Here is a 55,810-nt window from a genome sequence, read left to right on the forward strand (position 1 = left end):
CTGTCAGGCATCACCCTCGGCTTCTGGCCGGGATTCGGAGTGACAGATTCCGTTGTAGGAAATTTCTGCATTACGGCTACCAACGAGACAGTGACGCCTACTAGCGGCATAACCTGTTCGGCCCTTGGTGGCGCGGTTATCCGCCACTTACTACGGCTTCGGCTGACTTCTGCACGTTCATCCCGTCGCCTCTCGACGCTCGGTAGCACATCGGCAAACGTGCAGATCTCCCAGGGTAATTCGCGCGACCTTCCTGCTTATGCCTGTCGGATTTACGTCACATCGCCCCGTGCAAGTATTGGGCTTTGACGATTTAGGCCGCCTCACCCCGCTGTGCCGCCTCTATCCGCTTCCTGTTCGTCAGGCCAGCAGTTTGCCTCGGGCTTCCTTCAGATTCGCGGTCACCCACGACACCCTTGCCTCCGGCTAACACTTCCCCTTGCCGGGTGTGTAGAGGACTTTCACCTCCAAGTCACCCACTTTGGCCACCACAACCAAGCGGGTTGCGCTACGCGCAACGCGCCATGCCTGGCGCACCCAAAGAAAAGCCGCTGCAATGGCAGCGGCTTTCATGCCGGAGGCTGGCTTCAGATACCTTCGCGCGCCAGGTCCATGGCGAAGTAGGTCAGGATCAGGTCGGCACCGGCACGCTTGATTGCGCCAATGCTTTCGCGCACCACCCTGCCTTCGTCGATGGCACCGGCCAGGCCGCCGAACTTGATCATCGCATACTCGCCACTCACCTGGTACGCCGCCAGTGGCAGGCGCGAAGCGGCGCGGATGTCGGCGATCACATCAAGGTAGGCACCGGCCGGCTTGACCATCAGCACGTCCGCCCCTTCCTGCTCGTCGAGCAGCGACTCGCGCACCGCTTCGCGGCGGTTCATCGGGTTCATCTGGTAGCTTTTGCGGTCGCCCTTCAGGGCGGTGCCACCGGCCTCACGGAACGGGCCATACAACGACGAGGCGAACTTGGTGGAGTAGGCCATGATCGCGGTGTCGTGGAAACCGGCACCGTCCAAGGCACTGCGGATAGCCTGCACCTGGCCGTCCATCGCCGCCGAGGGGGCAATGAAGTCGGCACCGGCAGCAGCGGCGATGACTGCCTGCCTGCCCAGGTTGGCCAGGGTGGCGTCGTTGTCCACACCATGGTCATGCAGCACGCCGCAGTGGCCGTGGCTGGTGTATTCGCAGAAGCAGGTGTCGGACATCACCACCATTTCCGGCACGGTGTCCTTGCAGATACGCGACATGCGCGCAACCAGGCCGTTTTCGTTCCAGGTGTCGCTACCATCAGCATCCAGGTGGTGCGATACGCCAAAGGTCATCACCGACTTGATACCGGCGCGGGCATAGCGCTCGATTTCCTGGGCCAACAGCTTCTCGGGGATACGGTTGACACCGGGCATGCTGGTGATCGGCACGAAATCATCGATGCCCTCTTCGACGAAGATCGGCAGGATCAGGTCTTCAAGGCGGAACTCGGTTTCCTGGAAGATCGTGCGCAGGGACTCGTTCTGGCGCAGGCGGCGGGGACGAACGGACGGGAATTGGTTGGACATGACAGCTCCAGGGAATTTGAACGGCGTATACCTTATGCCTGTCGCGCGCCAGTGAAAAGGCTAAATGACGAGATTGTGTCTTGCGTCAATGGCAACGCCCGGGTTTGCCTGTGTTGGCCTCTTCGCGGGCAAACCCGCGAAGAGGCGGTACAGGAATAAACTACTGCAGCCAGGGCGGCGTTACCTCCTCTGCCTTGGCCGGCCCATGCTCGGCCTCGGCGCGTGCTGCACGGCGGCGAGCGTCGTCCATCCGGGCGGCGTCGATCTCACGCATCACCCCGGTTACATCAGCTTCATGTTCGTCATCCTCGAACACCCCGGTCAACGGGCTGTCGGGCAGCAACGCGCCGGCCTCGTACAACGCCCACATCTCCTGCGCATAGCGGGTGCTTTTCAGCTCCGGGGCAAAGCGCCCGAAATAATGGGCCATGTTGTCCACATCGCGCTGCAGCATGCTGAAGGCGTGGTTGTTGGCGGCGGCATCCACTGCCTGCGGCAGGTCGATGATCACCGGCCCGTCCGGGCCGAGCAGCACGTTGAACTCGGACAAATCGCCATGCACCATTCCGGCGCACAGCATCAACACGATCTGGCGAATGACGAAGGCATGGAACGCGCGGGCATCTTCAACTTCCAGGTGTACGTCGTTCAGGCGCGGGGCCGCATCGCCATCGGCATCGGTCACCAGCTCCATCAGTAGCACGCCGTCCTGGAAGTCGTAAGGCTTGGGCACCCGTACACCCGCACCGGCCAAACGGAACAGCGCAGCCACTTCGGCGTTCTGCCAGGCATCCTCGGCTTCTTTGCGGCCGTACTTGCTGCCCTTGGCCATGGCCCGGGCCTGACGGCTGTTGCGCACCTTGCGGCCTTCCTGGTATTCGGCGGCCTGGCGGAAACTGCGCTTGTTGGCTTCTTTGTAGACCTTGGCGCAGCGTACCTCGCTGCCACAGCGCACCACGTACACAGCGGCTTCCTTGCCACTCATCAACGGCCGTAGTACTTCGTCGACAAGGCCGTCTTCGATCAACGGTTCGATTCTTTTAGGTGTCTTCATCAGGCTGCGTTCAGGGTCCTGGCTTTGTTGGCGGACATCCTCTCACAGCCTGATGCGACTTGCTCGTCTGTCTTCAGGCCAGACGAATCAGGCGCGCTGCCCTACGCCAGCAACCGCCGCCCCGCGCGCCCGGCGTCGGGTGACCAGCACCCCCGAGCACACCACCAACACCGCCAGCACCATCGTCGAGACCACTTCCAGGCGATGATCCGGGCGGAACAGCATCAATACCAGTACGCCGCTGATGAACAGGATCACACCCCAGGTCAGCCACGGGAACAGCCACATGCGGTAACCAAGTGTCTTGCCCTGTGCCGTCAGGCGCTGGCGCAAGCGCAGCTGGGAAATGGCGATGACCAGATACACCAGCAGGGCAATGGCGCCGGAGCTTGCCATGAGGAAGCCAAACACCTTGGCCGGCACCAGGTAGTTGGCGATCACCGCCAGGAATGCAGCCCCCGTCGACAACAGCACGGCCACCACGGGTGTACCACTGCGGCTGGTTATCTGGGCACAGGCCGGGGCATCACCACGACGGCTAAGCGAATAGACCATGCGCGAGGCGGTGTACAGCGACGAGTTGAGGCAACTGGTCACCGAGGTCAGCACCACGAAGTCGATGATGGCCTTGGCATTTGGCACGCCCAAGGTGTCCAGCACCGTGACATAAGAGCCTTCGGTAGCCAGGCGTGGGTCGGTCCACGGTACCAGTGCGATGACGATGAAGATCGACAGGATGTAGAACAGCGTTATCCGCCAGATCACCGAATTGGTGGCTTTGGAAATATGCTTGCCCGCCTCGTCGGATTCAGCCGCAGCAATGGTCACCACCTCGGCCCCGAGGAACGAGAACATGGTGATCAGCATGGCGCTCAGCACCGCACCAAAGCCGTTGGGCATGAAGCCACCGGTATCCCACAGGCGCGAGACGCCGCTGACGCCGGACCCCGGCAACAGGCCGAAAATGGCGCAAACACCCAGGGCGATGAAGCAGACGATGGCCACCACCTTGACCAGTGCCAACCAGAACTCGAACTCACCGTAGTTCTTCACGCTGAACAGGTTGGTGGCCGTTAGCAGCAACGTGATCACCAACGACAGCACCCAGATCTCCAGCTGCGGGACCCAGGAGTTGATGATGGTAGCGGCGATATTGGCCTCGATCGGGATGATCAGTACCCAGAACCACCAGTACAGCCAACCGATGGTGTATCCGGCCCATTTGCCGATGGCGAGGTCGGCATAGGTTGAGAACGAGCCGGTGTCCGGAGAGGCAACGGCCATTTCGGCCAGCATGCGCATCACCAGCACCACCAGGCCGCCCGCCAGGATATAGGCCAGGATGGTGGCCGGCCCCGCTTCGGCGATGGCGCGGCCAGAGCCGACAAACAGCCCGGCGCCGATCACGCCGGCAATGGACAGCATGGTGACATGCCGTGATTTCAATCCATGACTCAAATTGTTCTTGTGGGTTTGCATGGCGCTACCTTGTTGTTTTTGTCATGCCCACGCAGGGGCCGCCGGCTGCACGTCACCGACGCAGGCGCGAAAAAGCCCGCCCTGCCCTGAATGGTGAGCAGGGCAGTACGGGTTGAGTAAAACGAAACCGCAGAAGGTGTTACCGGGCTGTCAGCTGGCAGCCCTCTGGCTGGCCGACAGGTCGGCCTTGGGGAAGTTGCCGCCCTGCAGGCCGACCTGCTCGCACACTTTCTCGACGATGTAGGCGCCGATCGGTATGGCCGACGTAGCGGCTGGCGACGGTGCGTTGCACACGTTGACACTGCGTGCGGTGTTGACGAACAGGAAATCGTCGATCAGCTTGCCGTCGCGCGACACCGCCTGGGCACGCACGCCGGCCGGGTAAGGCGTGAGGTCGGCTTTGGTAATGCTCGGGCAGTACTTCTGCACCTGCTTGAGGTACCCGCCCTTGAACAGCGAGTTCTTCATCTCGATCAGGCCCGGGCGGAAGTTCTTCGCCAGCACCTTGAGGATGCCGGGCGTGGTCAGGGTCTGGAACAGGTCGCTGGGGCTGACATCGGTCTTGCGGTAGCCCTCGCGCTTCATCGCCAGGACGGCGTTGGGGCCTACGGTGACGGTACCGTCGATCATGCGGGTAAGGTGCACCCCAAGGAAGGGCATCGCCGGGTCGGGAATCGGGTAGATCAGGTGGTTGACGATCTGATTGTGCTGCTTGGGCAACAGGTAGTATTCGCCACGGAACGGGCAGATCACGAACTCGGTACGCAGCCCGAGCATGCCCACCACGCGGTCGGCCATCAGCCCCGAGCAGGTCACCAGGAAACGGCTGCGCAGTTCATCACGCTGAGTGCGCACGATCACTTCATTTGCCTGTTCCTGCAGGCCGACCACTTCTGCGCCATAGCGGATTTCGCCACCGGCACGCTGGAACTCTGCGGCCATCGCAGCGGTTACCTGGGCGTAATTGACGATGCCGCTGGACGGTACGAAGATGCCCCCCATACCAACGATGTTGGGCTCACGCTCGCGCAACTCCTCAGCCGACAGCCAGTAGCGCTCCAGGCCATTGGCCGCCGTGCGCTCCCACAGCGCCTTCATGCGCTGCATTTCCAGATCGTTGGTGGCGACCAGCAGCTTGCCGCACTCATCGAAGCGGATGCCATGTTGGGTGCAGAAGGCTTTGGTCGCCTTGTTGCCTTCAAGGCAGAAGCGCGCCTTGAGGCTGCCGGGGGTGTAATACACGCCGGCGTGGATCACGCCGCTGTTATGGCCGGTCTGATGGCGGGCCGGGCCAGACTCTTTCTCCAGCAGGAGCATCTTCGCATCCGGGTAGACCTTGATCAGGTGCATGGCCGTGGACATGCCCACAATCCCGCCGCCAATAATGATGAAATCGTACACAGCCTTACCTCACACGCAGGCATTGCCTGGCAGGCTCACCAAGGCCCGCACGGGGCCTGGTGGCATTGTTATGTGCAAAAACGCATGGGCGGGCGCCCGCCCCGCGCCCTGTCATTATTGCCCGCGCTGGTACAGCGGCTTGGGGAAGGCGACGTAACCACGCTGGCGCATCAGTTCGCGGCGCAGGCCCTCGTGCGGGGTGAAGCGATCGCGGCCATGCAGCCAGAACAGGTTGTTGATCAGCAGGAAACTGCCTACGCCAACCGGCACCGAGACTTTCTTGCCGCTGCCTTCCAGCGACTCGGACAAGGCATTCAGCCAGATACCTTCCTCGTAGTTTTCCGGCTGCACGAACTGGTCAATGTAGCGCATGGTCGGCCGGCCTTCGGCATCGGTGTCGAATACCGAATGGAACACATCTTCGGCAACCTTTTTGCTCGGCGGTGCGGTCCAGCGCATTTCGCGGCGGGCCATCGGGTGACGGAAGAACGCCTCGCACTCCTCCCAGTCGTCCAGGTGCAGCAGCAGCGAGTTGCCCCCTTCCATGTTCTTTTCGTCGATCTTCAGCATCAGCACGTAGTCGGTGATCTGGTTCACGAACGTGCCGTCGTTGTGCAGCTCCATGACCCGGTGCGGCTGGCGCAGGTAGCTGTCGGAGTTGTCGCTGTTGACCACCACGAAGCGCGCATAGAACTGGCCACTCATGGCGTCATAGTTGGAACGGCCGATCAGGTGGGCGCAGGCGGTGGTGAACTTGACCATGTCTTCGGCCTGGCTCACGTCATCCAGGCCGATCGGGGTAATCAGCATGCCGCCTGTGGCGCGGTCGAGGATGGTGTTGAGCAGCACCGGGCGCAGCGTGCCCTGGCACAGCTCGTCAAGGATCTCGCCTACGCGAAAACGCAGGAACGACTTGTACTCCAATGCCTGCACCGGCCATTGGGCAACGGCCTGCACGAACGCTTCGACGGTTTCCCGGGCAAAGGTCAGTTCCAGCAGGCGCGGCGACTGTTTCGAGGGGGCGATGGTATAGCCCTGCGGTTCGAGTGGCAGCGGCATGACAAGTTCGTCGATCTGGGTAAAGGCGTTCATGGCAATGTCCTGGCTAAAAAAGTACGTGGCGCCGTCCGGTCATGACCTGGATCAGTGCGGGCGAGGTAAAAATATCGCCACCAGTCCAAAATGTCTACATTTTTATGTTTCGGAGATACTTCTTGAGTTTGTCCATTGTTTTTCGTGGGCAGAGGGTTTCGGTATGATCGGCAAAACGTTTTGAGGAACAGGATCTTGGAAGCGCTCGCCCCCCGACAAAACTCAGCATTCAGCGGGTATGAGAGGCTCAAGCAGGACATCATCCGCGGGGTGTTCAAGCCCGGTGAAAAACTGCTGATGAGCGCCCTCAAGGAACGCTACGACCTGGGTGTGGGCCCGCTGCGCGAAGCGCTGTCGCAACTGGTGGCCGAGCACCTGGTCAACGCGATCAGCCAGAAAGGCTACCGGGTAGCGCCCATGTCGCTGGATGAGATGAACGACATCTACGACGCCCGCGCCAACCTGGAAGCGATGATCATCGCCCTGGCCATCGAGCGCGGCGACGACGCCTGGGAGGCGTCTGTGCTGGCCCACTCGCATACCTTGGCCAAGGTGGTGGAAGTGAAAACCCGCGAGCAGCGGCTGGATGTATGGGACGAGCGGCACAAGGCGTTCCACACTGCCATTGCCTCGGGCTGCGGCTCCAAGCACCTGCTGCAGGCACGCACCTACCTGTTCGACCAGGCCGAGCGCTATCGCCACCTGTGGCTGACGCAGACGGTGTTTTCCGAACAGGCGCTGGCACTAAAGCGCCAGGAGCATGCGGCACTGGTCGAGGTGATCCTCGCCCGTGATGCCAAACGCGCCAGTGCCATGATGCGTTCACACCTGATGACACCGGTGCCAATCATCGCGCAGATCATGCATGCCGAAGGCATTGGCGCACGCTAGATGAATTTTTCTTAAATCGCCGGTTGTCTATTCTTTGGCACAATCAAATCTCCATTAGATGCCCGGGAACCAGCATGCCTCGCGTACTGACCATCGAAGACGACGCCGTCACCGGCCAGGAAATCGTCGCCGAACTTACCAGCCACGGCCTGGAGGTGGATTGGGCCGACAATGGCCGTGAAGGCCTGGCCAAGGCCATTGCCGGCGGCTACGACCTGATCACCCTGGACCGTATGCTGCCCGAGGTCGACGGCCTGACCATCGTCACCACCCTGCGCAACCTCAAGATCGCTACGCCGATCCTGATGATCAGCGCCCTCTCCGACGTCGATGAGCGGGTGCGCGGCCTGCGTGCCGGCGGAGACGACTACCTGACCAAGCCGTTTGCCTCCGACGAAATGGCCGCGCGAGTCGAGGTATTGCTGCGCCGCAACAGCGTGCCCATGACCCAGACCCGCTTGCAGGTTGCCGACCTGCAGCTGGACCTGATCAGCCACGAGGCGCGCCGCGGTGACAATACCCTCAACCTGCTGCCCACCGAGTACAAGCTGCTGGAGTACCTGATGCGCCACAGTGGCCAGGTGATCACACGGATGATGATTTTCGAGGAAGTCTGGGGCTATCACTTCGACCCGGGCACCAACCTGATCGACGTGCACATCGGCCGCCTGCGCAAGAAGATCGACTCCCCCGGCCAGTCGCCGCTGATCCGTACGGTACGGGGCTCCGGCTATGCCATTGCTGAACCCGTCTAAGGGCTGGAGCTCCTCTACCAGCCGCCTGCTGGCACTCTACAGCTTTCTGTTCGTGGCCTGGAGCAGCATCCTCATGGGGGTGCTGTATTTCGAAGTGTCCAGCTACCTGAGCAAACTCACCCGTCACTCCATGCTGCAGCGCCAGCACCTGTTCGCACACATGAGCGGCAAGCAGCTGGACGATGCCCTGATTGCCAGCCAGGCCTTCGAGGAGCGCAGCTTTGACGCCTACGGCCTGTTCGACCCCCAGCTCAACCCGATTGGCGGCAGCGTGCGGGCCTTGCCCCCAGAGCTCAGGCTGGACGGCAAGATCCATGAGTTGAAACGCTGCCTGGATGCCGACGATCCTCGCATGCCTCGCGACAGCTGCGACGCAGTGGCAATCAAGGTACAGGATGGCCGGTGGCTGGTGCTGGTGCGTGACAACGGCTCGCTGTTCGTGGTTACCCGAATCATCCTGCACGCCCTGCTGTGGGGCATCTCGCTGACTCTGATACCGGGTTTTGCCGGTTGGTACCTGCTAAGGCGCAGGCCGCTCAAACGTATACGTGCGATCCAGGCCCAGGCCGAACTGATCGTCGCCGGCGACCTGACCCACCGCCTGCCTCTGTCGGCCCGCCGCGACGAGCTGGACATGCTTGCGGCGATCGTCAATGCCATGCTCGACCGTATCGAACGACTGATGCACGAGGTCAAGGGTGTGTGCGACAACATTGCCCATGACCTGCGCACACCGCTGACCCGCCTGCGCGCCCAGCTGTACCGTATTCGCCAGCAAAGCGCCGTGGATTCTGCGCAAGCCGAAGCACTGGACCAGGCCATCGGCGAAACCGACACCTTGATGGCGCGTTTTCGCGGGTTGTTGCGCATCAGCGAGCTGGAAGACCGCCAGCGCCGCGCCGGCTTCGTCCAGCTTGACCCGCATGAACTGCTGGTAGAACTGCACGATTTTTACCTGCCGTTGGCCGAGGATGGCGGCATTCACCTGCAATTGCACCAACCTGCGCAGCTACCGGCACTGCACGGCGACCGCGAACTGCTGTTCGAGGCCTTGGCGAATCTGGTGGGCAACGCGATCAAGTTCACACCCGAGGGGGGTCGTGTGCGCATAAGCGCTACGCTGGATGACAACGGCGTGCACATGGCGATCGAGGATAGCGGGCCTGGAATTCCCGAAGCAGAGCGAACGGCTGTACTGAAACGGTTCTATCGCAGCGATGAAGGCCACCGCCATGCCGGCTTCGGGCTGGGGCTGTCGATCGTGGCGGCGATCGTCGACCTGCATGGGTTCGGGCTGGAGATTGGCGAGAGCGAATTGGGTGGGGCCAGGCTGGTACTGCACTGCCCGCTTGCGGGTCTAGCGAAGTAAAAGCAGGGGCCGCTTTGCGGCCCTTCGCGGACACGCCCGCTCCCACAGGGATAGCGCACACTTGAAATGTCGCGCCAACCTGTGGGAGCGGGCGTGCCCGCGAAGGGCTGCAACGCAGCCCCAGTTACTTCAGTCAGCCAGACGCCAGGTAGTCGTGCCCTTGCTGTCTTCCAGCACTACACCCATGGCGGTCAGCTGGTCGCGAATGCGGTCGGACTCAGCCCAGTTCTTGTCCGCACGTGCCTGCAGGCGCGCCTGGATCAAGCCCTCGACTTCAGCCGCATCGACCTTGCCTTCGGCACCGGCACGCAGGAAGTCATCGGCCTCCAGCTGCAGCACACCCAGCACATCCCCCAGTTCACGCAGTCGACCGGCCAGACCGGCAGCCGCTTCCGGGTCGCTGTCACGCAGGCGGTTGATCTCGCGCACCAGGTCGAACAGAACGGCACAGGCTTCGGGGGTGCCGAAGTCGTCGTTCATCGCCACGCTGAAGCGCTCGACAAAGGCTTCGCCACCCTTGGCCGCCACCCGTGGCAGGCCGCGCAGGGCGTGGTAGAAGCGCTCCAGTGCGCCCTTGGCGTCACGCAGGCTGTCTTCCGAGTAGTTGATCGCGCTGCGGTAGTGGCTGGCCACCAGCAGGTAGCGCACCACCTCCGGGTGGTACTTCTCGAGCACGTCGCGGATGGTGAAGAAGTTGTTCAACGACTTGGACATCTTCTCGCCGTTGATACGGATCATGCCGCAATGCATCCAGGCGTTGGCGTACTGCTTGCCAGTGGCCGCCTCGCTCTGGGCAATCTCGTTTTCGTGGTGCGGGAACTCCAGGTCGCTGCCGCCACCGTGAATGTCGAAACTCTCGCCCAGGCAGCAGGTGGACATCACCGAGCACTCGATGTGCCAGCCCGGGCGACCCGGGCCCCATGGCGATTCCCAGCTCGGCTCGCCCGGCTTGACGCCCTTCCACAGTACGAAGTCGAGCGGGTCCTGCTTGGCTTCGTCGACCTCGATGCGTGCACCGATACGCAGGTCTTCGATCTTCTTGCGCGACAGCTTGCCGTAACCGACGAACTTGCCGACGCGGTAGTACACGTCGCCATTGCCTGGCGCGTAGGCGTACCCCTTGTCGATCAGGGTCTGGATCATCGCGTGCATGCCGGCGATATGGTCGGTGGCACGCGGTTCCTGGTCTGGCGGCAGGATGTTCAGGCGGCGTTCGTCTTCGTGCATCGCGTCGATCATGCGAGCAGTCAGGGCGTCGAAACTTTCGCCGTTCTCGTTGGCCCGGTTGATGATCTTGTCATCGATGTCGGTGATGTTGCGCACGTAGGTGAGCTCATAGCCACTCTTGCGCAGCCAGCGGGTGACCAGGTCGAAGGCCACCATGCTGCGGCCATGGCCCAGGTGGCAGTAGTCGTACACGGTCATGCCGCACACGTACATGCGCACCTTGTTGCCATCCAGCGGCTTGAAGACTTCCTTGGTTTTGCTCAGGGTGTTGTAGATGGTAAGCACGGCGGTTCCTCAGCTGCCCCAGGAGTCACGCAGGGTGACAGTGCGGTTGAACACCGGGCGACCCGGCTGGCTGTCTTTCAGGTCGGCGCAGAAGTAGCCTTCGCGCTCGAACTGGAAGCGGTCCTCGGGCTGCGCCTGGGCCAGCGACGGCTCGGCACGGCAACCGCTGAGCACTTGCAGCGAAGCAGGGTTGATGTTGTCCAGGAAGCTGCCGCCCTCCTCGGTCTTTTCCGGGTTCGGCGAGCGGAACAGGCGGTCGTACAGGCGCACTTCGCACTCGACGCTGCCCTCGGCCGGCACCCAGTGGATCACGCCCTTGACCTTGCGGCCTTCAGGGTTCTTGCCCAGGGTGTCCGGGTCGTACGAGCAACGCAGTTCGACGATATTGCCATCGGCGTCCTTGATCGCTTCGTCGGCACGAATCACGTAGCTGCCCCGCAGGCGCACTTCACCGGCCGGTTCCAGACGCTTGTAGCCCTTCGGCGGTTCTTCCATGAAGTCGTCGCGGTCGATGTACAGCTCGCGGGAGAATGGCAGTACACGCACGCCCATGTCTTCCTTCGGGTGACGTGGCAGCTCAAGCTGCTCGACCTGGCCTTCCGGGTAGTTGGTAATGACCACTTTCAGCGGGCGCAGCACGCACATGGCGCGTGGCGCGGTGCGGTCCAGATCGTCACGGATGCTGAACTCGAGCATCGACATGTCGACCACACCGTCGGAACGGTTGGTACCGATCATTTCGCAGAAGTTGCGGATCGAAGCCGGCGTGTAGCCACGGCGACGGAAGCCGGACAAGGTCGACATGCGTGGGTCGTCCCAGGCGTCGACGTGCTTCTCGTCCACAAGCTGCTTGAGTTTGCGCTTGGAGGTGATGGTGTAGTTCAGGTTCAGGCGGCTGAACTCGTACTGGCGCGGGTGTGCCGGCACCGGCAGGTTGTCGAGGAACCAGTCGTACAGCGGACGATGCCCTTCGAACTCCAGGGTGCAGATCGAGTGGGTAATGCCTTCGATGGCGTCCGACTGGCCGTGGGTGAAGTCGTAGTTGGGGTAGATGCACCACTTGTCGCCAGTCTGGTGGTGGTGGGCATGGCGAATGCGGTACAGGATAGGGTCGCGCAGGTTCATGTTTGGCGAGGCCATGTCGATCTTGGCCCGCAGCACGCGCTCGCCGTCCTTGAACTCGCCGGCCTTCATGCGGGCGAACAGGTCGAGGTTTTCTTCCACGCTGCGCTCGCGGAACGGGCTGTTCTTGCCCGGCTCCTTGAGGTTGCCGCGGTATTCCTTGGCTTGCTCAGGGGTGAGGTCGCAGACATAGGCCTTGCCACGCTTGATCAACTCGACCGCCCAGTCGTGCAACTGGTCGAAGTAGTCGGAGGCATAGCGCACGTCGCCGCCCCACTCGAAGCCCAGCCATTTGACATCGCTCTGGATGGCGTCGATGTACTCCTGGTCTTCCTTGGCCGGGTTGGTATCGTCGAAACGCAGGTGGCAGACGCCGCCGAACTCCTTGGCCAGGCCGAAGTTGACGCAGATCGACTTGGCGTGGCCGATGTGCAGGTAACCATTGGGCTCCGGCGGGAAACGGGTGACGATGCTGCTGTGCTTGCCCGAGTCCAGGTCGGCCTGGATGATCGGCCGCAGGAAGTTCGCAGGGACAGCGGGGGCGCCTTTGGCAGCGGCGTTGGGCGCGTTGTCGGCAGTGGGCTTGCTCATAGGATCCTTGAATGCGTGTGTCCAGCCTGGGTAGGCCGATTGAATCAAAGGGCCTATCATAGCCGAAGCAGTCAAGCTGCTGACAGCCGCGCCCGGACAAACTGATGTGATTTATCACGGCTTTTTGCCGCAGCCTGGCAAAATGGCCAGTGCGCGCCATGTGTCGCGATCGCCTGATCCTGCGTCTGGTGATAACCCGCGCCCTGCGCACCCTATTTCTGATTGCCTTGAAAGAGCGAGTTTCAGCATGTCCAAAGTCAAACTGACCACCAACCACGGCGACATCGTCCTGCAACTGGACGCCGAGAAAGCGCCGCTGACTACCGAAAACTTCGTTCAGTATGTCAAGGACGGCCACTACAATGGCACCGTATTCCACCGTGTGATCAAAGGCTTCATGATTCAGGGCGGCGGCTTCGAAGCCGGCATGAACCAGAAGAAAACCCGCGCCAGCATCCAGAACGAAGCCGACAACGGCCTGAAGAACAAGAAGTACAGCATCGCCATGGCCCGCACCATGGAGCCGCACTCTGCCTCGGCGCAGTTCTTCATCAACGCCTCCGACAACGACTTCCTCAACCACAGCGGCAAGAACGTGCAAGGCTGGGGCTATGCCGTATTCGGCGAAGTGATCGAAGGCCGTGAAGTGGTCGACGCCATCGAAAAGGTCGCCACCGGTTCCAAAGCTGGCCACCAGGACGTACCGGCAGACGACGTGATCATCGAGAAAGCCGAGATCATTGAGTGATTCTGCTGATCTCTGATCTGCACCTGCAAGAAGAACGCCCGGATATCTCCCGGGCGTTTCTTGATCTGCTCGATGGCCGCGCCCGCCACGCCAAGGCCCTGTACATCCTTGGTGACTTCTTCGAAGCGTGGATTGGCGACGATGCCATGACGCCCTTCCAGCAGTCGATCTGCCAGGCCATGCGCCGGCTGAGCGACAGTGGCACGGCCATCTACCTGATGCATGGCAACCGTGACTTCCTGATTGGCCAGGCCTTTTGCGAAGCTGCGGGCTGCACGCTGTTGAACGACCCCAGCGTGATCGAGCTGGGTGGTGAGCAGGTGCTGCTGATGCACGGCGACACCCTGTGCACCCGCGACCTGGGCTACATGAAGATGCGCCGCCTGCTGCGCAATCCGCTGAGCTTGTGGATCCTGCGCCACCTGCCGCTGTCGGCCCGCTACAAGCTGGCACGCAAGCTGCGCAGCGAAAGCCGCACGCAAGTGCGGATGAAGTCCACCGAAATCGTCGACGTCACGCCAGAAGAAGTCCCCAAGGTGATGGCGGCGCATGGCGTGCGCACCTTGGTGCACGGCCATACCCATCGGCCAGCGATTCACAAGCTGATGGTCGACGGCCAGCCGGCCCGGCGCATCGTGCTGGGCGACTGGGACCGCCGCGGTTGGGCCTTGCAGGTTGACGAACAGGGCTTCCAGCTGGCTCCGTTCGAGTTTTCCTGACATTACAGGGGCTTGCGGGCAAGCCCGCAGGCCCCTGTAGGAGCGGGTTTACCCGCGAATGGGCCGGCGCAGGCTGACGCCTCAGGGCTGGCTGACTACCGCCCCTTTGTCCCGCTCACTGATCACCACTTCCCGATACTCCGGGTCTGCCTTGATCTGCGCCTCGGTAAACGGAATCACCGCCAATTGCTTGGCCGCAAATGCCTTGGTCTGGTCACTGGCATGCGCCGAAGCCTTCTCACTCGACTGGGAAAACGCCAGCAGGCCACGGGCTTCTGGCCCCCTGTCGGTAAAGCTGACCAGTTGCAGGTAGCTGGTGCCACTCACCACCAGCCGCTTGCCCTGCCCGTGCGGCACGCTGTAGATCGCGTTGTACACCCCTAGCGCCTGCGGGCCGCCCGGTACCGGCGTGCCATCAAGGGATTGTTGCACCTGCCCCCAACGGGCATTCCGGGCAACGCCACTTTCACTGACCTGCTTGAGCGACACCAGTGCTGCCTGATGTACCCGCTTGCTCACCGCCGCCTGCTCGACAGCCAGGCCGCGTGGGGTGTGTTGCGGGTCGGCCGGGTTGAATGCCACTCGCCAGCTTTCCGGGTCCTCAGCCAGCGTATTGAAGAGGTTCTGGAAGTGCACGAGGCCCATACCACTGTCGAGGTCGGCCTTGCCGTTCCAGGCGGCCAGGCTGCTGCACACTGGCTGCACCTCTGCACTGGCACCCTTGCACCATTGCAGCAGGTCTGGCAACACCAGGCTGGCCAGGTACACCTCGTCATCGGTGACCATGCGCTGCAATTCATCTACCCCTAGCCGGGCTTTGCCTTGCAGGCGCTGCAGGGCAAAGCGACCACGCATGCCCAGCGGCTGGTCACTGCGGCTGACCAGTGGCGAATAGCCAGTCAGCGGCTGCGCCGGGTTGGCCATCCAGGCCGGGTCGTTGGAGTTCTGCACGAAGTCGTCTCGCTCCAGGCTTGGCAGCAGCCGCGCCGGGAAGATGCCCGGTTGCGCCGCCTGCGCGTCAACTTTCCACTGGCATGCACTGCGCGAGCCATCCAGCACCACCAGGCGTCCTTGCGCCTGTGGGTTACTGCAGGCATCCAGCAGTTGCTGGTCGACATAGGGCACGACCGACTGGTTCAGGTACAAAGCCCGCCCCCCTTCGTCCACGGCCAGCGTGTTGACCCACGGGATACCCTGCAACTGTTCGACCGAACCCTTCAATGCCGCCAGGCTGTCGGCACGGTTGATCTGGTACCACTGCTGCAACACCCGTGTGTTTTCAAGGTTGGCGTCTCGCAAGCTGTAAGCCGCCTGCGCATTCCAGTCCAGGTGACCTGGCCATTGCACCACAGGGCCGAACTGCGAACTGTAGATCTGCCGCTCAATCTGGCTCAGGCTGCCATCCGCGGCCTTGGCCATAACACGGATGGTTTGCCGGGCCATCGGCAGCGACTTGCCATCGAGCACATAGCGGGTCGGGTCTTTGGGGTCGAGTTGCAGGCGGTAGAGTGTGAAGTGCTTGGAGGTGTCCACGGTGTGCGTCCACGCCAGGTGCTTGTTGAAACCGATGTTGACGACCGGCAGGCCTGGTAGCGCCGCGCCCATCACATCGAGCTGGCCAGGAATGGTCAGTTGCATCTGGTAGAAGCGCATGCCGCCCATCCACGGGAAGTGCGGGTTGGCCAGCAACAGGCCGCGGCCATTGGCTGAACGCTGTGCGCCTACTGCCACTGCATTGCTGCCGCGCTCTGCGGCGAACCGCGCCTGACGCGCCAAAGCGGCGGCAAAGCCCGCTGACGATTGCTGGCTGGTCAGCGTTGGCGGTTGCGCCCCCGCCAACGCCTCGACGAACTGCCCGACACCGCCCTCGGCCAGTAAACGGCGGGTCAGTTTGACCAGATCCTGGCTGCTGATGGGCCGCACCCACTCACCATCGCCACACTCGGCGGGCAGCCCTTGACGACGGCGTTCGGCCAACGCCCGGTTGTAGCCGCTGGCATAACCCGCCAGCAACGCCTGCACCGGCGCGGGTTGCGCCTGCAGGAAGGCATCGACCGCCGCTGGGCTATTGAGCCAGGTGAAGAACAGGTCGCTGGTCAGGTTGTCACGCTGCTCCAGGGTCTTGCCCTTGGCGCCGAAATAGCGTGAGCGCTCGCCGCTTACGGTCAGCACTTCATTGGCGAGCAGGCACAGGTTGTCCTGGGCGTAGGCATAGCCGACGCCATAGCCCAGGCCACGCTCATCCTTGGCCACGATATGCGGTACGCCGTAACGGGTGTAACGGATCTGGGCACTGGCGTCGGCTGGCGCGGGCTGCGCCTGCACACCGACGCTGAAGGCCACCAGGGCAGCGGCCAGGCCGGCGCAAGTCATGGGACGGCAAAATGGAAACACGGGCACTCCTCGGGTTCGGGGGTCATCCCGATCAGACGAATGGCCAGATGAATATTTTACGTATTACAAGGCGATGGAACGTCTTGATGAGAAACAGGCATTTTTTTCACGAATGGGTTGCAGTTTTTGCGTTCTCATTCGTCCTAGTAAGTGAGCCACCCACATTTCGGGTTCGTCCACGAAAAGGAGCATTCGCATGCACAACCCGCAAACCTCGATCCAGGCCGGGCGCGCGCCAGGCAAAGCGTCCAAGGGACAGGACGTATTTGCTGAAGAACGAATCGGCAACGAACAGATCCGCGAGCTGTTACGCACCTTCGGCCTGCGCACCAGCCTGATCCGCCTCAAGGTTATCGACGCCTTGCACGCCGCCGACCGCAATGGCCGCAGTATTGGCGTGCGCGGGGTGCACGCACAACTGGAACAACTGGATATCCCGCTGTCGTTCCTCAGTGTGCGCGAAGTGCTCAAGCGCCTGTGCACCGAAGGCGTCATACAACTGGGTAGCGACAAATGTTACAGGCTCAACCCCCAGGCACGCGCCGTACTGGAGCAAACACCCTCGCGCTGAGCGCATGGCCGGCCATGCCTGGCCGGCCCGCGCAGATCAGGGCTTGACCTTGCGCCGCAGAATGCCGTTGATCACCACGACCACCACGGCAATGGCGATGGCCAGCATCTGGAAGGTCTGCTCACTGATCGTGCCCTGCTTCTGCAGGTGGGACAGGCCCAGCATCAGGCCCAGTACCACCAGGATGATCAGAAGTGAATATTTGAGGCGCTGCACATGTGTCATCGAATGTTCCTTGCAACATCAGGGGCAAATGGCTCGCAACGAGCCGCGGCAATGATACAACGGTCACCGCCCCCGGCGCTGGATTTCCTGCTGGGTGGGGTGACGTCAGCCTGAAAGCATGGGGCTCCCTAGCACCCACGCCGGAGGCACCATGTACAAACCCCTGTTGTTCGCATCGCTGTTACTGACCCCGCTCTCCCTTCATGCACTGGACACCCAGCAGACGCCGGCCGAACACCTGCTCGAACTGGGCCGCGAGTTGGCCACCCATGCCGGTGCCAGCCAATGGCAACAACTGTGGCAACGCGTACGCCAGGCCGGCTACCTGCAGCCCGATGCTGCACCGGTACATTTCAGCGTGCCCACTACCCGCTTGCCCGACCTGGCCCGACTGACACTGGCACAGGCCGACCAGGCACAGCCACTGCGTCAGACCCAGGTACTTTACCGCCGCCACTTTGCCGACCAGGTCATCGGCCAGCGCAACGGCCAGCCATTGCACGCGCTGTGCCTGCTGGTCGATTGGCGCACGCTGCCGACGGGCATGCGCGCCACCCCTCAAGCCTATCTGGGTAGCGCCAGCTTGCTGAGCAGCTACCCGTGCGATTGAGGGGTGCCGCACCCACTGCGCGTCATTGCGAGTGACCCGACAGGAAACCAGGCGGCACAGACAGATGTCGACGCCATTTCCTACAGCGCCAGATATCGCTGCCTGCAAATCCTGTTCACCGAAACTACAACCCCCAACCCCTATGCCGCCTAGCGACGCGCCTCGGCTGTCGCACAGAATTTGCTCACACCTTCGACATAACGCCGCGGGTGATCGGGTCGCACATCCCATCTACCCCGAAGGAGCGCCATATGCAAAAGCCAGATTTGAGCCAGATTGATATCAGCCAACTGCCCCACTCGCTGCAGGCCCTGATCGACTGTATCGGCATCGAAAACGCCTACCAACTGACCTGCGCCTATGGCGGCAGGCCCAAGTACATCCCCAAGCACCGCGAGCGCACCAAGCTCGCTGACGTGCTGCCGGCCGAAGCGCTCGACGCACTGATCAAGCGCTTTGCCGGGGTCGCCCTGGAGATCCCCAAGGCTGACCACTTTCTGCGTCAGCTGCGCAACCAGCAGATCCAGAAGGAGAGCGCCAACGGTTTGTCCCGCAGCCTGCTGGCCAATAAGTACGGCCTAAGCCTGCGGCAGATCGGCAACATCCGGCGCCAGGAGCTTTGCACGCGCTGACGCCTGAACACCTTGGCTGCTATTTGCGGCTGACTTACCCCACTAGAGTGAGCTTCTCGATATGTCGTTAGATAACAGCCTTATAGGCTCCGTGATCAATGCCCTGCCGATGGACCGCATGATCGCCGGTCCCTTGCAGGCCATGGTCCAGGCGCAGGTAACCGCCAGCAAATCGTACGCCGACTTCCTGATGCAGGTATGCGTTCAGGATGGCAAGGCCGTCGCCATCCAGTTCGACTACGACGAAACCATCGTCGACGAACAGGGCGAATACAAAGGCGTGGTCAGCAAGACCATGAAAGTGCCGCTGATGGCGGCCATTACCCACCCAAACATCTCCATCGAAGAGGGTAATGTAGAGTTCGAGCTGGTGATCAACCAGATGTCGGAAGATGTTTCCAGCAAGGACATGAATGCAGAAGCTACCGGCTCATTGGGATGGGGGCCGTTCAGGCTGAACGTGAAAGGCAGCGTGAGCCACAAATCCACGCAAACTCGCAAAACAGATACCCGCGCCCGCTATGCCTTCAACACGACCCTGAAACGTCAGGAACCGCCCGAAGCGATGATGAGGGTAATCGAATTCCTCACTGACGCCGCAACCAAGCCAACCGTTGTCCGAACCGCCGAACTGGAATGCCCGGACGAAATCTCCCAGGCGGATACCTTGAAACGGCCTGCGCCTGCAATCCTGCCGACCCCATAAACCGCTGGCGCTTGACCCGATTGCCCCTCCTGCCGGTTTTGGGAGGGGCACACCCTGGCCTGAGGAGTCGAATCGTTGCAAAAGCCCCCCGCCCCCATGACCTCCATTGACCTGCGTGAAATTACCCGTGGCCTGCAAGAAGCCGCCAGTGCCACCAATAGCCTGATTGCCCAGCAGTACATCAACCTGTTTGACCAGTTTTTCGAATGCGACACTGAAGCACTGGGCGCCCCCATGAAAGCCAAGATGGTCGAGGTGGCCATGGATGGGCAGCACATCATGCGCGTCCCCTTGTTTGCGCTGGTGTCACCGAAAGGCCTGGCCCTGGAGCGCATGCAGGTCGACCTGTCGGTAAGGGTCAAAGGCACCGAAGCGCAGCAGGCACTGCTGACCGCAAGCGAGAGCAAGACCGCAAGCTTCAAGGTCACCATTGGCGGCCAAGGCCGTCAGGGCGAAAACCGAGACCCGGACGAAGTGCAGATCCGCATGCAGTTCCAGGCAAGCGAACCGCCAGAGGCTCTGAACCGGTTGATCGAGGAATACACCAACCTGATCGTCCCGGTACGCGCCACCACTCCACCACCCTCACCCGACACCAACGAGTTCATCGAGGCGGCCACCGTCCGTTGATGGCCGCCACGCTGCGGGCTTAGAAGTCGCGTTTGTAAAAGATGTCCAGTGAGCTTGCCAGCCCACTGGCGGCCTCGAGGTAGACCTTCTTGCTTAGCTTGTAGCGCAACGCGATCGTGTTGGCCGGCTCGAACACCCCCACCCCGTAACGAAGGCTCAGCTTCTCGGTGATGTTACCGCTGGCGACCACGCTGGTGCTGTTGCCGGAACCTTCGGTATCCAGTTGAAAGTCGTCAATTCCCAGGCTCGACGCCAGGCTGCCGGTGATGCCGGCGCTCCCGGCAAGGCCCAGGCCCAGCGCTGCCTCGGCGAGCATGTTGTTATCTTCACCGGTATTGCCCAATGGCCGCCCCAATACCAGGTACGAAAGCGCCTGCTCCTGGCTCATGGCTGGCTCCGAGAACACTTTGGTCGTCGGCTGTTCGGCGCTGCCACTCAGGCGGATACCGGCTATCACATCGTCAACCTTGCGGATCGCTTCGATGTCCAGGTACGGCTGGTCGATCGGTCCGGCGAACAGCAGTCGCGCCCGCCGTATGGTGAGGCGCTGGCCGTAGGCACGGTAGCGGCCGTCCGCCAGGCTCAGTTCACCACGGGTATCGAGGTTATCGCCGATGTGCACATGGCCAAGCAGGTTGGCAGTAAGCCCGAAGCCGCTGAATGACAGCTTGTCGCGGCCCACTTCGACATCGATGTCCATGGCCATTGCCATGGGTGGTTTGCCTTCCTCGGTCTGGTGACCGACGATTACCGTGTCATCCGACACCTTGACCGTGGACGGCGGCAGCTCACGTACAGTGATCTTGCCCTTGGGCACCTGCACCTTGCCGGTCACCGCCAGCTTGTCATCGATCAGGCGCAAGGTCAGGTCCGGGGCAACTTCCAGTGTGGCGTAGGGCTCGACCGCGACCGGCAGTTGTTGACCTTGCAGACGCACGTCCATGCCCAGTGCCTGCCCCCAGGTGAGGTTGCCGCTCAACTGGCCACGTCCCGCCTCGCCACTGCGCCAATTGCCGTTGAGCTGCACCTGCTCGCCGGCAATCAGCGCCTGCAATGACAGGTCCTGAAGGCTGGCCGGCAGCTCGGCACCACTGACTTCGCCACCGCTGAGCATCAGGTTGCCGTTGACCTGTGGTGCCAGCAAGGTGCCTGAAAGCCGACCACTGCCATTGAGCTGCCCGGCCAGGCGTTCGACCATGGGCACGAACGGACGGGCCACCGACAAGTCCAGCCCGGCCAGGCGGAAATCACCCGACAACGGTTTGTTCTTGCCCAGCGGATCGAGCCGGGCGTTGACGCTCAGCTCACCCAGGCGCTCACCGCGAAACGCCAGGCGCGTATCGATGCGCCGCGGTGCCAGCGTGCTGTCCAGGCGCAGGGCCTGATAAGGGAAATCGATCCAGCGGCCTTTGTCGCGCACGCGCAGGGTGCCGCCACTGGCATCGACAACGACAGTGCCCTTGGGGCCGCTGGCCGGGATGTCCAGGTTGATATCGGCATTGAGCAGGCCTTGCCAGGCAAAGTCCTTCGGCAGCCACTGGGCCAGGCTGCCCAGCGGGAACTGCTTGAGGTGGTAGCGCAGGCGCGGTTCGGGGGCGAGCCGCTGATCATCGCCACACAGGCTTGCCTGGCCGGAGCGCCAGCAGTGGGCCCCGAAGTCGAGCTGGCCGCTGGCCAGCCGCTGCAGACGTGCAGGCGCCTGCAACTGCCAGTCCTGGCCGCCGGCCTGGATTCGGCCCGTGGCCAGGCGCCCGCGCCAGTCACCTTTGTTCAACTGGCCATCCAAACCAAGGTCGAGCTTAAGCTGCGGGCCGTCCAGCGCCAGGGTCAAGGCCTGCTGGCGAATGTCGCCTTTGCCGTTGGCCTGCAACGTGCCCAAGGCTGTGTCACCCAGGTGGATACCGGTTGCCTTGAGCTCGAGTACACCGCGCTGGGCGCTGTCCAGGCGCGCATCCAGGTCCAACTGCTGCAGACGGTTTTCGGCCTGGGCCAAGCGCTGGCCCTGCAGGCTCAGCGTACCTTGCGGGGCCTGCAAGGTGCCGGCGACATCCAGCCGACCCTTGACCCGGCCTTGCAACCTTGGCCACAGCTGGCCCAGGCGCGGCAGGTCGAGGTCGATTCGCCCCGCCAGGCGCTGTTGCAGGCTGCCACTGCCGTTGATGCGGTTGTCACCCAGCTGGATAGCCAGTGCGCCCAGGGTCCAGCTCTGCCCTGCCCCTTGGGCCTCGGCCTTGAGCATGGCTGGCTGGCCACGCAGGCGGCCTTTGAGGTCAAGCTGGGCATCGAGGGTAAGCGCATCGCCTTTCAGTTCGCCTTTGCTGCGCAGTGGCCCCGCCAAGGTACCGGGCAGTTCGGCCAGCCAATAGGCCGGGTCGAGCGCGGACAGCTGCAGGTCGACCTCCCAGGCCAGGGTGTCGGCAAAACGTAAGGCGACACTCCCGGCTGCCTTGCCCTGGCCGGCGGTCAGCGCCAACTGTGGCAGTTTCACCTGGGTGAGGTCACCTTCGAACGGGCTGGTTATGCTGAATGCTCCCGCCGGGCCATCCAGGTCACCCATGAAGGTGCCCTGGTAATTGCCATCGCGATAATGCACTTGGGTATTGAAGCGCTTGAGCGTGACCTCGGGGGGTGTTTCCAGTGGATACAGGCGCAACCACGGGAAGTCCTGCCAGTCCAGCTGCGCATCGGCGCTCAGGCCTTGCTGCCAGTCAGCCGTGGCTTGCAGCTTGACCCGTTGGCTGTCGCTGGCGGTCAGGTCGAGGGCATCGAGCCTGGCCCCTTTACTGTCGACCAGTCCGGACAGGACCAAGGCGATCGGTGACTGCTCGGCCGGCAGGCTGGCCCTGCCAGACAGTTGATAGCCATCGAGCAGATCGCCCTTGGCATCGAGCTCGAGCGCGTTCAATTGCAAGGTGTCAGGCAACGCACCAGCCGGTTTGAACGCCTCGGAGCGGATGCTCAAGGTCGCCGGCAGGTGCTCGGCCAATGCCTGCAACTGCCCACTCAATGTGGCATCGAGGTAACCACTGCTGATGCCGGCGAGTTCCAACGTCTTCTGCAATTGGCCATTGGCCGTCAGCGCCAGTTGCCAGGGTTTTTCGTCTACCGCAGGCAACTGCAACTGCGCCTGCAATTGCACCGGCCAGTCGCCTTCGGGTTGCAGGTCACCCTGCAGGCTCAATTGCAGGTCGTCGCGCAGCAGCCGCAGGCTGTCGATGCGTATCCCGCTGTGGGTCCAGTGCGCAGCCAGTTGCAAGTCGCCAAGCAGGTCACTGCCATCCAGGCGCAACTGCCCGACCTTGACCTCGCCCAGTTCGATGGCCAGCGGCAACCGCAGCGTCGGCAATTGCAGCGGGCCGCTCTCGGCCGGTTCGGTGCTTGGCGCAAAGGCCATGTCAATGCGGTCTGCCTGCAACCGGTCAATGCACAAGGTAGCGCGCAGCAAACAAGCCGGCGACCAGGCCAGCAACGGCGCTTGTAACTCTACCTTGCTGCCGGCGTCGGCCCAGCTCAGCCGGCTGGCCTGCCAACTGCCCGCCAGGCGCCCCTGGAAGTCGGCCACTTCAAGCCCAGGCACCTTGCCCAGTACCCAGCGGCTGCCGGCCTGGGTACCCAGCAGCAAGCCGAGCACCAGGGCCACGCTCGCGACGCCCCCAAGCAGGCCCAGTGAAATATGTTTGATCACGCGTTTCACAGCTCGGGCCCCATGGAAAAGTGCAGGCGAATGCCCCCTTCGTCATCCAGCGCCTTGGCCAGGTCCAGGCGCAGCGGCCCGACCGGCGATACCCAGCGCACACCAAAGCCGACACCGGTCTTGAGGCTGGGCAGCTCCAGGTCGTTGAACGAGTTGCCTTGGTCGACGAATGTCGCGACCCGCCATTTTTCGGTCAGCGAATACTGGTACTCGACACTGCCTGCCACCAGGTAGCGCCCACCAATACGGTCACCGTCGCTGTTCTTCGGCGACAGGGTCTGGTAGTCATAACCGCGCACACTCTGGTCGCCACCCGCGAAGAAACGCAGCGACGGCGGAATGTTGTTCTTGAAGCCATTGGTCGCACTGCCGCCAAACTGTACGCGCCCGAGAAAGCGGTGGTTGTGGCCGAGTGTGGTCAGGCCTTTGAGCAATACGTTGCCGTGCAGCAGGTTGGTGTCGGACACCAGCCCTTCCTTGGCACCTTGAACATCGAACTGCAGGCGATAGCCGTTGTGCGGATCGATACGGTTGTCACTGCGCAGGAAGGAAAAGCTGACGCCCGGCATCAGCAGGTTGCTCAAACCGGAGTCGTCACCCAGGCGATATTCTTCGCGTTGGTACTTGAGCGAAATCACCCGCTGCCAGCCACTGGGCAGCTTGCTGTGCCACTCGGGGCCGACCGTCAACAGCTTGCTGAGCGAGTCGGTGCCGGCAAGCTCCTCATTCTGGTAGCCACCGGCAAAGCGCAGCTTGTCGGTCAGCGGCGGGTCGAGCGGAATGTCGTACCACAGGCCGACGTTCTGGCGCGGTGCCGACAGTTCGGTTTCCCAGCCATAGCTGTGGCCTTGCGGGTTGACCCAGTGGCGGGTCCAGTTGGCCTTGCCACGCGGCCCGACGTCGGTCGAGAAGCCTAGGCCAAGGCCCATGGTGCGTGGTTTACGGGTTTCCAGGTGAACATCCACCGGGATGTCTTCGCCCACAGCAGCAGTGGGCGCCGCATCCACGCGCACGCCTTCGAAATAGCCGCTCGATTGCAGGTCGTTGTTCAGTTCTGCGATCAGTTCCGAGTCGTAAGGGGTGCCCGGCTGGAACGAAACCATGCGCTGCAGCAGGTCCTCGTCCAGCGGCGTGTCGCCACCGAACGTGACGGCGCCCAGGCGATAACGTGGGCCACTCTGATAGACCAGGTCGATATCAGCCACACCGGCTTGCGGGTCGACGGCCAGGCGCTGGCTACTGAAGCGCCCACTGAAGAAGCCATAGCGCGACGCCTGGTTCTGGATCAACCGCTTGGCATCCTCGTAATGGCCGTGATTGAGCTGTTCACCCGCACGCAGCGCCTTGCTGTCAGGCACACGGAAGGCTTTCATTTCGCTGGCCGGGCCCTCGATGCGCACGGTCACGTTACGCAGGCGAATCGGTTCGCCCGGGTTGATGCTGATGATCAGTTGTGGGGGATGGTCTGCGTCGCTGGCGGGCTTGACCTCGGTATCGATCTGCGCCTGATAGTAGCCAAGTGCCTGCGCCGCTTTGCGCGCCTGCTCCTCTGCCCCGCGACTGAAGCGCAAAAGTGCTTCTTCGTCGCGGTCACCCAATGTGCCTATATAGCCTTCGACATTGGCCTTGAGCGCCTTGTTGGCCGGCTTCACCTTCACCAACAACTCGCTCTGGCCCCATGCTGCGAAACTGGCGACCCAGAAAACCAGGCCCCAGGTCAATCTTCCTGAATACGTCATGCGGCGCATGCTACCAGAGCCGGGCGCTCAAGGGAGCCGCCTGGCGGCCTGTTCAGGCAAAAGCGGGTTTTGAAGAGACTGGATTAGGATGAAAGAACACCCTCTCTCGGATCGGTCCTACAGCTACTTCGCCAATTTCCTCATAACCCTGACGCTGGTAAAAAGCCAGGTAGTGCTCGTTACCAGTGTCCAGCACCACCCCTTGGGTGCCTGGGTCTTCCGCGCACCAGTCGTGCACGGCTTGTAACAATTGCTCGCCGTAGTGCTTGCCCTGAAACTGCGGATGCACCCCCAGCAAAGGCAGCACATGCACCTGGTCAGTGGGCAGACAGCTGGCCAACGCAGCCTGGTAGTCCATGTAGCGCCGCGTACAGCGCAGGCCGGTCCCCAGCATCATGCGCAGGCGCCAGGCCCAGCTGTCAGCCACGCCCAGCCGGCGCAGCGGCGGCACGATCAGGGCCAGGGCAATCAGGCGGTCCTCGACCAACAGGCCGATGGCGGGCAGTTGCAGGTAGAAGTGCTGGCGCACCCATTCGCGCACCATCACCCGCAGGCGCCGCTCATACCCCGGGCGCTGGGCTTCGAAGATATAGGCGAAGGTGGGCTCGTGGCGGTAGGCGTTGTACAACAGCGAACGCGCCTCGCGGCTGTAACCATCATCGAGCAGGCAGACACGGGCCGGGGCGGGTGTGGTTTCGGGCATTACGGGCAGACCTCCTGGAATGGGCATACTGTGCCTTGGAGGTGCCCCTGCGCGCTTCGTTCACCCCCAACAGCACGTTAGCAGCAGGCTCGCCTGGCCGCCATGCTGGTGATGAAGGTCGATGTCGGCTAGCATCGCGCCTTTTACCGGGATTGTCTTTCCATGAAGATCGTCTGTTTCAACATCAACGGCCTGCGGGCCCGCCCGCATCAGCTGGCGGCGCTGATCGACAAGCACCAGCCGGACGTGATCGGCCTGCAGGAAACCAAGGTCAGCGACGATCAGTTCCCGCTGGCCGACGTACAGGCACTGGGTTACCACGTGCACTACCACGGCCAGAAGGGCCACTACGGCGTGGCCCTGCTGTCGCGCCAGGCGCCGCTGAGCCTGCACAAGGGCTTTGCCACCGACGAGGAGGATGCCCAGCGCCGCTTCATCTGGGGTACCTTCGCCGATGCCGACGGCAGCCCGATCACCATCATGAACGGCTATTTCCCCCAGGGCGAAAGCCGCGACCACCCCACCAAGTTCCCGGCCAAGCAGCGCTTCTACAGCGACCTGCAGGCACTGCTGGAAAGCCAGTTCCGCAACGACCATCCAGTGCTGGTGATGGGCGACATGAACATCTCGCCGCAAGACTGTGATATCGGCATCGGCCCTGAGAACGCCAAACGCTGGCTGAAGACCGGCAAGTGCAGCTTCCTGCCGGAAGAGCGTGAGTGGCTGGAACGCTTGAAAGGCTGGGGATTGGTAGACAGCTTCCGCCACCTGTACCCGGACGTGACCGACCGCTTCAGCTGGTTCGACTACCGCAGCCGCGGCTTCGAGGACGAGCCCAAGCGCGGCCTGCGCATCGACCTGATCATGGCCTCGCAACCGCTGGTGCCGCGCATCAAGGCAGCGGGGGTGGACTATGAACTGCGCGGGATGGAAAAGCCGTCGGACCATGCGCCGATCTGGCTGGAACTTAGCTGATTCTGGTGGTGGGCCCTCGTTGCACATCTTGGGCCCACACTTACAACCCCAGCCTCAACGCCTCCCCCACCCCCGCTCCACGCACATCGTCCGCTGCGCTGACCAAGGCAAAGTTATAAGCCCCATGCGACCAGTACCGCGCCTCCAACTGGCCATCGACCCGTTGCCCGTCCGGCATGCGCCGATAAAGGTCGCCCGGCGAGCGCAGGAACAGGCTGATGCGCTGGCCCTTGCCATCCTCGAACACCAACAGCGCCGCCGGCCCTTGCTCGTTGCTGAGCAAGCGCGCGCCCACTGGCTTGAAGCCGTAGCCGGCCAGGTCCGGTAACTGGCCCACCCGGCTGAAATGGCGCCCCAGCCAGTCGCGCAGCTGCCCAGAATCACTGGCCTGGATATCCAGTGCTTCACTGCTGGCGAACAAACGGTGTGCCTGAACAGCATCAGCCATGGGCAGGTCGGCTCGTGCAAGGGTTGCATCGCGCGCTTGCCAGCCGCCCAAGCCCCCCACACCCAACGCCAGCATCACCACCGCCGCCGCAGCCCAGCGTCGCTGCCGACGCTGGCGCAGTTGCCGACGCAACTGGCCAAGGTCCAACTGCGCCGCGCCGGGCAGTTCGCCCAATCCGGCCAGCGCTGCACGCAGCCGCCGGGCATCGGCGCGCCAGCCTTCCACCCGTGCCGCAGCTTGCGGGTTGGCCGCCAGCCAGGCCTGCACCTCGGCCCGGCGCACAGGTTCCAGGCGCTCATCGACGTAAGCGTGCAATTCATCATCGCTGGGGATCAGGCGCGTCATTTCAGTCTCCGCAAGGCCGGGGGCTGGGGGTTGCCCTCGGTCAGTTCGCGCAAGGCATTGCGCGCGCGCGAAAGGCGCGACATCACAGTGCCGATGGGGATGCCCAAAGCCTGGGCGGCCTCCTTGTAACTCAAGCCTTCGATGCTGACCAGCAGCAACAAGGCACGCTGCTCCGCCGACAGCCGGGCAAAGGCCTGCAGATCAGCCTGGGCCAGGACGATGGCTTCGATGTTGTCACCCGCCGGCTCTTCGTCGCGCTCGTTGCGGCCGAACCAGGACAGCCAGCGCGCATGCAAGCGCTCGCGGCGCTTACCGTCGAGGAACTGTCGATAAAGGATGGTGAACAGCCAGGCACGCAGAGCATCGGCGTCGCGCTGCTGGTCGCGGCGGCTCAGGGCCCGCTCGACCGTCGCCTGTACCAGGTCGTCGGCGCTGCCCGGCTCGCGGGTCAGCCACACGGCAAAGCGGCGCAGGCGGGCCAGCAGCTCGCGCCACTGGTGGTCGTCCAAATCGTGCATGGTCAGGTACCGGCCTCTGGGGTTGTCAGTGTAAAGGGCAGACGCCTGTGAACAAATTCTATTCCCGATGAGGGAATAACTTTTTCCCTGCCCCGTCGTACTGGCACCTTCACTGAACCGGACAATGACCATGAACACACCCTTGCACGGCCCGGCCAAAGCCTTGCGCCTGGCCGCCATTGGCGGCGTGATGCTGGCCGCAGGTGCCGGCTTTGCCTATGCCGCCGGCTGGCTCGGCGAACCCCGACTGACGCCACAGCGCATCATCGACACCTTCGAAGCCCAGGCCGGGCATTACCCCGGCTATCGCAAGAACCACGCCAAGGGCTTGTGCGTGAGCGGCTACTTCCAGGCCAGCGGGCAGGCCGCCAACCTGTCCACGGCGCGCGCCTTCAGCCAGCAACGGGTGCCGGTGGTGGGCCGTTTTGCCATCGGCGGTGCCAACCCGTTCGCCCCGGATACCGCTATACCCGTTCGCAGCCTGGCGATTCAGCTAAGCACCGACGACGGTCAGGTCTGGCGGACGGGCATGAACAACCCACCGGTGCTGGCAGTCAGCACGCCGCAAGCGTTCTACCAGCAAGTACTGGCGAGCACACCAGACCCGGCTACCGGCAAACCGGACCCTGGCAAGCTGCAGGCGTTCTTTGCCGCCCACCCGGAAAGCGCGGCGTTTCGCCAATGGGCGGCGGGCTACAAACCCAGCGACAGCTTCGCCAACACGCAATACCACAGTATCAATGCCTTCCGCCTGATCGACGCAGCTGGCGCGGCCCACCCGGTGCGTTGGCAGCTTGAGCCACAAACTGCATTTGCGGCATTGCCCACCCAGGTTGATGACAAGCAATTCCTGCAACACGACTTGCAGCAACGCCTTGCCCAAGGCCCGTTGCGCTGGAAGCTGCGTCTGGTGCTGGCCGAACCGGGCGACGCCGTGGACGACCCTGCCCGGCCGTGGCCCACCGAGCGGCGTAGCGTGGACGCCGGCACCCTGGTGCTGGAACAGGTAGACGCCCCCGAGCAAGGGGCCTGCCGCGACCTCAACTTCGACCCGCTGATCCTGCCGCGCGGTATAGAGGCATCGGCCGATCCGATCCTCGCCGCCCGCTCGGCCGCCTATTCGGAATCGTTCAACCGCCGTAGCCGCGAATCGCTCAGCACCGGAGCCAAGCCATGAAACCTGAAGCCTTCCACCCTTTTGCCCGTTTGCTGCATTGGCTGATGGCCGTGCTGATACTGGCCATGTTGTTCATCGGTGTGAGCATGGTCGCCGACCTGTCGCTACGCCACCCGGTGCTGATCAGCCTGCACAAGGCCACCGGCCTGGCCCTGCTGGTGCTGGTGGTGCTGCGCATTGCTGCGCGCCTGACCCTACCTCATCCGCCCCTGCCGAACGACCTGCCAAAACTGCAGCGCTGGACCGCCGGAGCCTCGCATCTGCTGCTCTATGGCCTGATGCTGGCCATGCCGCTGCTGGGCTGGGCCATGCTGTCGGCCGGCGATTACCCGCGCCCGCTCGGCTTGCCCGCCATTGCCCCCCACAACCTTCAACTGTATGCCGTGTTGCGCCAGGCCCATGGCTGGGCGGGCTACCTGCTGTTCGCCACGGTGCTGGTGCATGTGGGTGCAGCCTTGATGCACGCGTGGGTGCGCCGCGACGGTGTGTTGCGTAGCATGTGGCCTGGCCCCCTGCGCCGCAGTGATTGAGCTGCAGCAGCCCAGGGATTCGACACTCGATAATAGTTCTTAATAATATCGGCTTTTATTTGCCGCACTGCCCTGGACCGCTCATGAACGTCGCAAAGGATCCTGCAACCCTTCTGCCTGCCAGCACCCTGGACTTGCGCCCGCTGCTGCTGGCCAACATGGCCTGCACCATGTCGATGATGGCCTTCGTTGCCCTGATCGGCCCGATAGCCCGCCAGCTTGGCATGGCCACCTGGCAAGCCGGCGCCGCCATAACCGTGGCCGGCGTGGTCTGGGTGCTGCTGGCCCGGCCCTGGGGGCGCGCGGCAGACCGCCTGGGCCGTCGGCGCATCCTGCTGCTGGGCAGCGCCGGCTTTACCCTGGCTTACTGGCTGCTGTGCCTGTTCGTCGAAGGCGCACTGCGCTGGCTGCCGGGGGCAACCTTGGCGTTCATCGGCCTGATGATCGCGCGCGGTTGCATCGGCGCCTTCTATGCCGCCATCCCGGTAGGCTGCAATGCGCTGATCGCCGACCATGTCGAGCCGCAACGCCGAGCGCGGGCCATGGCCTCACTGGGGGCGGCCAACGCCGTCGGCCTGGTGGTCGGGCCAGCACTGGCCGCACTGCTGGCGCGTCACAGCCTGAGCCTGCCGTTCCATATCATGTCGCTGCTGCCGGCCACTGCCTTCCTCGTGCTGTTTTTTACCCTCAAACCACAGGCGCTGCCGCACAGCCACGCCCCCAGTCCGGTGCGGCTGAACGACCCGCGCCTGCGCCGGCCGCTGCTGGTGGCATTCAGCGCCATGCTCAGTGTGACCGTGTCGCAGATCATCGTCGGTTTCTTTGCCCTTGACCGCTTGCATCTGGGCCCTGCCGAAGCCGCCCAGGCGGCTGGCATCGCCCTGACCACCGTGGGTGTGGCACTGATGCTGGCACAGGTGATCCTGCGCCAACTGGAGTGGCCACCGCTGAAGATGATCCGGGTGGGTGCCACGGTATCGGCACTGGGCTTTGCCTGTGGCTCACTGGCCACCACGGCCCCCTGGCTGTGGGCTTGCTATTTTGTTGCGGCAGCGGGCATGGGCTTCGTGTTCCCGGCGTTTTCGGCACTGGCGGCCAATGCCATGCAGGCCTCCGAACAAGGCGCCACAGCCGGCTCCATTGGCGCCGCCCAAGGCATGGGCGCGGTGATCGGGCCGCTCGCCGGTACCTTGGTGTATGCCCTTGATCCACGCTTGCCATTCTTGGCCGTGGCCGTGCTGTTGCTGCTGGTCGGGCTGTGGCCAATGCCGCGTGAGCAGCGGGTTTGAGAAGCACAGCGCGCAAGGGCGCAGAGTGTGTTTTAATGCGCATCGCTCATTATTATTGACACCTCTGATTACAAGGCGGCTATGGACACGGGGACGCGACTCAAACTGGTGCGTGAACGCAACAACCTCTCCCAACGAGAATTGGCCCGCCGCAGCGGGCTGACCAATTCGACGATCTCGCAGATCGAGCAGAATCGCGTCAGCCCTTCGGTCAGCTCCCTGAAAAAACTGCTCGAGGGCATTCCCATGAGCCTGGCGGAGTTTTTCAGCTTCGACGAGCCGGTGCGTGAGGAACGCTACGTATTCCGTGGTGGCGAACAACCCGACCTGGGCCGCAATGGCCTGCGCATGCTGCTGGTCGGCGCCAGCGTCGAAGGCCGGCAAATGCGCATGCTGCGTGAGCTTTATGCACCCGGCGCCGACTCTGGCGAGCCCATCGTGCATGCTGAAGGCGAAGAATGCGGGCTGGTCACCCGTGGTACCGTCGAGCTGTGGGTCGACGGCCAGGTCAGCGTGCTCAACTCGGGCGACGGTTACTACATCCCCACCACCCTGCCGCACAGTTTCAAGAACATCGGCCCGGATGAGGCCGAGATCATCAGCGCCAACACGCCGGCGAATTTCTGATTTTGATCCACAGACGTTCACTGAGCGCCCGGGATATCTACCAGTGCCTGCGTAATGTGGCGCTTGGCGTGCATCACCTTGAGGTGGTTGCACGCCGCGAGGGCGGCTTGGTCGATGTCGGTATCCAGGGCTGGCAACTGACGTTGGCCCTGGATACTGAGGGCTTGGCGCATTGCGTTCATTGCCAAGCCCCCGGCGGCGAACAGGCCGGGCTCGAACACTGGCAGCGCTATGGCACCAACCCCACCGACCTGCTCAGCCTGTGGGAGCGCACTCAGCTGGAGAGGCTGTTGGCGCCCTGACGCAGCGCCTCCTCGACAAAGTCCAGGCGGTCCTGGCCGAAGAACATCCCATCACCGACAAAACAGGTGGGCGCGCCAAACACCCCGCGCGCCACAGCGGCCTCGGTCGCCTGCTTTAGCGCTGCTTTTACTTCGCTGTCAGCGGCCAGGGCATGAAAAACCTGCGGGTCGAAGCCTGCCTGCGCGAGTGTTTCATTCAGCACAGCGCTGTCGCTCAGGTTGCGGCGCTGTACCCACAGCCCGGTGAACAGCACCGTTAGCAATGCCTCGAACCGATCCGGTGAATACAACTGGGTACCCATCACGCCACGCATCAAAGTCAGGGTATTGACCGGGAAGCCCGGCGGCATCCCGAACGGTACTCCATAGCGTTCGGCAAAGCGGGCCAGGTCGGTGAACATGTAGCGCCCTTTGGCCGGGATCATGGCCGGCGAAGCATTGCCGGTAGCCTGGAAAACCCCGCCAAGCAGCATTGGCCGGTAGCGCAGCGCGGCCCCCTGGCGGGCGCACAGGTTCGGCAGTTGGGTCCAGGCCAGGTAGCTGGCCGGGCTGCCCAGGTCAAAAAAGAAATCGACAGACGTGTGCATGGTTACGGTCCTTGCGAGTTAACGGGGGTTTACCAGCGTTCCATCCAGGGGCGCAGGTCCAGCTCGAAAGTCCAGGCGTCGCGGGGCTGGGCGTGCAGGAACCAGTAACTGTCGGCAATGTGCGCCGGGTCAAGGATGCCATCCTGGTCCTTGAGGGCATAGCGCTCGGGGAAGCTGTCACGGATGAAGGCCGTGTCGATGGCACCGTCCACCACCACATGGGCGACATGGATGTTGCGTGGCCCCAACTCGCGCGCCATGCTCTGTGCCAAGGCACGCAAGCCATGCTTGGCCCCGGCGAAGGCGGCAAAACCGGCTGCGCCGCGGGTGCCGGCTGTAGCACCGGTGAACAGGAGGGTGCCACGCTCACGCTGAACCATGCGCCGGGCCACCGCCTGCGCGGTGAGGAAACCGGCAAAGCAGGCCATTTCCCAGATCTTGAAGTACTTGCGCGGGGTTTCCTCGAGGATGCTGCACGGTACATTCGCACCGATATTGAAGACAAATGCCTCAATCGGGCCTATATCACGCTCGATAGTCTCCACCAGCGCGGCCACCTCCTCTTCCTTGCGCGCATCAGAGCCAAAACCGTAGGCCCGGCCGCCAGCGGCCTGTATTTCCTCCAGCAGCGGCTGCAGTTTGTCGGCCTGGCGCCGGGTTACGCAGGCAATGTAACCCTCACGCGCAAAGCGCTTGGCGATTTCGCCCCCAGTGGCGTCGCCCGCCCCGATCACCAGCACGACTTTTTGTTGTTCTGACATGCCTGCCTCCATGGGTAAATGATCGTTTAGTAAACGAACGCTATGCTATGATCGCGGTCATCGTCAAGCCTGTCTGTCGAGGCATGTGAATGCGCTACTCCAACGAACACAAACAGCAAACCCGCGAACGGCTGCTGGCCAGCAGCGGCGCGCTGGCCAAGCGCGGGGGGTTTGCCAGTACCGGCGTGGCCGGGCTGATGAAAGCGATCGGCCTGACCGGCGGAGCCTTCTACAACCACTTCCCGTCCAAGGACGACCTGTTTACCGAGGTGGTACGCCAGGAACTGAGCAACAGCCCCCTGGTACGCCTGGCCTGCCAGGGCGCCAACCGCGAACGCCTTGGCCGCTGCCTGCAGCAGTACCTGAGCCTGGCCCACCTGCGCAATGCCGAAGGTGGATGCCCATTGCCGCCGTTGGGTGTGGAAATCGCCCGGGCCGACACGCCGGTGCGTGAAGTGGCGGAGCACTGGCTGGTAGAACTGCACCAGGCCTGGAGCACAACCCTGGAGGATGAGCAACTGGCCTGGGTGCTGATCAGCCAGTGCGTAGGGGCATTGCTGGTCGGGCGCATGCTGGCCAGTGAAAGCGTGCAAGCGCAGGTACTGGGCGCCAGCCGCCAGTTTGTTGAACAGGCCCTGCATGAGGCGGATTAGTGCGCTGCTGGGGTTGCTGCTGGCCCTGCCCGTGCATGCCGAACAGGCCTGCCCGCCTGGGCAGTATCAGGTGTGCCTGATGGGCTGTTTCTGCGCTCCGATCGACCCAGGCCAGGCCGGGCAGATCCTCAAGGATGTGGAGGTCATGGCCTCGTCCAGCCTGACCTACGCCTTGCGCCAGGCCCGTGACGAAGCCACGGCCAGCCGTGTGCAGCCGATTCCGTTGCATATTCGGGCGCAGCTTGAACCTTGGTATGACTTTGCCGTGCTCGACGCGGCGCGCTTTCGGGTGGGGGATGAGCAACAAATGAGCGCCGCCAACGCGCTATTGCAGAACCCCGATGTGAACGCCGTTACACTGATCGACACGATCATCTTCCGCCGGGCCGCCGATGCCGAGGACAACGTTGCCTTGTGGGCGCACGAGCTCAAGCATGTGCAGCAGTATCAGGAACTGGGCGTGGAGGAGTTTGCCCGACGCTATACGCGCAACTTCGACGACCTGGAGGGGCCTGCCTACAAGATCGAGGCCGAAGTCGGCAAGGCGCTGCGCGAGCGTCGTTCAGGCCAGGCCCGCTGATCGCTGCCATTGCGCTCCTGCATGGGAGCGCGAAGGCGTTCAGGACACCGCCGAGGCTTCCACCGCCTGGTCACGGCTGGCATAGCGCTGCGCCAGCACAGCACACACCATCAGCTGTATCTGGTGGAACAGCATTAGCGGCAGGATCATCGCGCCAATGCCACTGCCCACGAACAACACCTGGGCCATGGGCACCCCCGTGGCCAGGCTTTTCTTGGAGCCGGCAAACAGGATGGTGATGCGATCCTCAAGGTCGAAGCCCAGCGCCTTGCCAAGCATGCGTGTGCCAAACAGCACCACTGCCAGCAGAATTGCGCACACCACGAACAACCCCGCCAGGTGCTGCGGCGATACGGTGTGCCACAGCCCGGTAACCACGGCCTCACTGAAGGCGGTGTACACCACCAGCAGGATCGAACCCTGGTCCACCACCTTGAGCCAGCGCGCATTGCGCTTGACCCAGGCACCGATCCAGCGCCGCGCGATCTGCCCGGCAACGAACGGCACCAGCAGCTGCAAAGTGATCTTCAACACGGCATCCAGGCCGGACCCCGTATCACCACTGGCACCCAGCAACAACATCACCAGCAACGGTGTGAGGAAGATACCCAGCAGGCTGGAGGCCGCCGCGCTGCAGATGGCCGCTGGCACGTTGCCGCGGGCCAGCGAAGTAAAGGCAATGGCCGACTGCACGGTTGCAGGCAAGGCACACAGGTACAGGACGCCCAGATAAAGCTCGTTACCTACCAGCGGCACGAACAGTGGTTTGAACGCCAGGCCCAGCAGCGGGAACAATGCGAAAGTACAGGAGAACACCAGTAGGTGCAGGCGCCAGTGCCCGGCACCGGTAATGATGGCTTCACGCGACAGTTTGGCGCCATGCAGGAAGAACAACAGGCCAATGGCCAGGTTGGTCAGCCAGCCGAAATATACCGCGCCATCGCCCGAGCAAGGCAGCACGGTGGCGATGAGTACCACACCGAGCAAGGCCAGGGTGAAATTGTCAAATAACATTCGCAAATACTTCATCACTGTATCCATCTTGTCATTGTGGCTGGGCAGACGATAAGTTCTTTGGCTCTCCGTCGCTAACGCCGGAACCCCGAGTGATATCGCTCAACGGACACGCTCCACAAAAGGACCCACCATGCTCCGCCCACATCTGGCTGCACTTGCAGCCGCCATCACCCTCGCTTTGGGCCATACCAGCGCCCAGGCTGACGACCAGTTACAGGCCAAGGTCGACCAGATCATCCGCCCGCTCATGCAGGAACAAGGCATCACCGGCATGGCTGTGGCCATCTATGCACGCGACCACGCGCATTACTTCAGCTACGGCGTGGCCAGCAAGGCCGACAACGTACCGGTGAGCCGCGATACGCTGTTCGAGATTGGTTCGCTGAGCAAGACCTACACTGCCACACTGGCCGCGCTTGCCAGCGCCGAGGGCAAGCTTGACCTCCAGGCCCCGGCCAAACGCTACCACCCGGCACTGGCCGGCGCCCCCATCGGCGACGCAACGGTGCTGGAACTGGGCGCCTATAGCGCCGACTGCCTGCCACTGCAGTTCCCCGAATCTGTGCAAACGCCGCAACAGGTAGTCAATTTCTTCCGCCACTGGCAACCTCGCGCCAAACCCGGCACCCAGCGCTGCTACTCGAACCCCAGCCTGGGTTTGTTCGGTGACCTGGCCGCCCGTGCGCAGCACCAACCGTTTTCCACGCTGATGAATGAGGGCCTGCTGACGAAGATGGGCCTGAAAAATACCTACCTTCAGGTTCCGGCCAGCGCCCAGGGCCTTTATGCCCAGGGGTATGACGCCGCCGACAAGCCGGTGCGCGTGGGTCCGGGCCCTTACGCCGACGAGGCCTACGGCATCAAAACCAGCGCCAGCGACCTGCTGCGCTATGTGCGCCTGCACATGCAGCCGCAGGGCCTGCCACCGGCCCTGGTGAAAGCCACCGCCATTACCCAGCAAGGCTATTTCCAGGTCGGCGCCATGACGCAAGGCCTGGGCTGGGAACGCTACCCCTACCCGGTCACGCTGCGCACACTGATCGATGGCAACAGCTCGCTGCTGATCCGTGAACCGCAGGCAACCACTCGCTTGCAGCCGGCCCTGCCCGCGCTACCGGCAGCCTGGTACAACAAGACTGGTTCCACCAATGGCTTCGGCGCGTACGCCGCGTTCGTGCCCGCAGAACAGCTGGCAGTCGTGTTGCTGGCCAATCGGAATTACCCCAACCAAGCGCGGGTGCAAGCCGCCTTCGACATCCTTTCCGGCTTGTGACGCGAGCTGTGATTGTCGGACAAAACGACAGAATGTAGTGATCAAAAAAAATCACTACAAAACGGTTGACGCCGTTCATCGCGCTTGGGCATGATGAAGCCGTCTCCCCGATCGGGAGCGGTGGCAAGGGTGTTCCAGACGGCCTGCGCGGTAACGCAGGCCGTCCGTGGAGAGGGAAACTGTCCAAAAGGCAGCGTGAGAAAGCCCCTGTTGCGATGCTGCTGTAGCAGCCTTGGTAGTGCGCTACACCGTGATAGCGCCAACTGTGAAAATCACCTATGAATGGGTAATGGGGGCTTTATGATGAACTTGAACAACAATCCGACTATCGACCAATTGGCCCAGCTGTTTGCCGTGCGCAAGGACAGCCTTGACGACCACCTGCTGTGGGTTAGCCAAACCGGTGAAGTGCGCCTCGACCGCCTGCCACCGAACACCGTCGAAGATGAATTTGAAGAGCACCTGCCCAGCATGCGTGCCCGCTTCAAGGTCTACCGTCGTGGCCAGGGCTACGTCGGCAAGAAAGCCGCCGCCGACACCGAATTCGTTGGCCGCGTGCTGCAGACCCTGCAACAAGAATGGCCCGCTGCCCGTGAGCAGCAGGCAGTCAAGGTGATCGAACCGCTAAATTGAGGGTTCGCACCCTTACCAGAGCCCGGCCCGCACAGGCCGGGCTTTTTCATGCCTGGCGCCGCTGCAAGCGGGTTTCCGGCAAAGGCAAGGCGCCCGTTGCCATCGCCCGGGCGCGGTCGACACCCCACACCAGCGCACGGGTCATGGTCTCGCCCGGCAGCGCAGGGTAATACTCTTCCAGCACCGCCCGCCCATCCCCGGCATACACCCCCAGAAACAACTGCGTCGCCCCCAGGCGCGACAAGCGCACCTGCACGTCCAGTGTGGTGCCGTCGCTGAGTGCTTCGTCGTGGCAGCGGCTGTGCAACTGTGCGTCGGCCCACTGCCAATAGGTTTCTTCCCTGACTCGCATGAGCATTCAATCCTCCGTCGCTGGAATGCCGCGCCAGAAGACCACAGGCCGAGCCATCCGGCGAGCGCTACCGGGCAATACCATGAGGCGGATCAACGAATGGCAATAAAAACCCCGCCGTTGGGCGGGGGGCGTGTGCAGGCGCGGGATCACTTCTTGATCGGTACCCGCGGCATGAAGCGGCCTTTTTTGCTGCGCTGCAAATGTGCAGGCTGGAGCTGTTCGGAATCATCCAGCGTCATGTGGGCGAAACCCAGGCGAAATGCCGCCTGGCCGCAACGCACCTGGCTGTTGATCGGGAACGCATCGTTCAGGTCTTCGAAAAAGGATTCGCTCATGCCCAGTGTCCCTCCAGTGGCGGTCGCGCCGGCAACCAGACAAGTTGCCCAGGAAACGCGGCCTGTGAGAGTGAGACTAGCTGGTCATTTGCGGACCGACCGGACAAGAACCTTGTAGCCGACCAATGGCAGAAGGCTTTACCTCAGGCGTACTGCCGTGCCGGTAGCAAATACCACGACCATGCCACCCTGTACCGACGGCATGCTGATCTCAAAGTCCACCCCCACTACCGCATCGGCTTGCAACTGTCGTGCCCGGGCCTTGAGTTCTTCCGTGGCCTGCTCCCGGGCCTCGCGCAACGCGCTTTCCAGGGTTTGCGAACGACCGCCGAAGAAGTCGCGAAACCGTGTAAAGAAATCGCGCACGAAGTTGATGCCCTGCACCGATTCGGAACTGACCACGCCCAGGTATTCGGCAATCGGGCGGCCTTCGAGCTGGCTGGTGGTGGAAATGATCATGGATGCGCTCCGTTGGCCTGACAAAAAGAGGCCGATTCTAACAGAGCGCAGATCAGCAGATTTAAGCGCCTACGCGTTGGCAGCCCGCAAGCGCTGACCGATGCGCGCACCGAATACATTCACCAGCAGGCCGGCCATCACCAGCAATGCGCCCCAGCCTTGCGTGGCGGTCAGGCGCTCTCCCAGCAGCAAAGCCGACGAACTCAGGCCAATCACCGGTACCAGCAGCGAGAACGGCGCCACCTTGCCTGCCGGGTGACGCGACAGCAACTTGCTCCACAGGCTGTAGCCGAGCATGGTGGCCACAAAGGCCAGATACGCCAGGGCCAGCACCGAACTCCAACTGATATTGGCCAAGGCATGGCCAATGCGCTCGGGGCCTTCCAGCCACCAGGACAGCGCCAGGAATGGCAGTGGCGGTATCAGCCCACCCCAGATTACCAATGCGACCAGGTCGACCGAGCCGAACCGCCGGGTAATGATGTTCCCCAGGCCCCACATTGCACCGCCACACAGGGTCAGCACCAACGCCAGCATGGGCACATGGCCGCCATCTTCGCTGCCGATCAGTGCCAGGCCGCCGGCCGCCACCAGCAGCCCCAGCACGCTGGCCAGGCGCAGCCGCTCACCGAGAAACAACGCAGCAAAACCGAGGGTGAAGAAAGCTTGCGACTGCAGGATCAAAGAAGCCAACCCTGGCGGCATGCCGCTGTACATGGCCTGAAACAGGAACGCGAACTGGCCCAGTGAAATGGTCGCACCGTAAGCGATCAGCCAGCGCCATGGCAGTTTGGGCCGCCTGACCAGCAAGATCGCCGGAAACGCCACCAGCAAGAAACGCAATGCCCCCAGCAGCATCGGCGGCAGCCCGTCGAGGCCAACCTTGATGACCACAAAGTTGACTCCCCAGGCGACAATCACCACCAGGGCGATAAGCAGGTCCTTGAGTGGCATTGCGACTTCCTTCTGCAGGCTTTTTAGACATATTTCGTTACAGCATAAAGGCATTCCATAAAAACGGACCAGCACAGTTGAAACCAATGGTTGCACTACAGTGACTGTTCCGCCCGCTGTCGGCTGATGCAGACTGCCTTCCTTCACCTGTTCGAGGCCTGCAGGTCCGCGGCAGACACTTGAAAAACCGCATCATGTCCACCGGGCGATACCTGCCTGCCCGCCAACAACCTGGTCGCCTACCAGCGCGACCGCGCTGCCGGCGGCATCAGCCTGATCGTTCACCGGGCGAATGGATCAGGCCCAGGAAGCCGGGCTGATCCTGGCTCGCGGCCAGGCTGATGCGTGCAGCATGACCCAGGCGCTGATCTGCGATCCGTCGATGCAGAACAAGACCGAACGCGGCTAGGTCGAAGACGTGCGCGCCTGCGGCATTTCCAACTGAGTGAAGGCGACAGCTTCAGCTTCTCGAGCCAGGAACCTCATCGCTACGGCAACCCCGGTGAAGTGGATGCCGTGGTGATCTGGGTGATCACGCCGCCAACATTCTGAAGCACTCCAGCAAGCACTGGTAACACCGTTGACCGGCAATACGGGCTACCTTGTCCACCGAACTTCTAAGGAGCACAACCATGAAGCAGATCCTGATCATTGGTGCGGGCTTTGCCGGCCTGTGGAGCGCGCTCAGCGCCATCCGCCAGCTTGACCTCAACGCCAGCAAGGACGTCGAGGTCACCTTGCTCGCGCCCCAGGCTGAACTGCATGTGCGTCCGCGCTTCTACGAGCCAGACGTGCATACCAAGGCCGCACCACTGCTGGCGCTGTTCGATGCGGTCAATGTCCGCTTCGTGCCGGGCACGGCATACCACATTGATGAAGCGGCCCGCCGCGTGGGCTATCGCACCCGCAGTGGCACTCGGTGCGCCCTGCCCTACGACCGCCTGATCATGGCCTGCGGCAGTGTGCTCGATCGCCCTGACATGGTTGGCATCGAGCATGTCTTCGATGTCGACAAGCTCGACAGTGCCGCACGCCTGGAAAACCACCTGAAGTCGCTGGCCAGCCTGCCGAACACGCCGGCACGCAATACCGTGGTGGTAGCCGGGGGCGGTTTTACCGGCATCGAAACGGCCACCGAACTGCCGGCCCGCTTGCGCGCGATACTGGGCGAAGACGCCGCGTTGCGCGTAGTGGTAATCGACCGCGGCGCCAGGATTGGCGCAGCCCTGGGTGACGGCATCCGCCCAGCCATCGAGCAGGCGTGCGAGGCCCTGGGCGTGGAGTGGGTTTGCGGTGCCACGGTGGTTTCGGTAGACCCTGCCGGTGTACAGCTGGACAACGGCCAGCGTATCGACGCCAGCACGGTGGTCTGGACTGTTGGCTTCAAGGCCAACCCGCTCACCGAACAGATCAGCGGCGAGCGCGACAATCGCGGCCGTTTGCATGTCGATGGCAACCTGAAGGTCAAGGGCAATGAGGCCGTGTATGCAGCTGGAGACGTGGCTTACGCCACCTGTGACGCGCTTGGCAATCATGCCGTAATGTCGTGCCAGCATGCTATTCCGCTGGGGCGCCATGCGGGCAACAATGCCGCTGCCGAGTTGCTGGGCGTGGCACCAATGGCTTATAGCCAGCCCAAGTACGTGACGTGCCTGGACCTGGGGGCCTGGGGCGCGGTGTACACCGAAGGATGGGACCGTGAGGTTTCGCCACCGGAGGACAAGACCGAAGCCAAGGCGCTGAAGCGCCAGATCAATTCAGTGTGGATTTATCCGCCAGCGGCTGACCGGGCAGCGGCCCTGGCGGCAGCTGATCCGCTTATCCCGGTGGCCTGAACGCTTCTACAGGTTGGAGTGGCCTTGTGCTTCGACAAGGCCACGCCTGCAACCAACCGCTCCCTTGATCAGGCAGCAGCAAACAGCTCGTTGGCGATCTGCGCCTGTGCAGCATCGATCGCCTGGCTGCGCTGCTCCGGGCCATAGGCCAGGCCGTGGGCGCGGACAATTTCCAGGTCGGTAATCCCAATGAAGCCCAGGAACACTTTCAGGAAATCTTCATGCCCGGCGCCGGTCGGCTGGCCAGCGTGCAGGCCACCCGCGGTGGAAACCAGCACCACTTTCTTGTTGCCGCACAGGCCTTCCGGGCCTGCTTCAGTGTAACGGAATGTCTTGCCGGCGACGGCCACACGGTCAATCCAGGCTTTTAGCTGGGTCGGCACGGTGAAGTTGTACATTGGCGCGCCAATTACCACGGCATCGGCAGCCAGGAACTCTTCGAGCGTCTCTGCGCTGAGCTTGGCTTCGAAAGCCTGGGCCGCGTCGCGTACGTCTTCAGGGGTGCCTGCAGCCAACAGGGTGGCGGCGGAGAAGTGGGCAATGGCATCGGCAGCCAGGTCGCGGTAAATCACTTCAACGCTCGGGTCTGCAGCCTTCCAGGCTTCGACCACTTCACGGCTCAACTGGCGCGAGGCGGAATTGTCGCCCAGGATGCTCGAATCGATGTGCAACAGTTTCATGGGACTCTCCTGTGATTGAAGACCGCATCTGTGGGCGATCACGATGGGGTAGATCCTACCGAAGTGACCAATAGCTGATAAGTAAGCGAAAATGCGTTAGTTTGTCCCACAGATGGAACAGTGAGACATTCCCATGCAAGACCTCAACGACCTCTTCTATTTCGCGCGCGTCGTCGAAGCCGGCGGATTCGCCGCCGCCGGGCGCCAGCTGGGTATCCCCAAGTCGCGCCTGTCGCGGCGTATCGCCGAGCTTGAAGAGCGCCTGGGCACACGTCTGTTGCAGCGCACCACACGGCAACTCAAGCTCACCGCAGTAGGTGAACGTTACTTGCATCATTGTCAGGCCATGCTGCTGGAGGCCGAAGCCGCCGACGAAACCGTGGCCAGCATGAGCAGTGAGCCGCGCGGGCGTTTACGGGTTTCCTGCCCGGTGGCACTGGCACACGCCTTCCTGCCGGATGTGATCAGCCGCTTTCTCGAGCAGTACCCGCTGGTGCAACTGGACATGGTATTGCTCAACCGCCGGGTCGACCTGATTTCCGAAGGCATTGACGTAGCGTTGCGCGTACGCGACCTGGGCGACGAAGACCCGGCCCTGGTTACCCGCCGCCTGCGCCAGGCACAGATGCAACTGGTGGCCGCGCCCGGCTTTGCCGACCACATTCGCGAACCGGGCGAGTTGGCATCATTGCCAGTGCTGGGCGCAGCCGAAGCAGACCGACTGGTACACTTTCGCCTGATCGGCCCCCATGGCAAGCAGCAGGAAATAGCGCTGGAGCCGCGCTTGGCGATCGATGATTTCGTAGTACGTAACGCAGCTGTACGTGCCGGTCTGGGGTTCACTGCGCTGCCCAGCATGTTTTGTGAAGAGGAACTGGAACGCGGCGAACTGGTGCGCTTGCTGCCAGACTGGTCGCTGCCGGGTGGCTACCTGCAGGCGGTTTACCCACACCGGCGTGGCCTTCTGCCTGCGGTCCGGGTGTGGATCGATCACCTGGCGGCGTCATTCGAGGCTTGTGGAGAGCGGTATGTCTGAACGGAAGATGAGCGAAGCCCAGGTGGCGGCATTTTGCCTGAGCCTGCCGGGTGCGCGGGAAGACTACAAATGGGGCGGCATCCGAGTGTTTTCGGTGGCAGAAAACAAGATGTTCGCGGTGCTCGACCTGGCGGGTGCCGGGTTGTCATTCAAGGTGACCGACGAGCTGTTTCTGGGTTATTGCGATCGCCCCGGGATACGGCCAGCACCCTACCTGGCGCGGGCGCGATGGGTCAGCATGGCGCCGCCCTACCCCATGGGGCGTGATGAACTGTGTGACCTGTTGCAGCGCTCGCACCAGTTGGTAGTGCGTCGGTTGCCCAAGCGCTTGCAGGTGGGGTTGGTCATGTGATCTGGCTGTGCCGGCCCTTTCGCGGCTTTACCCACGAAGAGGCCGGTACAATTGCACATCAACCAAAGGGCAGATAACGCCCCTCAAGAAACAGCCAGTCTGCCCAGAACACCTGGTGCACCAGCACAATCCCCCAGCACACCAACTGGAACGAGACCTTGCGGGTCTTGTGCCGAAACAGTTGCTGCGCCAATAACGCCCCCGGCCAACCACCGAGCAGCTCACTGGCATGCAGCACTTTCTCGGGTGTACGCCAGGCCTGCGTACGTGCCTGCTGCTTGTCCTGCCAATACAGCAACAGGCTGATCAGGCTCATGGCCGGGTACAACGCCAACGGCCACCAGGTCTGATCGTTCCAGGCCATGCGCGCCGCCCCCAAACCGGGCAACAGGCATAGCACGCCCAACAGCAGCAGCTTCAGGCGCACATTGCGCACGCCTTCAGCCCGTTGCCCGCGCATTGCCTCAGCCATGAGCTGTGGACCAGTCAACCCAACCAAACTGCCAGGTCGCCAGAATGAGCAAGCCGAACACAATGCGATACCAGGCAAATGCCGCGTAGCTATGGTTGGCAATGAACTTGAGCAACGCCCGTACGGCGATCATGGCGAAGATGAACGAGGTCACGAAGCCGATCGCAAACACCGGCAGATCGCCGGGCTGGAACAGGTCGCGGTACTTGTAGCCCGAATACACCGCCGCACCGACCATGGTCGGCATTGCCAGGAAGAACGAGAACTCGGTCGCTGCCTTGCGCGACAGGCCGAACAGCAGGCCACCGATGATGGTCGAACCGGAGCGCGACGTGCCCGGGATCATCGCCAGGCACTGGACGAAGCCGATTTTCAGCGCATGGCTCCAGCGCATGTCGTCCACATGGTCTACCTGCACGCGGTGCTCACGGCGCTCGGCCCAGAGCATGATGACGCCACCCACCACCAGTGCCGCCGCCACGGTGACGGGGTTGAACAGGTATTCGTGAATAAGGTCAGCAAAAAGCACCCCCAGTATCACCGCCGGCATAAACGCCAACAGCAGGTTGCCCGTGAAGCGGCGGGCCTTGGGCTGGCGGGTCAGGCCGAAGACCACTTCGAAAATCTTGCTGCGAAACTCCCACACCACCGCCAGGATCGCCGCCAACTGAATGATGATGTTGAAAGCCATGGCCCGTTCGCCGCCGAAACCGATCAGGTCGGCGACGATAATCTGATGGCCCGTACTGGAGATCGGCAGAAACTCCGTCAGCCCTTCGACCACGCCCAAGATGATTGCCTGGAAGGCAGTCCAAAAATCCATCATTCCCCCGGATGAAGCGCTGCTTGTTGCAGGCCCCTTGTTCTTGATTTGCTTGAGATTGCCGTACATGGCCCGGCTGTTTTACAGCGACTGTTGGGCGCAACGCCAGTGGAAAAGTTCACGCCTGTTAAAGGTTTCATCTTGCGCGGCCGAAATCCTGACAGAGCCCCTTTGCAATCGCTTTACGCGATCTGCGGCAGACTATCACCAACATAGCACTTAGCCATTAGTCGGGTGGGGGCCCGCTGCAAAGCATGCTTCGATGCACCTCAATAAAAAGAACAATGCGGGAGCTGATGGATGAACACTCTGAGATCGATGTCAATCAGTCGGCGCCTGTGGCTGATCCTTGTAGTAGCGGTAGCCATGCTGGTGGTACTGGGCCTGCTGATGCTGCGGCAGATCCATGGTGATCTGTACCAGGCCAAGGCGGAGAAAACCCGCCATGTGGTGCAGACCGCCGCAGGTGTGTTGGCCTATTACCAAGGCCTGGAAGCTGCCGGCACGCTCAGCCGCGAAGCCGCCCAGCAACAGGCACTGCAGGTCGTGCGCGCGCTGCGCTACGACCATGACGACTATTTCTGGATCAACGACCTGGGGCCGAAGATGATCATGCATCCGGCCAACCCCAAGCTCGACGGCCAGGACCTTTCAGCTATCCGTGACCCCGATGGTTTCGCCGTGTTCAACGAAATGGTCGCCCTCGCCCGTCAGCAGGACGCCGGCCCCGTCAACTATCGCTGGCCCAAGCCCGGCGCCAGTGAGCCGGTAGCCAAGACTTCCTACATTCAGCTGTTCAAGCCGTGGGGCTGGATCATCGGTTCGGGCGTGTATGTGGATGATGTGCAGGCCGAATTTGCTCGCCAGTTGCGCGACGCTTCGCTGGTCGGCGTCGGCATTGCCCTGCTGATGGCGCTGGTGGTCATGCTGATTGCCCGCAGCATCGCCCGCCCGCTGCAGGAAGCGGTGCAGGCCATGGGCAACATCGCCAGCGGCGAAAGCGACCTGACCCGGCGCCTGGACACCCATGGCAGCGACGAAATCACCCACCTGGGCGAGCACTTCAACCGTTTCAACGGAAAACTCCAAGGCGTAGTCGGCCAACTGCAAGGCGCGGCCCACGCGCTGGCCCAGTCCGCCGGGCACGTCGGTGACAATGCGGGTGCCGCACAACAGCGCAGTGCCCAGCAATCGCTACAGATGGACCAGGTGGCCACTGCAGTCAATGAGGTGACCTACGCCGTGCAGGACGTGGCCAAGACCGCTGAACAGGCCGCCGGAGAGATGCGCACGGCACAACAGCAGGTGACCCACGGCCAGCAGGCCATCCACGGCAGCCTGGCGCAGATCGACCGCCTGTCGCTGACCATCGATCAGGCCGTACAGGTGATTCGCGACCTGGCCGGGCACAGCACACGCATTGGCGGCGTGCTGGACGTGATTCGTTCCATTGCCGAACAGACCAACCTGCTGGCGCTGAATGCTGCCATCGAGGCGGCGCGGGCCGGCGAGCAAGGCCGAGGCTTTGCCGTAGTCGCCGACGAAGTGCGACTGCTGGCCCAGCGTACAGCCCAATCGACGGCCGAGATTCATACCATGATCGAGCACCTGCAGAGCCAGTCGGACGCTGCGGTCAAGGCCATCGATACCAGCAGCGAGGCATCGCGCCAGACCGTCGAACAGGCACGCGAGGCCGGCGCCAGCCTGGACGCCATCAACCAGGTACTCAACAACCTCACCGCATTGAATGCCTCCATCGCCAGCGCCACCTTGCAGCAGTCGCATGTGGTCGAAGAGATCAACCGCAATGTACTGGATACCGCCGGGTTGTCGCAGCAGACCGCCGATGCGGCGCGTCAGTCCAGCGATGCCGGGGTGGCGCTGGGGCAGTTGAGCGTGGAACTGGAGCAGTTGTTGCGCCAGTTCCGGGTCTGAGAACAAGCCCTTGTTGGGAGCGGGCATGCCTGCTCCTGCAGGTATCGAGTGACCTTGAGGCCTGCGCTGCGCCTGTGGGAGCGGGCATGCCCGCGAAGGAAGCAACGCGGTGGGCGGCACCGGCGCTGCCGGTGTTCGCGGGTGAACCCGCTCCTACCAGGGGGCATCCCGCCGCTGCGCCCTACACCTTCCGCGGCCGACCCGCTACAATCGCGCCCCTCCCCCGTAGCCTCCAAGGATCGCCGATGTCCGGCCTTGAACTCATTGCCGCCGTCCTCGGCGTAACCGCTGTCTGGCTCACGGTCAAACAGAACGCCTGGTGCTGGCCTATCGGCCTGGTCATGGTGCTGATCTATGGTTGGCTGTTCTACGAGGTAAAGCTGTATTCGGGCATGTTGCTGCAAGTGGCCTACGCCATCCTGCAACTGTACGGCTGGTGGCAGTGGAAACGCCCCGACCACGCTGAAGACGCCCGCCAGGTCTCCCGCCTGCAACGCCCGGCATTGTTCACCGGCCTGACCGCCGGGGTGCTGCTGAGCGCCGCCCTGGGCGCAGCCATGGCCAACTGGACCGATGCCGCCCTGCCCTGGCTGGACGCCACCCTGACCGGCTTCAGCCTGGTGGCGCAACTGTGGATGGCACAGAAACGCCTGCAGTGCTGGCCACTGTGGGTCGTGGTCGACATCATCTATGTGGGCCAATACCTGCATCAGCAGCTGTATTTCACCGCAGGCTTCTTTGCCGTGCTCACCTTGATTGCTGTACGCGGCTGGCTGGAATGGCGCCGCGACCCGGCGCTGGTACAGCCATGAGTACGCAACAAGCCATGAAAGTGCTGGTACTGTGCGGCCCGGAATCCAGTGGCAAAAGCTGGCTTAGCGGGGTGATCCAGGCACATTTTGGTGGCGTGGTGGTGGGCGAGTACGTGCGCCACTTCATCGACCAGCAATGCCGTGACACCTGCTATGCCGATATTCCCGCCATCGCCCGCGGGCAATTGGCATGGGAGGACCGTGCGCGCGAGCAGGCGCCACCGCTGCTAATTCTCGACACCCACCTGCTGAGCAACATGCTTTGGAGCCGCGCGCTGTTCGACGACTGCCCAACCTGGCTGGAAGAAGCCCTGCTGGCACGGCGTTATGACCTGCACCTGTTGCTCAGCCCGCAAGGGGTGGACTGGATTGCCGATGGCCAGCGTTGCCAACCCGACCTCAGCGATCGTCAACGCTTTTTCGACGACAGCCTGGCCTGGCTGAAGCGGCATAACCAGCCGCGCCAAATCCTTAATGGCAATTGGCCGCAGCGCCAATTGCTGGCCTTGCAAGCAGTTGCTACGCTGCTTGATGGCAATGCGCCAGCCTTCCCGACCGAGTGTTAAACCACTGATACATACCGCTGGGGCAAACCCCCCGAAACTGCGGGGTTCCCCCCCCGCCCAGGGCCAGTGTCAAGCGCGTGAAACACACTTGCAAAAACCCTTCCAATCAAGGCTGCTGCTGCCTTTGCCGGCAACGCTCAAGGCAGGCTGTTTCACTAATGAGACATGCAAGCGCCGTATTTTGTCAGCCTCTTGCCCTAACTATCTGACCTGAAAAGGATTCTAAAAAGCGGCACACCTTCTGCTCTGTCGTTCGCATTGCTGACCAGGGCCAAAGAAGGAGTTGCCGCCGTGAGGAAAAGTGACAAACGCCTCTATCACCTATTACTGGTGGGTTGTGTACTGGGGTCACTAAGCCTGACGGCTCAGGCGGACAAGGGGATCATCATCATCAAGCGCGATGTGCAGGTGCGCAACGCAACCATTCCCCCCCTGATCCCAGACCCAAGCCCTACCACCGTCAATGCCAACCCGTCGGCCTACGTGCTCAAGCAAACCAGCGAGCTGAGTGATGGCGACTTCGCCAGCGTCAGCAGTGGCGCAGGCATCAGCAACATGATCACCCAGCAGACCAACAACCTGGGTGGCAACCTCGGCAACCAGAACCAGCTTCCCAACTTGGCGGGCGGACGCGGTACGGGGTCGGGTAACGGAATCTCGAACATGGTCAACTCAAGCGTGCAGCGTGGCCTCGCGCCGCTGCAGATTCTGACCGGCGGGGGCAAGTGAGATGAAGCGCACATTGCTGATGCTGGCCGCCCTTTTCACTGCACCGGCCTTCGCGCAATCCCTGGTTCCTGTCATCAATAACGCCGATATCGACAGCTCCGGCAGCCGCTATCAGGGCAACCTCTCTGTCAACCAGGCCGCTGGCGACAAACAGCAGCAGGTCAATGCGCGTGCCATCGCCGTCGGCCCCGAAGCCCATGCAAGTACCCAGATCCGGCAACGGCTCAACACGCCCGCCGACCCCGCGATGGACGCCCGCTCGACCATCCAGGGCAACGCCTTCAGCAACGGCAGCGGCGCCCTGGGGATCAACCAGAGCGCAGGCGCCAACACCCAGCAAGCCAACGCACTGAACATCAGCATTGGTGCACAGCCGCAAAGCATCGACGACAGCGTCCTCATGCAACAGAACGTGGCGCTGATCAACAACTCCGGAGCAACTGACATTCCAGCAGGCTATCGCCAGGTCACCACCAGTGACCAGGCCTTCACCGGTAGCCGGGGGGTGATCCAGTTGAACCAGAGTGCCGGGGTGGGAAACCGAATGGCCAACACCTTGAGCATCCGGGTCGCGGATTGACCCTGCAGTTAAGAACGACACTTAACCTAATAGCGTACGGAGAATCACCATGAAACCCTCGATGGCAATCAAGCCTCTGGTTTTCGCAATTGCTGCGGTCATGGCTGTTGCTGTACAAGCTGGGCAAAATGATCGGCGTAATGACCACCATAACGGCCACCATAACAATGGTCATCACACGCCTCCACCCACCAAGATCCCTGTGTATGCAACAGCCAATGCCTGGGATACCCAAACCAGCACGCGTAACCAAATCACCAACCAAGGCACCATCAACGATGCCGAGATGAGTGACTCTGGCACCGGCTCCAGCGGCAACGTTGGCATAAACGTGGCGGCCGGTAACGGCAACCAGCAAGATAACGCCGCCGCCATTGCCAACGCAGGCTCCGACTCGAGCCTGGACAACAGCTTCGTGTTCGGCATGGCCAGTGCCACGGCTGACGTTGTGCAAACCAGCAGAAACAACCGGGTCGACAACTATTCGACCCAGTCTTCGGCTGTGATGAGCGGTTCAGCCAGCGGGGCTGAGGGCAACATTGGCATCAACATTGCCGGTGGCGACCTCAACCAGCAGAAAAACACCATGGCCATCGCCAACACCGGCGCCCCGTTGGGTAACGCCACCGCCACCGCTTCGGCCAATCAGGACGGCCCAGGCCTGATTGTAAACAACAGCGCTGACCGCACCTACCGTGTGGATACGATTACCATCACCAAGTCGGCCAGCGGTTCAAGCTCGCGTGATGGCTCGTTCAACTCGTCCGACGACCGCAGCTCGTCCTCGAGCTTCAGCCTTGCCGGTGCGCATAGCGCCAGCTCCAGCGGCTCCAGTGGCTGGAACTCCAGCGGCTCGCAATCCAGCAACGCCAGCGGCTCCCACAACTCGAGCGCAAGTGGCTCGAGCGGCTGGGGTGCCAGTGGCTCTGCCAGCGGCAGCCACAGCGCGTCGAGCAGCGCCAGCCTGTCAGCTTCGCTGGACGCTGCAGCCAACGCCACGAGTACCCATACCACCGACTATGGCCGTTACGAGCGCAGCCACACCAACTCCTTCGATGGTTCGCTGAGTGCGTCGCTGGATGCATCGGTCGACAAGTCGCACGAAAGTGCATACGACTCGTCGTTCGAGAAAGCATTCGACTCCAACTACGACAAGTCGCATCAATCGGCGTATGACAAGTCGAAAGACTCTTCGTACTCCAAGTCTCACGACTCTTCGTACGAGAATGCTTCAGCGTCCGATTTCTCGAAGTCTGGCGAGCAATCGAAACAATCCTCGAACGACGTTTCGAAGAGCTACAGCGAAAGCAGCGCTTACGACTTGAGCAATACTGTGTCCTTCCAAGTGCTGACCCCGACCGGCTGGGCCAACCCAGTTACCAACACTGCGACCCTTAGCGGTTCGGTGAATGGTGGCAGCGGTAACCTGGGCGTGAACGTAGCAGCCGGTGTGGGCAACCAGCAAAGCAACTCGCTGGCCATCTCCAACACCTCGTTCTGACCGCTGTGCTTGAGGCCCCCTTCGGGGGGCCTTTCTTCAACACACCGTAAGGCACCCGATCATGCGTATTTTCGCCTTGGCGTTTTTGCTGTGCCTGGCCAGCGTGAGCGAAGCTGCACAAATGCCCCTGTCCGTCCTGCCGGGCGGCGCCGTGGTGTTCAAACCGATCCAGAGCTTGCGTGAACGCAAGTTCGCTGACCTGGTGCAACAAAAGACCGACTTCAGCTGCGGCGCCGCCGCGCTGGCAACCATCCTGCGCCAGGCCTACTGGCTGGATGTGGACGAACATCAGATCATCGAAGGCATGTTGGCCCACGCCGACCAGGACCTTGTGCGCACGCAAGGCTTCTCGATGCTCGACATGAAGCACTACGTCGAAAGCCTGGGGATGCGTGCCCGCGGTTACCGGGTGGCGCCCGAAACCCTGCAAAGCGTGCGCATTCCCGTCGTGGTGCTAATGGATGTGCGCGGCTACAAGCACTTCGTGGTCATGCAGAAAGTCGACAAAGGCTGGGTGTACATCGGTGATCCGGTGCTGGGCCACAAACGATACAAGGTCGACGATTTCCTCAAGGGCTGGAACGGCATCATCTTCGCGGTGATCGGCCAGGGTTACGACAAGAACAACATCCTGCTCGACCCGCCCCTGCCACTGACCGCCAAGGGCCGGGTGAACAACTTCACCCCCGTGCAGGACTCAGAGTTGCTGGACTTCGGCTTCATCAGAAGCGACTTCTTCTAACGACTGTTCTAATGACAAGGAGCATGATGCTCCAGGGAGCATTTCATGAAGACTTCATTGTGGTTGGCCATGGCCTGTCTGGCAGCCAGCCTGCCCAGTCACGCAGAGGCATTCAAACCCATCGAACTGAAGGACCAGGAGCTGGCGAACCTGCGGGGCCGCTATGTGATGCCCGGACGAATCGTGAGCTTCGGTATCATCATGTCCAGCACCTGGCAAAATGCCAAAGGGGATGTGATCGGGGCAACGTCCACGCTGCAGGTTCAGCAATCGACCATCAAGCCCCAGTTCTATGTATCGATGATTGATAAAAAAGGCGCAGGTACGGCACCGAACAGCGCTTCTGCTGCCGGGACTGGCGTGGTAACGGGCGGCAACGGCCTGACCACCACCGAAGGTGTGACCCAGGTGGTGCGTGCAGCCGGTGACAACAACGCCGCTTACAACAACGTCGATATCAACGTGACCAAAGCCAACCACGCCCCCGCCGTACAACAGCACGGCCAGGTACTGGCCGCCGGCCAGACTCTGGTCGGGGAGAATGGCGCCGGCGCACTCAGTGTGTCTTCCAGCGGTGTGGGCGTGCAGCTCAACATCAATGCCAGCAACAACCAGGGCAGCAGCGTGCAACGCCTGGCCCAGGGTGGCTTGCTGCAGAACTCGACGCTACTCGGCAACGGTAACCTGGTCAACAACGTCACCAGCCTGAACGTTGTCATGCGTGAGAGCGTGCCTACAGCGGCTTCGCTCAGCGGTAGCCTCGACCAGCTCAAAGGTCTTCGCACCTTCGGATACTGATCTACGCTCAGTCTCATCGAAAGTAGTTGGAAGGGACGGCAACTCCATGTACCGATCTTTTACGCTCAGAGCTTTTGTGTGCTTGACTGCCTTGGCCCCAGCCACAGCACTTTACGCAGCCGCCGACCCACAGGTCGAAGCGCTGAAACAGGAACTGATTGAACTCAAACGCCGCTATGAGGCACAACAACAGGCACTGATGGTGCTGGAGCAACGTGTGCGCCAGGTCGAGGAGACCCCTGCTGCAGCGCCGCCCAGACGCCTGGTCAGGTCTCCCGCCGAGGGGGTAAAAGGTGCGCAAACCGTCGCTTCCGGGGCTCCGGGCACTACAGGTAGCTCCTACGGCCAGGCGCTGACGGCCGACTCCCAGCCGGCGCAAAGCGTTACCAACCTGTATGACGAAGCCAGCGGATTCTTTGGCGGGGGCAAGTTCAGCTTCGAAACCGGCCTCACCTATACCCATTACGATACCCGTGCGCTGACCCTCAATGGCTTCCTGGCACTGGACTCGATCTTCCTCGGCAGCATCAACCTCGACCGGATCAAGGCTGACAACTGGACCCTGGACATGACCGCGCGCTATAACCTGGCGCAGCGCTGGCAGTTCGATATCAACGTCCCCGTGGTCTACCGCGAGTCCACCTATTCGTCTGGCGGTGCAGGGGGGGCCGGGGCAACCACTTCCGATGCCACCGTGACCCGCGACCCGGAAATCGGCGATATCAACGTCGGAGTGGCCTATAAATTCCTCGACGAGGACGAAACCTGGCCGGACGCTGTGGCTACCCTGCGAGTAAAGGCACCGACCGGCAAGGACCCCTATGGCATCAAACTGCGCGAAGTGGACGGCAACAACAACCTCGCGGTACCGGAAAGCCTACCGACGGGCAACGGTGTATGGTCGATCACACCGGGCATCTCACTGGTCAAGACCTTCGACCCGGCTGTGCTGTTCGGCAGCCTGTCCTACACCTACAACATGCAAGACTCGTTCAGCGACATCAGTCCGCAGGTGAACAGCAAGGTGCCGGGTGACGTCAAGCTTGGCGACTCGTGGCAGATCGGCGGCGGCATCGCCTTTGCCCTGAACGAAAAGATGAGCATGTCGTTCTCGGTGTCCGACCAGTTCGCCCGCAAGAGCAAGATCAAACCTGATGGCGGCGACTGGCAATCGATTTCCAACAGTGACTACAACGCCGCCAACTTCAACATTGGCATGACCTTCGCCGCCACCAACAACCTGACCATCGTACCCAACCTGTCCATTGGTCTGACCGATGATGCACCTGACTTTTCCTTCAGCCTGAAATTCCCTTATTACTTCTGATAGTTGCCATCGGCCGGGGCTGTGCGAACAACCCCGGCTTTGGTTACCAACCTTGTAACCGACCGCCTTCCCTGCCCTGGCCTGTTATCATCAAGCACAGATACATGACGATTTAATGGCAAAAGGGAAGTTTTTGTGAAGAACCTGTCCGACCACCCACGCACCCGGTTTGCCGCTTTGGCGGCCCTGGTGTTGGTGATCCCACTGGGTACGCGCGCCATGCTGGGTTGGTCCAACCCGTTCGGTTACCTGTCCGACCTCGCCCTTGGCAGCCTGTTGATCGTGCTGCTACACCGCAGGCCGTGGTGGCTTGCGCTGCCCGTGCTGCTGGCCTGGGCGGCGCTGTGGGTGGCCTCGGCCGAACTGGTAAGCGCAGTGGGCCGACTGCCCACCAGCGCCGACCTGAACTACCTGTTCGACCCGCAATTCATGGAGAATTCAACCGGTGGCGGCCTGGCCCATGCCTGGCTGCCCTGGGCCCTGGGTGGCGGCTTGCTGGCTTGGCTGGCCTGTGCGTGGCGCAGCCGTGCACAGGCCAGCCAGCCACTGCCGCGCACGGCCTGGGCCATACCCGTACTGCTGTTTGGCGCGCATTGGGGCAGCCAGCAGTTGCTACCTTCCGATGCCGACCAGTGGCGGCAATACAACCTCCCCCACCAGTTGATGTCTGCCGGGGTCGGTAATCTGCAACGCCAGGTCGAAGGCTGGATGGGCCGCACACAAACCTTCACCCCGCTCGCCAGCAGCGGCCTGACTCAATCCGACCTGCATGGGCAAAGGCTGCTTGCCGGCCCGGGAAGCGCCCGCAACTTGCTGGTGATTACCATGGAAGGCATCCCCGGCGCCTACTTGCGGCCTAACCGCCAGGCGCTGAACAGTCGTTTCAATGAGGACTTGATGCCCAGGCTCAGCAAGTGGGCCGAGCGCGGCATGAACACCCCAGACTACGTGCTGCACACCCACCAGACCATCCGTGGCCTGTATGCGATGCTGTGCGGCGATTACGACAAGCTGGCCAATGGCACGCCCAAGGGCGTGGAACTGCTGACCCAGAACGAACGCAACCAGGCCTGTCTGCCGGCACAATTGCGCCAGGCCGGTTTCACCACCCACTACCTGCAAGGCGCGGGCCTGCGCTTCATGGCCAAAGACCGCATCATGCCGCACATCGGTTTCGATTCGGTGCATGGCCAGGAGTGGTTCAGCAACAAGAACTACCTGCACTTCCCATGGGGCAAGGATGACCGCGCCTTCTTCGAAGGCGCCCTGGGCTATGTGGACCAGTTGCAGAAGCAGGACAAGCCATGGATGCTGACGCTGCTCACCGTGGGCACCCACCAGCCCTATTCGGCGCCGGCCGAGTACCTCAAGCGCTACGACACACCGAAACAGGCAGCGGTCGCCTACCTGGATGACGCGGTCGGGGCATTTCTAGACAATCTCGAGCGCCAGGGCGTCCTCAAGGACACACTGGTGGTGCTGACTTCCGACGAGTCCCACGGCATCGATGGCGTGCGCCTGGCCTCGTCCTGGGGCTTCAACCTTACCCTGGCGCCAGAGCAGGCCCAACTGCCAACCATCAAGCGCGGTACTTACGGTCACATC

Annotated in this window: 57 protein-coding genes and 1 pseudogene (1 of these 58 cut by a window edge); 34 read left to right on the top strand and 24 right to left on the bottom strand. The window is 62.4% G+C overall.

The window, feature by feature from the left end:
- Positions 1-587 precede the first annotated feature (587 nt).
- The 5 genes from hemB to glaH form a co-directional block, all read right to left on the bottom strand.
- Positions 588-1,562, bottom strand: coding sequence for a porphobilinogen synthase (gene hemB, locus ACF8EA_RS12480; protein WP_020192985.1), 975 nt, complete (start codon positions 1,560-1,562; stop codon positions 588-590).
- A gap of 160 nt (positions 1,563-1,722) precedes the next feature.
- The gene (locus tag ACF8EA_RS12485; protein ID WP_274147591.1) at positions 1,723-2,616 is read right to left on the bottom strand and encodes a PA4780 family RIO1-like protein kinase; all 894 of its coding nucleotides are present in this window, start codon (positions 2,614-2,616) and stop codon (positions 1,723-1,725) included.
- 87 nt (positions 2,617-2,703) lie between these two features.
- On the bottom strand, positions 2,704-4,095 hold the full coding sequence (gabP, locus tag ACF8EA_RS12490; protein WP_103444505.1) for a GABA permease: 1,392 nt from the start codon (positions 4,093-4,095) through the stop codon (positions 2,704-2,706).
- 150 nt (positions 4,096-4,245) lie between these two features.
- Entirely contained in the window at positions 4,246-5,496 is a 1,251-nt protein-coding gene (gene lhgO / locus ACF8EA_RS12495) for an L-2-hydroxyglutarate oxidase (protein WP_392522155.1), read from the bottom strand.
- Between the two features lie 114 nt (positions 5,497-5,610).
- Positions 5,611-6,588 (bottom strand): glutarate dioxygenase GlaH, encoded by a 978-nt coding sequence (gene glaH / locus ACF8EA_RS12500; protein ID WP_392522157.1) that lies wholly within the window; start codon positions 6,586-6,588, stop codon positions 5,611-5,613.
- Between the two features lie 195 nt (positions 6,589-6,783).
- Here glaH and csiR point away from each other — a divergent pair, with 195 nt between their 5' ends.
- From csiR to ACF8EA_RS12515, 3 genes are all read left to right on the top strand, one after another.
- Positions 6,784-7,479 (top strand): DNA-binding transcriptional regulator CsiR, encoded by a 696-nt coding sequence (csiR, locus tag ACF8EA_RS12505; RefSeq protein ID WP_021782394.1) that lies wholly within the window; start codon positions 6,784-6,786, stop codon positions 7,477-7,479.
- Between the two features lie 74 nt (positions 7,480-7,553).
- Positions 7,554-8,234: a response regulator transcription factor gene (locus tag ACF8EA_RS12510; RefSeq protein WP_003248078.1), complete on the top strand. Its 681-nt coding sequence runs from the start codon at positions 7,554-7,556 to the stop codon at positions 8,232-8,234.
- On the top strand, positions 8,212-9,603 hold the full coding sequence (locus ACF8EA_RS12515) for a sensor histidine kinase (RefSeq protein WP_392522158.1): 1,392 nt from the start codon (positions 8,212-8,214) through the stop codon (positions 9,601-9,603). The genes ACF8EA_RS12510 and ACF8EA_RS12515 overlap by 23 nt, the downstream gene beginning before the upstream one ends.
- A 129-nt stretch (positions 9,604-9,732) precedes the next feature.
- Here ACF8EA_RS12515 and cysS read toward each other — a convergent pair whose 3' ends face one another.
- Both cysS and ACF8EA_RS12525 read right to left on the bottom strand, forming a co-directional pair.
- Entirely contained in the window at positions 9,733-11,115 is a 1,383-nt protein-coding gene (cysS, locus tag ACF8EA_RS12520) for a cysteine--tRNA ligase (protein ID WP_021782392.1), read from the bottom strand.
- Between the two features lie 9 nt (positions 11,116-11,124).
- On the bottom strand, positions 11,125-12,828 hold the full coding sequence (locus tag ACF8EA_RS12525) for a glutamine--tRNA ligase/YqeY domain fusion protein (RefSeq protein ID WP_010953806.1): 1,704 nt from the start codon (positions 12,826-12,828) through the stop codon (positions 11,125-11,127).
- A 247-nt stretch (positions 12,829-13,075) separates the two neighbouring features.
- Here ACF8EA_RS12525 and ACF8EA_RS12530 point away from each other — a divergent pair, with 247 nt between their 5' ends.
- Together ACF8EA_RS12530 and ACF8EA_RS12535 are read left to right on the top strand one after the other, a co-directional pair.
- The gene (locus ACF8EA_RS12530) at positions 13,076-13,576 is read left to right on the top strand and encodes a peptidylprolyl isomerase (protein ID WP_021782390.1); all 501 of its coding nucleotides are present in this window, start codon (positions 13,076-13,078) and stop codon (positions 13,574-13,576) included.
- Positions 13,573-14,295 (top strand): UDP-2,3-diacylglucosamine diphosphatase, encoded by a 723-nt coding sequence (locus ACF8EA_RS12535; RefSeq protein ID WP_021782389.1) that lies wholly within the window; start codon positions 13,573-13,575, stop codon positions 14,293-14,295. The genes ACF8EA_RS12530 and ACF8EA_RS12535 overlap by 4 nt, the downstream gene beginning before the upstream one ends.
- Before the next feature lie 81 nt (positions 14,296-14,376).
- Here the strand turns inward: ACF8EA_RS12535 and ACF8EA_RS12540 are convergent, their stop codons facing one another.
- Positions 14,377-16,689, bottom strand: a complete 2,313-nt coding sequence (locus tag ACF8EA_RS12540; protein WP_392522159.1) for an acylase — start codon at positions 16,687-16,689, stop codon at positions 14,377-14,379.
- A 196-nt stretch (positions 16,690-16,885) separates the two neighbouring features.
- On the opposite strand from ACF8EA_RS12540, the gene ACF8EA_RS12545 reads away from it, so the two are divergent.
- Positions 16,886-17,260 carry a fe2+ zn2+ uptake regulation protein gene (locus ACF8EA_RS12545; RefSeq protein ID WP_021782387.1) on the top strand — a complete coding sequence of 125 codons (375 nt, stop codon included), beginning with the start codon at positions 16,886-16,888 and terminating at the stop codon, positions 17,258-17,260.
- A 36-nt stretch (positions 17,261-17,296) separates the two neighbouring features.
- Here ACF8EA_RS12545 and ACF8EA_RS12550 read toward each other — a convergent pair whose 3' ends face one another.
- Positions 17,297-17,485 (bottom strand): hypothetical protein, encoded by a 189-nt coding sequence (locus tag ACF8EA_RS12550; protein ID WP_003248064.1) that lies wholly within the window; start codon positions 17,483-17,485, stop codon positions 17,297-17,299.
- Between the two features lie 151 nt (positions 17,486-17,636).
- On the opposite strand from ACF8EA_RS12550, the gene ACF8EA_RS12555 reads away from it, so the two are divergent.
- The 4 genes from ACF8EA_RS12555 (at position 17,637) to ACF8EA_RS12570 (ending at position 20,063) form a co-directional block, all read left to right on the top strand.
- A complete protein-coding gene (locus ACF8EA_RS12555) occupies positions 17,637-18,095 on the top strand; it encodes a hypothetical protein (protein ID WP_103444508.1) in 459 nt (152 codons plus the stop codon).
- Between the two features lie 251 nt (positions 18,096-18,346).
- Entirely contained in the window at positions 18,347-18,727 is a 381-nt protein-coding gene (locus tag ACF8EA_RS12560) for a Mor transcription activator family protein (RefSeq protein WP_021782385.1), read from the top strand.
- 61 nt (positions 18,728-18,788) lie between these two features.
- A complete protein-coding gene (locus ACF8EA_RS12565; RefSeq protein WP_274147579.1) occupies positions 18,789-19,433 on the top strand; it encodes a DUF2589 domain-containing protein in 645 nt (214 codons plus the stop codon).
- A 75-nt stretch (positions 19,434-19,508) separates the two neighbouring features.
- A complete protein-coding gene (locus ACF8EA_RS12570; protein WP_021782383.1) occupies positions 19,509-20,063 on the top strand; it encodes a DUF2589 domain-containing protein in 555 nt (184 codons plus the stop codon).
- Between the two features lie 19 nt (positions 20,064-20,082).
- Here the strand turns inward: ACF8EA_RS12570 and ACF8EA_RS12575 are convergent, their stop codons facing one another.
- Genes ACF8EA_RS12575 through ACF8EA_RS12585 form a run of 3 tightly spaced genes read right to left on the bottom strand, consistent with a single transcriptional unit; the run spans position 20,083 to position 26,199 of the window.
- The gene (locus ACF8EA_RS12575) at positions 20,083-23,757 is read right to left on the bottom strand and encodes a translocation/assembly module TamB domain-containing protein (RefSeq protein ID WP_392522160.1); all 3,675 of its coding nucleotides are present in this window, start codon (positions 23,755-23,757) and stop codon (positions 20,083-20,085) included.
- Entirely contained in the window at positions 23,754-25,496 is a 1,743-nt protein-coding gene (locus tag ACF8EA_RS12580) for an autotransporter assembly complex family protein (protein ID WP_392522162.1), read from the bottom strand. Before ACF8EA_RS12580 ends, ACF8EA_RS12575 begins: the two co-directional genes overlap by 4 nt.
- 52 nt (positions 25,497-25,548) lie before the next feature.
- Positions 25,549-26,199 carry a GNAT family N-acetyltransferase gene (locus ACF8EA_RS12585; protein ID WP_392522164.1) on the bottom strand — a complete coding sequence of 217 codons (651 nt, stop codon included), beginning with the start codon at positions 26,197-26,199 and terminating at the stop codon, positions 25,549-25,551.
- A gap of 162 nt (positions 26,200-26,361) precedes the next feature.
- On the opposite strand from ACF8EA_RS12585, the gene xthA reads away from it, so the two are divergent.
- Positions 26,362-27,174 (top strand): exodeoxyribonuclease III, encoded by an 813-nt coding sequence (gene xthA, locus ACF8EA_RS12590; RefSeq protein WP_392522166.1) that lies wholly within the window; start codon positions 26,362-26,364, stop codon positions 27,172-27,174.
- A 40-nt stretch (positions 27,175-27,214) separates the two neighbouring features.
- Here xthA and ACF8EA_RS12595 read toward each other — a convergent pair whose 3' ends face one another.
- Positions 27,215-27,967 (bottom strand): anti-sigma factor family protein, encoded by a 753-nt coding sequence (locus ACF8EA_RS12595; protein ID WP_392522167.1) that lies wholly within the window; start codon positions 27,965-27,967, stop codon positions 27,215-27,217.
- Complete coding sequence (locus ACF8EA_RS12600; RefSeq protein WP_021782377.1) at positions 27,964-28,485, bottom strand: sigma-70 family RNA polymerase sigma factor; 522 nt, start codon at positions 28,483-28,485, stop codon at positions 27,964-27,966. Before ACF8EA_RS12600 ends, ACF8EA_RS12595 begins: the two co-directional genes overlap by 4 nt.
- A gap of 124 nt (positions 28,486-28,609) precedes the next feature.
- On the opposite strand from ACF8EA_RS12600, the gene ACF8EA_RS12605 reads away from it, so the two are divergent.
- The 5 genes from ACF8EA_RS12605 (at position 28,610) to ACF8EA_RS12625 (ending at position 32,410) form a co-directional block, all read left to right on the top strand.
- Entirely contained in the window at positions 28,610-29,662 is a 1,053-nt protein-coding gene (locus tag ACF8EA_RS12605) for a catalase family peroxidase (protein WP_103462420.1), read from the top strand.
- Positions 29,659-30,192, top strand: coding sequence for a cytochrome b (locus ACF8EA_RS12610; protein ID WP_021782375.1), 534 nt, complete (start codon positions 29,659-29,661; stop codon positions 30,190-30,192). The genes ACF8EA_RS12605 and ACF8EA_RS12610 overlap by 4 nt, the downstream gene beginning before the upstream one ends.
- Positions 30,193-30,275: 83 nt before the next feature.
- Entirely contained in the window at positions 30,276-31,481 is a 1,206-nt protein-coding gene (locus ACF8EA_RS12615; RefSeq protein ID WP_103462419.1) for an MFS transporter, read from the top strand.
- An 81-nt stretch (positions 31,482-31,562) separates the two neighbouring features.
- Entirely contained in the window at positions 31,563-32,108 is a 546-nt protein-coding gene (locus tag ACF8EA_RS12620) for a cupin domain-containing protein (protein WP_003248033.1), read from the top strand.
- Positions 32,109-32,110: 2 nt separating this feature from the next.
- A complete protein-coding gene (locus tag ACF8EA_RS12625) occupies positions 32,111-32,410 on the top strand; it encodes a hypothetical protein (RefSeq protein ID WP_392522168.1) in 300 nt (99 codons plus the stop codon).
- Here ACF8EA_RS12625 and ACF8EA_RS12630 read toward each other — a convergent pair.
- Positions 32,383-32,997: a 2-hydroxychromene-2-carboxylate isomerase gene (locus tag ACF8EA_RS12630; protein ID WP_392522170.1), complete on the bottom strand. Its 615-nt coding sequence runs from the start codon at positions 32,995-32,997 to the stop codon at positions 32,383-32,385. The two genes, ACF8EA_RS12625 and ACF8EA_RS12630, sit on opposite strands and share 28 nt — an antisense overlap.
- A gap of 29 nt (positions 32,998-33,026) precedes the next feature.
- Entirely contained in the window at positions 33,027-33,758 is a 732-nt protein-coding gene (locus ACF8EA_RS12635; protein ID WP_103469743.1) for an SDR family oxidoreductase, read from the bottom strand.
- Between the two features lie 89 nt (positions 33,759-33,847).
- On the opposite strand from ACF8EA_RS12635, the gene ACF8EA_RS12640 reads away from it, so the two are divergent.
- Together ACF8EA_RS12640 and ACF8EA_RS12645 are read left to right on the top strand one after the other, a co-directional pair.
- A complete protein-coding gene (locus ACF8EA_RS12640) occupies positions 33,848-34,411 on the top strand; it encodes a TetR/AcrR family transcriptional regulator (RefSeq protein WP_252459714.1) in 564 nt (187 codons plus the stop codon).
- On the top strand, positions 34,398-34,991 hold the full coding sequence (locus ACF8EA_RS12645) for a DUF4157 domain-containing protein (RefSeq protein WP_392522172.1): 594 nt from the start codon (positions 34,398-34,400) through the stop codon (positions 34,989-34,991). The genes ACF8EA_RS12640 and ACF8EA_RS12645 overlap by 14 nt, the downstream gene beginning before the upstream one ends.
- A gap of 39 nt (positions 34,992-35,030) precedes the next feature.
- Here ACF8EA_RS12645 and ACF8EA_RS12650 read toward each other — a convergent pair whose 3' ends face one another.
- Positions 35,031-36,032 carry a bile acid:sodium symporter family protein gene (locus ACF8EA_RS12650; RefSeq protein ID WP_392522174.1) on the bottom strand — a complete coding sequence of 334 codons (1,002 nt, stop codon included), beginning with the start codon at positions 36,030-36,032 and terminating at the stop codon, positions 35,031-35,033.
- A gap of 106 nt (positions 36,033-36,138) precedes the next feature.
- Here ACF8EA_RS12650 and ampC point away from each other — a divergent pair, with 106 nt between their 5' ends.
- Both ampC and ACF8EA_RS12660 read left to right on the top strand, forming a co-directional pair.
- Positions 36,139-37,281: a class C beta-lactamase gene (gene ampC, locus ACF8EA_RS12655; RefSeq protein WP_392522176.1), complete on the top strand. Its 1,143-nt coding sequence runs from the start codon at positions 36,139-36,141 to the stop codon at positions 37,279-37,281.
- A gap of 300 nt (positions 37,282-37,581) precedes the next feature.
- Entirely contained in the window at positions 37,582-37,914 is a 333-nt protein-coding gene (locus tag ACF8EA_RS12660; RefSeq protein WP_003253895.1) for a hypothetical protein, read from the top strand.
- 46 nt (positions 37,915-37,960) lie between these two features.
- On the opposite strand, the gene ACF8EA_RS12665 is transcribed toward ACF8EA_RS12660, so the two are convergent.
- From ACF8EA_RS12665 to ACF8EA_RS12680, 4 genes are all read right to left on the bottom strand, one after another.
- A complete protein-coding gene (locus ACF8EA_RS12665) occupies positions 37,961-38,272 on the bottom strand; it encodes a hypothetical protein (RefSeq protein ID WP_021782366.1) in 312 nt (103 codons plus the stop codon).
- Positions 38,273-38,415: 143 nt separating this feature from the next.
- Positions 38,416-38,604: a hypothetical protein gene (locus tag ACF8EA_RS12670; RefSeq protein ID WP_021782365.1), complete on the bottom strand. Its 189-nt coding sequence runs from the start codon at positions 38,602-38,604 to the stop codon at positions 38,416-38,418.
- A 138-nt stretch (positions 38,605-38,742) separates the two neighbouring features.
- Positions 38,743-39,063, bottom strand: a complete 321-nt coding sequence (locus ACF8EA_RS12675; RefSeq protein WP_021782364.1) for a YbjQ family protein — start codon at positions 39,061-39,063, stop codon at positions 38,743-38,745.
- A gap of 69 nt (positions 39,064-39,132) precedes the next feature.
- Entirely contained in the window at positions 39,133-40,017 is an 885-nt protein-coding gene (locus ACF8EA_RS12680) for an EamA family transporter (RefSeq protein ID WP_003253899.1), read from the bottom strand.
- 429 nt (positions 40,018-40,446) lie between these two features.
- On the opposite strand from ACF8EA_RS12680, the pseudogene ACF8EA_RS12685 reads away from it, so the two are divergent.
- Positions 40,447-40,569: pseudogene (locus ACF8EA_RS12685) on the top strand (cupin domain-containing protein); the annotation flags it as partial.
- Between the two features lie 80 nt (positions 40,570-40,649).
- Entirely contained in the window at positions 40,650-41,852 is a 1,203-nt protein-coding gene (locus ACF8EA_RS12690) for an NAD(P)/FAD-dependent oxidoreductase (protein WP_392522178.1), read from the top strand.
- Positions 41,853-41,920: 68 nt separating this feature from the next.
- Here ACF8EA_RS12690 and ACF8EA_RS12695 read toward each other — a convergent pair whose 3' ends face one another.
- A complete protein-coding gene (locus ACF8EA_RS12695) occupies positions 41,921-42,532 on the bottom strand; it encodes an FMN-dependent NADH-azoreductase (RefSeq protein ID WP_392522180.1) in 612 nt (203 codons plus the stop codon).
- A 133-nt stretch (positions 42,533-42,665) separates the two neighbouring features.
- Here ACF8EA_RS12695 and ACF8EA_RS12700 point away from each other — a divergent pair, with 133 nt between their 5' ends.
- On the top strand, positions 42,666-43,568 hold the full coding sequence (locus ACF8EA_RS12700; protein ID WP_021782357.1) for a LysR substrate-binding domain-containing protein: 903 nt from the start codon (positions 42,666-42,668) through the stop codon (positions 43,566-43,568).
- Positions 43,561-43,920 (top strand): MmcQ/YjbR family DNA-binding protein, encoded by a 360-nt coding sequence (locus ACF8EA_RS12705; RefSeq protein WP_392522181.1) that lies wholly within the window; start codon positions 43,561-43,563, stop codon positions 43,918-43,920. Before ACF8EA_RS12700 ends, ACF8EA_RS12705 begins: the two co-directional genes overlap by 8 nt.
- A 58-nt stretch (positions 43,921-43,978) precedes the next feature.
- Here the strand turns inward: ACF8EA_RS12705 and ACF8EA_RS12710 are convergent, their stop codons facing one another.
- On the bottom strand, positions 43,979-44,392 hold the full coding sequence (locus ACF8EA_RS12710; protein WP_252458526.1) for a DUF1294 domain-containing protein: 414 nt from the start codon (positions 44,390-44,392) through the stop codon (positions 43,979-43,981).
- A complete protein-coding gene (locus ACF8EA_RS12715; RefSeq protein ID WP_392522183.1) occupies positions 44,385-45,215 on the bottom strand; it encodes an undecaprenyl-diphosphate phosphatase in 831 nt (276 codons plus the stop codon). The genes ACF8EA_RS12710 and ACF8EA_RS12715 overlap by 8 nt, the downstream gene beginning before the upstream one ends.
- Positions 45,216-45,515: 300 nt before the next feature.
- Here ACF8EA_RS12715 and mcpP point away from each other — a divergent pair, with 300 nt between their 5' ends.
- The 10 genes from mcpP to ACF8EA_RS12765 all read left to right on the top strand — a co-directional run.
- Positions 45,516-47,150, top strand: coding sequence for a methyl-accepting chemotaxis protein McpP (gene mcpP, locus ACF8EA_RS12720; protein ID WP_021782353.1), 1,635 nt, complete (start codon positions 45,516-45,518; stop codon positions 47,148-47,150).
- Between the two features lie 245 nt (positions 47,151-47,395).
- The gene (gene pnuC, locus ACF8EA_RS12725; RefSeq protein ID WP_021782352.1) at positions 47,396-47,962 is read left to right on the top strand and encodes a nicotinamide riboside transporter PnuC; all 567 of its coding nucleotides are present in this window, start codon (positions 47,396-47,398) and stop codon (positions 47,960-47,962) included.
- A complete protein-coding gene (locus tag ACF8EA_RS12730; protein WP_392522185.1) occupies positions 47,959-48,528 on the top strand; it encodes an AAA family ATPase in 570 nt (189 codons plus the stop codon). The genes pnuC and ACF8EA_RS12730 overlap by 4 nt, the downstream gene beginning before the upstream one ends.
- A gap of 291 nt (positions 48,529-48,819) precedes the next feature.
- Positions 48,820-49,257, top strand: a complete 438-nt coding sequence (locus ACF8EA_RS12735; protein ID WP_021782350.1) for a hypothetical protein — start codon at positions 48,820-48,822, stop codon at positions 49,255-49,257.
- A 1-nt stretch (position 49,258) separates the two neighbouring features.
- A complete protein-coding gene (locus ACF8EA_RS12740; protein WP_392522187.1) occupies positions 49,259-49,837 on the top strand; it encodes an adhesin in 579 nt (192 codons plus the stop codon).
- A gap of 49 nt (positions 49,838-49,886) precedes the next feature.
- Entirely contained in the window at positions 49,887-51,338 is a 1,452-nt protein-coding gene (locus ACF8EA_RS12745; RefSeq protein WP_392522189.1) for a heme utilization protein, read from the top strand.
- 61 nt (positions 51,339-51,399) lie between these two features.
- Complete coding sequence (locus ACF8EA_RS12750) at positions 51,400-52,080, top strand: C39 family peptidase (RefSeq protein WP_252458519.1); 681 nt, start codon at positions 51,400-51,402, stop codon at positions 52,078-52,080.
- Positions 52,081-52,125: 45 nt separating this feature from the next.
- Positions 52,126-52,878: a hypothetical protein gene (locus ACF8EA_RS12755; RefSeq protein ID WP_021782346.1), complete on the top strand. Its 753-nt coding sequence runs from the start codon at positions 52,126-52,128 to the stop codon at positions 52,876-52,878.
- Positions 52,879-52,924: 46 nt separating this feature from the next.
- Positions 52,925-54,205, top strand: coding sequence for a hypothetical protein (locus ACF8EA_RS12760; RefSeq protein WP_028697226.1), 1,281 nt, complete (start codon positions 52,925-52,927; stop codon positions 54,203-54,205).
- 135 nt (positions 54,206-54,340) lie between these two features.
- Positions 54,341-55,810 carry the 5' portion of an LTA synthase family protein gene (locus tag ACF8EA_RS12765; RefSeq protein WP_392522191.1) on the top strand. The gene runs 732 nt beyond the window's last position, so only the first 1,470 of its 2,202 coding nucleotides appear in the window; the start codon lies at positions 54,341-54,343; its stop codon lies beyond the right edge, outside the window.

This window comes from Pseudomonas sp. YQ_5, from assembly GCF_043103305.1.
GTDB lineage: Bacteria > Pseudomonadota > Gammaproteobacteria > Pseudomonadales > Pseudomonadaceae > Aquipseudomonas > Aquipseudomonas putida_Y.

Coding starts and splice junctions, on each gene's coding strand:
- hemB (WP_020192985.1), bottom strand. CDS start 1,562: ATGTCCAACCAATTCCCGTCCGTTCGTCCCCGCCGCCTGCGCCAGAAC.
- ACF8EA_RS12485 (WP_274147591.1), bottom strand. CDS start 2,616: ATGAAGACACCTAAAAGAATCGAACCGTTGATCGAAGACGGCCTTGTC.
- gabP (WP_103444505.1), bottom strand. CDS start 4,095: ATGCAAACCCACAAGAACAATTTGAGTCATGGATTGAAATCACGGCAT.
- glaH (WP_392522157.1), bottom strand. CDS start 6,588: ATGAACGCCTTTACCCAGATCGACGAACTTGTCATGCCGCTGCCACTC.
- ACF8EA_RS12510 (WP_003248078.1), top strand. CDS start 7,554: ATGCCTCGCGTACTGACCATCGAAGACGACGCCGTCACCGGCCAGGAA.
- ACF8EA_RS12515 (WP_392522158.1), top strand. CDS start 8,212: ATGCCATTGCTGAACCCGTCTAAGGGCTGGAGCTCCTCTACCAGCCGC.
- ACF8EA_RS12525 (WP_010953806.1), bottom strand. CDS start 12,828: ATGAGCAAGCCCACTGCCGACAACGCGCCCAACGCCGCTGCCAAAGGC.
- ACF8EA_RS12530 (WP_021782390.1), top strand. CDS start 13,076: ATGTCCAAAGTCAAACTGACCACCAACCACGGCGACATCGTCCTGCAA.
- ACF8EA_RS12545 (WP_021782387.1), top strand. CDS start 16,886: ATGCACAACCCGCAAACCTCGATCCAGGCCGGGCGCGCGCCAGGCAAA.
- ACF8EA_RS12550 (WP_003248064.1), bottom strand. CDS start 17,485: ATGACACATGTGCAGCGCCTCAAATATTCACTTCTGATCATCCTGGTG.
- ACF8EA_RS12555 (WP_103444508.1), top strand. CDS start 17,637: ATGTACAAACCCCTGTTGTTCGCATCGCTGTTACTGACCCCGCTCTCC.
- ACF8EA_RS12560 (WP_021782385.1), top strand. CDS start 18,347: ATGCAAAAGCCAGATTTGAGCCAGATTGATATCAGCCAACTGCCCCAC.
- ACF8EA_RS12565 (WP_274147579.1), top strand. CDS start 18,789: ATGTCGTTAGATAACAGCCTTATAGGCTCCGTGATCAATGCCCTGCCG.
- ACF8EA_RS12580 (WP_392522162.1), bottom strand. CDS start 25,496: ATGACGTATTCAGGAAGATTGACCTGGGGCCTGGTTTTCTGGGTCGCC.
- ACF8EA_RS12585 (WP_392522164.1), bottom strand. CDS start 26,199: ATGCCCGAAACCACACCCGCCCCGGCCCGTGTCTGCCTGCTCGATGAT.
- xthA (WP_392522166.1), top strand. CDS start 26,362: ATGAAGATCGTCTGTTTCAACATCAACGGCCTGCGGGCCCGCCCGCAT.
- ACF8EA_RS12595 (WP_392522167.1), bottom strand. CDS start 27,967: ATGACGCGCCTGATCCCCAGCGATGATGAATTGCACGCTTACGTCGAT.
- ACF8EA_RS12600 (WP_021782377.1), bottom strand. CDS start 28,485: ATGCACGATTTGGACGACCACCAGTGGCGCGAGCTGCTGGCCCGCCTG.
- ACF8EA_RS12605 (WP_103462420.1), top strand. CDS start 28,610: ATGACCATGAACACACCCTTGCACGGCCCGGCCAAAGCCTTGCGCCTG.
- ACF8EA_RS12610 (WP_021782375.1), top strand. CDS start 29,659: ATGAAACCTGAAGCCTTCCACCCTTTTGCCCGTTTGCTGCATTGGCTG.
- ACF8EA_RS12615 (WP_103462419.1), top strand. CDS start 30,276: ATGAACGTCGCAAAGGATCCTGCAACCCTTCTGCCTGCCAGCACCCTG.
- ACF8EA_RS12620 (WP_003248033.1), top strand. CDS start 31,563: ATGGACACGGGGACGCGACTCAAACTGGTGCGTGAACGCAACAACCTC.
- ACF8EA_RS12630 (WP_392522170.1), bottom strand. CDS start 32,997: ATGCACACGTCTGTCGATTTCTTTTTTGACCTGGGCAGCCCGGCCAGC.
- ACF8EA_RS12635 (WP_103469743.1), bottom strand. CDS start 33,758: ATGTCAGAACAACAAAAAGTCGTGCTGGTGATCGGGGCGGGCGACGCC.
- ACF8EA_RS12640 (WP_252459714.1), top strand. CDS start 33,848: ATGCGCTACTCCAACGAACACAAACAGCAAACCCGCGAACGGCTGCTG.
- ACF8EA_RS12645 (WP_392522172.1), top strand. CDS start 34,398: ATGAGGCGGATTAGTGCGCTGCTGGGGTTGCTGCTGGCCCTGCCCGTG.
- ACF8EA_RS12650 (WP_392522174.1), bottom strand. CDS start 36,032: ATGGATACAGTGATGAAGTATTTGCGAATGTTATTTGACAATTTCACC.
- ampC (WP_392522176.1), top strand. CDS start 36,139: ATGCTCCGCCCACATCTGGCTGCACTTGCAGCCGCCATCACCCTCGCT.
- ACF8EA_RS12660 (WP_003253895.1), top strand. CDS start 37,582: ATGATGAACTTGAACAACAATCCGACTATCGACCAATTGGCCCAGCTG.
- ACF8EA_RS12665 (WP_021782366.1), bottom strand. CDS start 38,272: ATGCTCATGCGAGTCAGGGAAGAAACCTATTGGCAGTGGGCCGACGCA.
- ACF8EA_RS12670 (WP_021782365.1), bottom strand. CDS start 38,604: ATGAGCGAATCCTTTTTCGAAGACCTGAACGATGCGTTCCCGATCAAC.
- ACF8EA_RS12675 (WP_021782364.1), bottom strand. CDS start 39,063: ATGATCATTTCCACCACCAGCCAGCTCGAAGGCCGCCCGATTGCCGAA.
- ACF8EA_RS12680 (WP_003253899.1), bottom strand. CDS start 40,017: ATGCCACTCAAGGACCTGCTTATCGCCCTGGTGGTGATTGTCGCCTGG.
- ACF8EA_RS12690 (WP_392522178.1), top strand. CDS start 40,650: ATGAAGCAGATCCTGATCATTGGTGCGGGCTTTGCCGGCCTGTGGAGC.
- ACF8EA_RS12695 (WP_392522180.1), bottom strand. CDS start 42,532: ATGAAACTGTTGCACATCGATTCGAGCATCCTGGGCGACAATTCCGCC.
- ACF8EA_RS12700 (WP_021782357.1), top strand. CDS start 42,666: ATGCAAGACCTCAACGACCTCTTCTATTTCGCGCGCGTCGTCGAAGCC.
- ACF8EA_RS12705 (WP_392522181.1), top strand. CDS start 43,561: ATGTCTGAACGGAAGATGAGCGAAGCCCAGGTGGCGGCATTTTGCCTG.
- ACF8EA_RS12710 (WP_252458526.1), bottom strand. CDS start 44,392: ATGGCTGAGGCAATGCGCGGGCAACGGGCTGAAGGCGTGCGCAATGTG.
- ACF8EA_RS12715 (WP_392522183.1), bottom strand. CDS start 45,215: ATGGATTTTTGGACTGCCTTCCAGGCAATCATCTTGGGCGTGGTCGAA.
- mcpP (WP_021782353.1), top strand. CDS start 45,516: ATGAACACTCTGAGATCGATGTCAATCAGTCGGCGCCTGTGGCTGATC.
- pnuC (WP_021782352.1), top strand. CDS start 47,396: ATGTCCGGCCTTGAACTCATTGCCGCCGTCCTCGGCGTAACCGCTGTC.
- ACF8EA_RS12730 (WP_392522185.1), top strand. CDS start 47,959: ATGAGTACGCAACAAGCCATGAAAGTGCTGGTACTGTGCGGCCCGGAA.
- ACF8EA_RS12740 (WP_392522187.1), top strand. CDS start 49,259: ATGAAGCGCACATTGCTGATGCTGGCCGCCCTTTTCACTGCACCGGCC.
- ACF8EA_RS12745 (WP_392522189.1), top strand. CDS start 49,887: ATGAAACCCTCGATGGCAATCAAGCCTCTGGTTTTCGCAATTGCTGCG.
- ACF8EA_RS12750 (WP_252458519.1), top strand. CDS start 51,400: ATGCGTATTTTCGCCTTGGCGTTTTTGCTGTGCCTGGCCAGCGTGAGC.
- ACF8EA_RS12755 (WP_021782346.1), top strand. CDS start 52,126: ATGAAGACTTCATTGTGGTTGGCCATGGCCTGTCTGGCAGCCAGCCTG.
- ACF8EA_RS12760 (WP_028697226.1), top strand. CDS start 52,925: ATGTACCGATCTTTTACGCTCAGAGCTTTTGTGTGCTTGACTGCCTTG.